The sequence below is a fragment of the Lysobacter sp. yr284 genome (assembly GCF_900107375.1).
GTDB lineage: Bacteria > Pseudomonadota > Gammaproteobacteria > Xanthomonadales > Xanthomonadaceae > Lysobacter.
Genome location: NZ_FNPT01000019.1, coordinates 54647 through 97982, shown reverse-complemented (window position 1 = coordinate 97982; position 43336 = coordinate 54647). Strand labels below are relative to the sequence as shown.

The window sequence follows — 43336 nt, the reverse complement described above, 5'->3', positions numbered from 1 at the left end:
AACTACGACGAAACCTTCGCAATCGCCGCGATGGCACGGTCGCGGCTTGCGCCGCTCCTACAGGGGGCGTGCCGCGGTGGGTTCGGCCTTTATCGCAGCAGCGAGTGACGACAAGCGAGCATCCAAAGCTTCCGTCCGCAAGCGGCCGGGTCACTTTCTTTGTCCAAAGCCACAAAGAAAGTAACCAAAGAAAAGGCATTGCTGTTTCGAATCAAGAGCCACTAGGTCCAGCACCAGGCGCGGGGCCGCGCCATAAGGGGCATCCTGCCCCATGGCGCGCGTGCGCATCCATGCGCACGCCCTCCGGGGCTGCGGAGCGTGTCCTTCGCGTGGGGTTGCGTCCGGGCGAACGGCAACGGCAACAGCAAAAGCAAACGGCAAAATGGATTCCGGCTTTCGCCGGAATGACGGTGCGCAGGTATGGCGTGGTTGCGCTAGTACGGCCGCGGCTTGCGCGATACTGCAGCCGCGGACACGAAACCGACCGAAGCCCCTGTAGGAGCGGCGCAAGCCGCGACCGCGACATCGCGCTTACGACGCAAGCGAGGTTTCGCGGTCGCGGCTTGCGCCGCTCCTACAGCTGCATCGCGACGCCGCCCAGCGGCTCATCCCTTCGGACAAGGCCCGCCCGCATCGGCCCAGGTCTTGAACGCCTCCACGAACCGATCGTGCGGCACCGGCACCGGCGCGCGCGCGCCGCCCGGGGCCCAGCCCCACAGCACCAGCTTGTCTTCGCTGACGTGCTTGACCAACGCGGCGAAATCGCGCCCGCCGTTGCGTTCCCGGTCCTTGATCATCGCGCACAGCTGCGGCGCGGGCAGGCCGATCCAGGCCATCTTGTGCTGCGGCGGCGGCAGCTGCCAATGCGGCGCGCCCGGCGGCGCGCCGGCGCCGTAGCTGGCCGGCAGGTTGGCTTCGCCGTGGCAGGTCGAGCACGGCAGGCCGGCCGCGCCCTTGCCGTCGGGGCCGCGCACCACGCCCTGCGCGTGCGGGCGGCCGTCGTCGAACTGCAGCGGCTGGTCGCCGGGGATGTGGCAGTTCTGGCAGCGCGGGTGCTGGAACACCTTCTGCACCGTGGCGAAGGCGGCCACCGCGCGCGCGTCGCCGGCGGGCGCGGGCTTGGAGCCGGCGCCGAACACCGCCAGCAGCGGCGCCAGGGCCAGCGCGGTCAGGATCAAGGGCGTTGCGCGCATCGTCGATTCTCCTCAGGCCGGCCGGATCAGGCCGGCACCCGCAAAGGCAGTTCGCGCAGGCGCGGGCCGCCCAGCGCGAACACCGCGTTGGCCACCGCCGCCGCCACCGGCGCGGTGCCGGGTTCGCCCGCACCGCCCATCTTTTCCGCGCTCGCCACGATATGCACCTCGATCGCCGGCGCCTCGTCCATGCGCAGCACTCGGTAATCGTGGAAGTTGGATTGGCGCACGCGCCCGTCGCGGAAGGTCAGCTCGCTGTACAGCGCCGCGCCCAGGCCGAAGTTGATGCCCGATTCCATCTGCGCGCGCACGCCGTCGGGATTGACCGCCAGGCCGCAGTCGATCGCGCAGACGAAACGGTGCACGCGGATGCGCTTGCCGCCTGGCGCGTCCTCCAGCGAGACCTCGGCGACCTGGGCGATGTAGCTGCCGAAGGACTCGTGCACGGCCACGCCGCGCGCGCGGCCGGCGGGCAGTGTCGAACCCCAGCCGGCTTTTTCCGCCGCCAGGTTCAGCGCCGCCAGATGGCGCGGGTGTTCGTCCAGCAGCGCGCGCCGGTACGCGACCGGGTCCTGACCGGCCGCGTGCGCGGCTTCGTCGATCAGGCTCTCCATGACGAAGCCGTTGTAGCTGTGCCCGACCGAGCGCCACCACAGCACCGGGATGCCGGTCTTGGGCGAATGCAGTTCGACCCGGTGATCCTCGACGCCCTTGATGTACGGCGAATCGGCCACGCCCTCGACCGAGGTCGCGTCGACGCCGTTCTTGACCATCATCGGCTCCATCGGCGTGCCGGCCATGATCGACTGCCCCACCAGCGTCTGCGTCCACGCCACCGGCCGGCCGCGTTCGTCCAGGCCGATGCGCGCGCGCTGCAGGTACATCGGCCGGTAGTAGCCGCCGCGCACGTCGTCCTCGCGCGACCACACCGTCTTGACCGGCTTGCCCGCGGCCTTGGCCACGTGCACCGCTTCGGCGACGAAGTCCGAGGTCGGCGTCGCGCGCCGGCCGAAGCCGCCGCCAAGGAAGGTGGTGTGGATCTGCACCTGCTCGGGCTTGAGCCCGGTGATCTTGGCGGCCATGCCCTGGTCCAGGGTCTGGAACTGGGTGCCGGTCCAGATCTCGCAGCGGTCCGCGCCGATCCGGACCGTGCAGTTGAGCGGTTCCATCGGCGCATGGGCGAGGTACGGCACGTGGTACTCGGCCTCGATCACCTTGGCCGCGCGCTTCAGCGCGGCGTCGGCGTCGCCGGCCCGGCTCGCGACCGCGCCGCCGCCGGCCGCGGCCAGGCGCGCGAATTCGGCGCGCAGCCTGGCATCGTCCAACGCGGCCGCGTGCGGGCCGGGGGCCCAGTCGATCGTCAACGCGTCGCGGCCCTGCTTGGCGGCCCAGTAGTGATCGGCGACCACGGCCACGCCGCTGGGCACCTGGACCACGTCGCGCACGCCCGGCACCTTGCGCGCGGCGCGGTCGTCGAACGATTTCACCGTGCCGCCGAACACCGGCGCGCGCGCGACCATCGCGGTCAGCAAGCCGTCGAACTGCACGTCCATGCCGAACTTGGCGCGGCCGTCGATCTTCTCCGGGCCGTCCAGGCGCCGGGTCGGCTTGCCGATCAGCTTCCAGTCCTTGGCGTCCTTCAGCGTCGGCGGCGTCGCCGGCGCCGGCAGCGCGGCGGCGGCGGCGGCGAGTTCGCCGTAGCGCAGGCGGCGCCCGTCGGCGATCACCGCGCCGTTGTCGGTGCGCAGCCGTTGCGCCGGCACGCCCAGCCGCGTGGACGCGGCCGCCAGCAACAGCGCGCGCGCCGTGGCGCCGGCCATGCGGTACCGCTCGAACTCGCTCCAGGTGCTGGTCGAGCCGCCGGTCATCTGCATGCCGAAAGAGGTGTGCGCGTACGCCGGCGCGGCCGGCGCGTGCTCGACCCTGATCTTCGACCAGTCCGCGTCGAGTTCCTCGGCGATCAGCATCGCCAGCCCGGTCCAGATGCCCTGGCCCATTTCCGAATGCGACAGCAGCACGGTGACGGTGTCGTCGTCGGCGATGCGCAGGAAGGCGTTGGGTGCGAAGCCGGCGGACAGCGCGGCGGCCGCGGCCGGCGCGGCCTGGGCGAAACGCTTGGCGCCGGGCACCAGGAAGCCGACCACCAGGCCGCCGCCGATCGTCGCCCCGCTCTTGAGGAACCGGCGCCGCGAGGGCGCGTCGAGGGTGTTCACAGCCACCTCCTTGCAGACGCATGCGGCGGCGGCGCGGGCCGCGGCCGCGGAACGGGAATCAGGCGGGTTCGACGTTGCCCAGCACCGGCAACGGCAACGGCAGCGGCACCTCGGCCTGCGCGGCCGGCGGCTCGAACGCCGTCGTGCCGCCGCCGGCGATCTGCGCGGCGCGGTGCACCGCCGCGCGGATGCGCGGGTAGGTGCCGCAGCGGCAGATGTTGCCGGACAGCGCCTGGTCGATGTCGGTGTCGGTGGGTCGCGGGATTTTGCTCAACAGCGCGGCCGCGGACATGATCTGGCCGGACTGGCAGTAGCCGCACTGGACCACGTCGATCTCGGCCCAGGCGCGCTGCACCGGATGCGGGCCGTCGCGGCCGAGACCCTCGATGGTGACGACGCGGCGTCCTTGCATCGTCGCCACCGGCGTCACGCAGGCGCGGCGCGGGGCGCCGTCGACGTGCACGGTGCAGGCGCCGCATTGGGCGATGCCGCAGCCGAACTTGGTCCCGGTCAGGTGCAGCAGGTCGCGCAGCACCCACAACAGCGGCATGTCCGGCGGCGCGTCGACGTCGTGGTCGATGCCGTTGACGTTGAGCTTCATCGGTGTCCCTCGCGGCGGCTGGGGTCGTTCGAGCCTACACCCGGCTTCGCCGCCGATGCCAGCGCGCCGCGGCGCCGTTGCGGCGATGCATGACGGGCGTCGCGACTGCGCGATCCGGCCCAAACTTGCCCAGGACTGCATGCGGGCACGCGATGCGTGCCGGCCGGATCGGCTTCGGTGGCGGCGTCGTGCGAAAAACCCCTGCATCCCGGCCTTCCGGCGCCGGTGCGGGCGTCGTCGCGGCTTGCCTGGAACTGCCGCCCGCGCGCCGCCGCGGGCACGCCGTCGCGGCGGCGGCATGCCGCGCCGCCGCAGTCGTTCTAGACTCGTCCCACCCCGTCCACGGTCGCCTTGCATGGCCGATTCGCCGGAACCCGGTTCTCCCCCCCGCAGCGCGCCCGGCGGCGTGCGCGCCGTGCTCGAAGCCAGCGCCGCCGCAGCCGCGCGCGGCGACCCGGCGGCGCTGGCGCTGGTGCTGGAGACCGAAGGCTCGACCTATGTGCGCGCCGGCGCGATGGCGCTGTTCGGCGCGCGCGAGGGCCAGGTCGGCTGGCTCAGCGGCGGCTGCATCGAGCCGGAGATCGAGCAACGCGCCGCCGAGGCCGCCGCCGCCGGCGGCATCGAATGGATGGACATCGACACCCGCAGCGACGAGGACCTGTTCGCCGGTTCCGCGCAGGGCTGCCGCGGCCGCCTGCGCCTGGCCCTGCTGCCGCTGGCGGCGCTGCGCGACTGGCCGGCGCTGGTGGACGAATGGCGCCGCGGCCATGGCGACCTGCGCCTGGACCTGCAGGCGGGCGGCGCGCTGGTCGCGGCGGTCGGCGACGAACGCCAGCGCTGGACCGTGCCGGCGGCATCGCTGCCGTGGCCGCCCGCGCCGGAACCCGCCGAGCCCGGCCGCTGGCGCCTGGAGATCGCCGCGCCGCCGTCGGTGCTGGTGCTCGGCGCCGGCCCGGAGACCCCGGCGCTGTTGCCGCTGCTGCGCACGCTGGGCTGGATGACCACCCTGGTCGAACGCCGCCCGCGCTGGGCCGCGCTGGCGGCGCTGGCCGACCACGCCGTCGCCCGCAGTCCCGCGCAGGCGCTGGCGACCGCGCGCACGCACGACGCCGCGCTGGTCATGCACCACCATTTCGAACTCGACCGCGAGGCGCTGGAACACCTCGGCGGCGACGGCGGCCAGGGCATCGGCTTCATCGGCCTGCTCGGCCCGCAGCGCCGTCGCGACGACCTGTTCCGGGTGCTGCCGGCGGCGGCGCGCGGCTCGCTCGCGGCGCGCCTGCATTCGCCGATCGGCCTGCCGCTGGGCGGCGAAGGGCCGGAGGCGATCGCGCTGAGCGTGGCCGCGCAACTGCAACGCCACCGCCACGGCGCGGACTGAGCGATGCAGTTCGCCGCCGTGTTGCTCGCCGCCGGCGCCAGCCGCCGCCTCGGCCGGCCCAAGCAACTGCTGCGCCGCGACGGCGAAAGCCTGCTGCGGCGCGGCGCGCGGCTGGCGCTGGCCAGCGGCGCGGCGCGCACCGTGGTGGTGCTGGGCGCGCGCGCCGAGCGCCTGGGCGGCGAACTCGACGGCCTGGCGGTGGAGCGCGCGTTCAATCCCGACTGGCAGGACGGCATGGCCACCAGCCTCACCGCCGGCGCGCGCGCGCTGGCCGGCTTCGACGGCGCGGTGCTGGTGCTGGCCTGCGACCAACCGGCGCTGGAACTGGCGCACCTGCACGCCCTGCGCGACGGCGCCGCCGCGGCCGGCTGCGCCGCGACCGAACACGCCGGCGCGCTCGGCGTACCGGCGCTGATCTCGGCCGAACTGTGGCGCGAAGCCACCGCCCTGCACGGCGACCGCGGCTTCGGCGCGGCCCTGGCGCAGGCGCCTGCCGCTGCCGTGTGGCGCCTGCGCGCGCCCGAACTGGAGCTGGACCTGGACACGGCCGACGACGTCGAGGCCGCGATCGCCCGCGGCTGGCTGGACCCGGCCTGAGCGCTCGCGACGCAGCTGTCTTTACCGCCGGCGAATCGCGATTGCGGAACCCGAGCTGCGGCGCAAGCGCAGTTTCGCGGCCGCGGCTCGCGCCGCTCCGACAAGGGGCGCCAGGCCTTCGCGCGATACGTCCCGACCCCAACCCCGCCCAACCACGACGCGGATTCGCCACCGCCCTGCAGGAGCGGCGCAAGCCGCGACCGCGCCCCCCCGGCACCGTGTTGCAGCCGTGACTCGCACAGCCCCGGCGGCGGGCGCGGACGCATGAAAACCGGCTTGAGTCATAGGCCGCGGCCGCTGGGGAGGGTCGGGGTCGACCTGGGGATGCGACCGCGACCTATGACTCAAGCCGGCTGCCCGCCCTGGCATGAGCCGGGCGGCGCGGGCGGAAGAGGTTCGATGAGCGAGCGTGGCGGCGGAGGCCCGCGCCGCCCGGCCAGACTCCCTGTCGGCCGGGCGGCGCAAACCGCACGCCGGCCCTAGGGAACCAGCGTGCCAAACACGGGCTGCGCATCGCCGTTGTAGAAGACGCGCAGCCACAAGCCCTTACCGGCCTGGAGCGCGTACTTCCGGGCCGAGGGCAGCACGGACTTCAGCGCCGCTTCGGCGCTGCGGTACTCCTGCTCGATTTCCGCCACCGCTGCGGTCAGCGCTCTGTCGTCGCTGCCGTCGCGTTGCTTCAGTTCCACGCGAAACATGGGTCATCCTTGTTGAAAAGTTCAGCCGGCCCGGTCTGGGGGATGTCCGCTTCCTGGCGGATCTGTGACTCGGTAGTGCCGTCGAGCGATTCAAAAGATGCTTGTTGCGCGCAATAGAAACTGTCGTCGGAGTGCTCTACAGCGTGTAGGAATTTTCCTAATCCGACGTGTCATGCATCACAGCTTGCAAACGCAGCGGTGGACTTGCGATGGCGTTTGCTCATGTGGACCTGCTTCACGGTCGCCGCCCCGGGGCCGCGCTAGGCGATCCGGGCCGGGCTTGGCCGGGTCGGACCTACCCGATCGGACCTGTCCGACCGGACAGGTCCGGCTGCAGCGCGCGCACGCCCTCGCGCAGGGCATCGGCCAGCGCGCGCACGCGCTCGGTCCGGCGCAGGTCGGGGTGCTGCAGCAGCCACAGGTCGGCGCCCATCGCCTCGACCGGGTCGCCGACCCGGACCAGCCCGCGCTCGCCGTCGCCGAGGTAGCACGGCAGCACCGTCAGGCCGAGGCCGGCGACCGCGGCCTCGCGCAGCCCGAGCAGGCTGTTGGCGCTGAACACGGCGCGGCGGTCGTACTGCATCCGCCGCAGCCACTGGGCCATGGCGATGTGGGCGAGGTTGCCGCCGGGCACCAGCCAATCGTAGCCGTCCAGGTCCTGCGGCCCGGCGCCGCGCGGCAGGCGCAGCGCGCGCGGCCGGTAGACGGCGCTGGCCAGGCGCGCGAGCTTGCGCCCGACCAGGCCCTCCGGCGGCTCGCCGCCGGGACGCAGGGCGAGGTCGGCCTCGTGCCGCGACAGGTCCTGGGTGAGGTTGTCGGCGGTCACCTGCACGACGATCCCCGGATGCGCGCGGCGGAACCGCGCCAGCAACGGCGGCAGCACGCCGTGCAGCAGCGGCTCGACCGTGGCCAGGCGGACCGTGCCGGTCGGGCGCGCATCCAGGCCGGCCAGGCGGCGCTCGGTCGCGGCGATGCGTTCCTCGATCTGCGCCGCCGCGGCGATGGCCTCCTCGCCGTTGGGCGTGGGCGCGTAGCCTTCGCGCGCGCGCTCGAACAGGCGCACGCCGAGCGCGCGCTCGATCGCGTTGATGCGGCGGAACACGGTCGGGTGGCTGACGCCCAGGCGCTTGGCCGCGCCGTTGAGCGAGCCGGCGCGGCCGACCGCGAGCAGGAAACGATAGTCGTCCCAGGACAGCGGCGCGGGGAGGTCGGCGGGGTTGGGGCGCTTGTTCATTCGTGCAAACCCGGATTGCATCCGTGGGGAAATGTATTTCAGCACTGAACAGCCTAGCCTGCGTCCACCGCGTCGCACGACGCAACGTCCGAGGAATCCGCTCATGTCCGCCCGCCTGGATTACAACAAGGTCGACCCGCGCGGCACCCAGGCCCTGCTGGGCCTGCGCAAGTACATCGAACACAGCGGCCTGGAGCCGTCGCTGATCGACCTGGTCAACGTCCGCGTCTCGCAGATCAACGGCTGCGCCTACTGCATCCGCGCGCACACCGACGAGGCGGTGGAGCGCGGCGAGAGCCATCGCCGCCTGCACCTGCTGCGGGTCTGGCCGGAAGGGCCGTTCAGCGAGCGCGAACGCGCCGCGCTGGCCTGGGCCGAGGCGATCACCCACGTCGGCGATCCGCGCGACCAGGCGCCGGTGGACGATGCCGTGTACGCGCGGGTGCGCGAGCAGTTCGCCGATTCGGATCTGGTCGCGTTGACCTACGCGGCGATCGCGATGAACGCCTGGAACCGCTTGGCGATCGCGTTCCGCAAGCCCGATCCGGCGTTGGCGGAGTGAGGGCCGGCGCGCGAGGCTGCGCAAGCGGGCGCGCGCGCGCTCAGAACCGGTAGCGCACCACCCGGCCCAGCTCGCGCAGCCAGCGCGAGCGTTCGTACAGGCCGAACGCCCAGCGCTGGGTCCACGGCAGCGCGGCCATTTCCGCCAACTGCGTGTAGCGCGCCTCGTCGATCAGTTGCAGCCGCGGGTGCCAGGATTCCAGCCCGCTGGCGCCCTCGCTCCCCCATTCGCCGATGCGCGCGTCGGTGGCGCGGATCATCCGCGCGTGGCGCAGCAGCCGCAGCGCCAGGCGGTTGTAGACGTCGCACAGCAACTGCCCGCCCTGCGGGAAATGCTCGACCAGCCGCCGCACCAGTTCGCGCGCGCGCCACTCGTCGAGGTAGGGAAACAGGCCTTCGGCGATCACCAGCACCGGGCGGTCGCGGTCGAGCCGGCCGATCCAGTCCGGCTCCATGACGTTGGTCGCCAAGGTGCGGTACAGGCCCAGCCGCTGCGGCAACAGGTCGCGGCGCAACTGGATCACCGCGGGGAAGTCGATGTCGAGCCAGTCCACGTCCAGCGCCGGATCGACCCGGTAGATGCGCGAGTCCAATCCGCAGGCCAGGTGCAGCACCAGGGTGTCGGCGCGCGCCTGCAGCGCCGCGCGCGTCCAGTGGTCGATCGCCAGCGAGCGGAACGCCAGGCCGCGGATGTCCAGCGGCCCCAGGCCGAAGCGCTCGAAATCGTAGTCGATGCGGCGGACCAGGTCGTCGGCGAGGCGGTCGTGCAGGACCGGATGGACGGCGCGGTTGTCCATCGCCTTGGCGTAGAGGGTGATCAGCAGGGTTTCCTGGCTGCCTTCCAGACGCATCGACGGCTCCATCGGACGCACGGACACGGGCTGCGGGTCGCCGACCCGCCACGGTACGGAGCCCGACAGTAGGCCGGCCGTCGGTAGCGCGGCGTGATGCCCGCGCGCACCGTCGCGCAACGCGCGCCGCGTCCGCGCCGTGCGCCGAGGCCGTCGTCGGCCGCGGCCCGCGGTTGCCGGCGCGCCGGCAACCGCGTCGCGCCTGCAACGATCCGTACCCCCGGTGCGATTGCGCGGCCGCGCACGCGCGCGGAGACTGCACGCCATCGCCGCGCCGCCCTCCTCGCCGCGCCGGCCGCTGCCAGGACTCCGGATGGACGCGTTGCTGCACCTGATCGAGAACTACGGCCTGCTCGTGGTCTTCGTCTGCGTGCTGCTCGACCAGGGCGGGCTACCGGTGCCGGCGTATCCGCCGATCGTGGTCGCCAGCGCGGTGGCCGTGGACCACGAACCCAACCTGTGGCTGGCGTTGCCGCCGGTGCTGCTGGCCGCGGCGCTGGCGGCGCTGCTGGCCGACAGCGCGTGGTACTACGGCGGCCGCCGCATCGGCGCGCGCCTGCTGCGGCTGATGTGCCGGCTGTCGCTGTCGCCGGATTCGTGCGTGCTGGCCACGCGCAGCCTCTACGCGCGCTGGGGCGCGCCGTCGCTGGTGGTCGCCAAGTTCGTGCCCGGCTTCGCCGCGGTGGCCACGGTGCTGGCCGGCGAGACCGGCACCCGCCCGCGCCGCTTCGCCTTCTACGACGGCCTCGGCGCGCTGCTGTGGGCCGGCGCGGCGGTGGCGCTGGGCGCGGTCTTCCATCGCGCGGTCAACCAATTGCTGGAGCGGCTCGACACTCTCGGCCGTTACGGCTTGATCGCGCTCGGCGCGCTGATCGCCGCCTGGATCGGCTACAAGCTGCTCAAGCGCCGCTTGTTCCTGCGCGAGCTGCGCATGGCGCGGATCTCGGTGGCCGAATTGGGGCAGCTGCTCGACGCCGGCTCCGACCCGACGATCCTGGACGTGCGCCCGCACCAGCAGCGCGACGCCTCGGGCTGGATTCCCGGCGCGATCTTCGTCGCCACCCTCGCCGACGACGCGCTCAGCGGCATCCCGCTGGAGCGGCGCGAGGAAGTAATCGTCTATTGCGACTGTCCCAGCGAAGCCTCCGCGGCGACGCTGGCGCGCGAACTGCGCCGGCGCGGCTTCAAGCGCGTACGGCCGCTGGCCGGAGGCTTCGAGGCGTGGCGGGCGCAGGGGCTGGCGGTGGAGCGCGGCGCCTGACCCTAGCCCTCGTAGAACTCGATCGGCAGCCCGTCCGGATCGGCGCAGAAGGCGAAGCGCCGTCCGGTGCATTCGTCCACGCGCAGGCCGAGCGCGTCGACGTAGAAGCGCCGGGAGCGTTCGTAGTCGGCGCAGACGATCGCGACGTGGTGGATCGAGGACAGGTGCATGCGGGCTCCGGCGGGCGCGCACGGTCGCTCGCCCGGGGCCGATTGTCGGATACTGCACGCGTCCTGTCGCGCCGCGACGCCGCCGCGCCCCGGATATCCATGCCGCGCAAGTCCCGCCCTTCCTGCAGGAGAACGCCATGACCGTCTATGTCGACGACGCCGTGTGGCCCTGGCGCGGCGAACGCTGGGCGCACCTGATGGCCGACACGCTGGAGGAGCTGCACGAGTTCGCCCAGCGCCTGGGCAGGCCGCGGGTGTCGTTCCAGAACAAGCTCAGCGGCTGCCACTACGACGTCACCGCGCGGATGCGCGAACGCGCGCTGGCGCTGGGCGCGGTGGCGATCTCGCGCCACCGCGACCGCGCCCAGGTGCGGGCGATCATCCAGCGCGCGCGCGACCAGGCCGCCGGGCGCGCGCCGTAGGCGCGGCGGGCCGCCGCGCAGGCGCGGGCCTCAGCGCCGCGCGTCGGTCGCCATGCGCAGCGCCAGCGCCGACAGCACCCCGCCCATGACCCAGCGCTGCGCCGCGATCCAGCGCGGGCGCCCGGCCAGGAACGCGGCGATGCCGCCGGCGGCGGCCACGATCAGCGCGTTGACCGCGACGCTGATGCCGATCTGCACGCCGCCGAGCGCCAGCGACTGCGCCAGCACGCTGCGCGCCGGATCGATGAACTGCGGCAGCAGCGCCAGGTAGAACACCGCCGCCTTGGGATTGAGCAGGTTGGTCAGCAGGCCCATCGCGAACAACCGGCGCGGGCTGTCCGGCGCCAGTTCGCGCACTTCGAACGGCGAGCGCCCGCCGGGCCTGACCGCCTGCCAGGCCAGCCACAGCAGGTACAGCGCGCCGCCGAAACGCAGCGCGTCGTAGGCATAGGGCACGGCGAACAGCAGCGCGGTGATGCCGAACGCCGCAGCGAGCAGATAGAACACGAAGCCCAGCGCGACCCCGGCCAGCGACGTCCACCCGGCGCGGCGGCCCTGGCAGATCGAACGCGAGATCAGGTAGACCATGTTCGGCCCCGGGGTCAGCACCATCACCAGGGCCAGGCCGGCGAACGCCAGCAACGACGACGATTCGATCATTCCCGATCTCCCGCAAGGCAAGGCGTGGGCGCCGGATGCGCATGATCGCCGATCCGGCCCGCGCGCGGATGTGCGCGCGGCGGCCGGAACGCGGCGCCGGCGCAACAAAAAAGCCGCGACGGCAGCGCCGTCGCGGCTTCGGGCATCCCCCGGCGGATGCCGATCGCTTAGAACCGCAGCGAGTAGCGCGCGTTGACGCCGTGGTCGTTGCCCTCGTTGGCGAACTGGCCGCTGTAGCTCAGCTCCAGCAGGCCGTTGGCGCTCAGGCGCGCGGCCACGCCGGCCTCGACCAGGGTCGAGTCGTCGGCCAGCGGAGCGCCGGCGACGGCGAACGCGCTGCCGCCGCGCCACGCGACCTGGGTGACCGGGGTCAGGTCGCCGCTGGCGTGGCGACGGCCGATGCCGCCGCGCAGGCTCAGCCAGCTCTGGTCCTGCTGCGAGCCCTTGAGGTCGACGTTGAAGCGCACGCCCAGGGTGGCCAGGTCGACCTTGCTCTCGGCGCTGGCGCCGCTCAGCGCGGCCGCGCCGCCGGTTTCCTGGAACGCGTCGGTCTTGGCCCGCAGCTTGGCGATCTGCAGGTACGGCTCCAGGCCCCAGCTGTCGCCGCCGAAGCGGTAGCCGCCTTCGACGAAGGCCTGCTGGGTGCGGCCGTCGTACGACGCGCGGGTGCGGTCGGCGAAGCCGTTGAAGCCGATGCGGCGGTCCAGGGTGAGGTCCTGGCGCGCGTGCACGTAGCCGGCGCTGAGGGCGATGCGGCCCCAGTTCTGGCCGCCGTAGACGCCGAGCTGGGTGCTCTTGACCCGGCCCTTGTCCTGGCGGTCGCTGTCGTTGTCGCTGCGGCCGCTGCCGCCGAGCACGCCCAGGCGCCAGCCGTTGGCGAAACGGTAGTCGTAGCCGACCAGGGTGGCCGAGCCGCTGTACTCGTTGCGCGCGGCGTTGCCGTCGCCGGACAGGGTGCCGCCGGACTTCAGCAGCTCCGCCCAGGCGCCCTGGGACGCGCCCTCGCCGTCGGCGGCGAACTCGGCGCGGCCGCTGCGCGCGCGCGCCAGCGCGGCGTCGCGGACGTGGCGGGCGTCGTCGATGGCGATCGAACGCAGGCTGGCGTGGCCTTCGCCGCTGAGCGTGTCCAGCGCGGCGATGGCCTGCGCGGGGAACAGCTGGGTCAGCGGCTGCGGAATGCCCTGGCCCACGCCGAGGCGGTCGGCCGCGGCGCCGGCGGCGATCTGGTTCGGCGTGGTGCCCGCGCCGGCCAGCGACAGGCCGCGGGTCACTTCCACCCCGACCGAGTTGGCGCCGTAGCTCAGGCCGAACTTCAGCAGCGGCGAGAACGCGGTCTGGTCGAGCGCGGCGAACTGGCCGCTGATCCCGCCGGCGGCGCTGATCAGGTTGAAGTTCTGGCCCAGCATGTACTGGCCCGGCGCGTGCAGGACCATCAGCGTGCCGCCTTCCAGCGTGGCCTTGCCGGTCACGTCGATGCGGTCGGACTGGCCGCCGGCCGAGAGTTCGGCGACGTAGGTCGAACCGGCCGCCTGGGCGTAGTCGCCCTGCACGGTCAGGGTGCCGATCGAATTGCCCGGCGACACCGCGCCTTCCACGCGCACGTTGCCGACGATGCGGCCGCTGCCGCCGAGGCCGGCGCCGGCGCGCACCGGCAACTGCGCGCTGGTCAGGGTGCCGTTGACCACCAGGGTGCCGCCGTCGACCTGCGCGGCGTAGGTGTTGGCGCCGGTCAGTTCCAGCACGCCTTCGCGCACGTGCAGGCCGCCGAAGCTGTTGCTGCCGCTCAGGCGCAGCCAGCCGATGCCGGACTTGGTCAGCACGCCGGTGCCGCCGATGTCGTTGCGCCAGTCGTCCCAGGCCTTGCCTTCCCAGACCTTGGCGCCGCCGGCGAGGCGGTCGACCACCACGTCGGTATCGACGCGGATCTGGCCCGGGCCGTCGATGGCTTTCTTCAGGTCGATCAGGCCCCAGCCGTAGACCTCGTCGACGCCGGCCGCGCCCAGGTCGGTGGCGGTGGTCAGCAGCACGTCGCGCACCTGCGCGCCGGTCATGTACGGGAAGCGCTCGAACAGCAGGCCCAGCGCGCCGGTGACGTGCGGGGTCGCCATCGAGGTGCCGCTGAGGTCGCCGTAGCCGTAGGCGGGCGTACCGGCGGTGATGTCGAACGACAGCGAGCCGTCCGGGTTGGTCACCAGCCCGCCCTTGAGCGAATCCTCGCCGCCGAGGTAGGTCGAGGTGATGTCCGAGCCCGGCGCGGCCACGCACCAGTTGGCGGCCTGCGCGCAGCGCATGGAGAAGTCGCTGAGGGTCAGCTCCGGGGTCACGCTGACCACGGTCAGCCAGTACTGCTCCAGGTCCTTGAACGCGCGCGGCAGGCTCGCGTACAGGCCGGCCTGCGGCGCGGTCTCGGGGGTGACGACCTTGTTGTGGTTGCCGGCGGCCCAGACCTGCAGCATGCCCTTGGCGCGCGAGGCGTCGCCGAACACGTTGAAGTAGGCCTCGTTCTCCGGCTCGAACAGGTAGCCGTCGAGGTCTTCCAGGGTCTCCGGCTCGGTCGCCAGGCCCCAGCTGTGGTTGAGCGCGCGCACGCCCTGCGCGTTCATGTCGGCGTACATGCGCGCGATGGTGGCGTCGTCGGCGCTCGGGCGCGGGACCCGCACCACGCTGTAGCCGGTGGCGGTGCGCTGCCATTCCTGCACCGCGTTGAACGACCACTTGGCGACGCTGAGGTCGGAGCCGAAGGCCACGCCGTGGGTGCCGTTGCCGTCGCGGTTGGCGGCGACGGTGCCGCCGACGTGGGTGCCGTGGGTGTTGAACTCCCAGCCCGGCTGCACGTACGGGCCGGCCATGATGATGCGGCGGATGTTCTCCGGCACGTTGGCGTTGAAGCCGGTGTAGGAGATCTGGGCCTGGTCGCCGCGGCTGTAGAAGCAGGCGTTGTCGCCGGTCAGCACGCTGGTGTTGGCGCAGAAGCTGCCGTCGGCCAGCTGCTCGGCCATGATCACGGCGCGGTTGTCCTTGCCGGCGAACTCCGGATGCGCCAGCGCGGTGCCGCTGTCGTACACGCCCAGGCGCACGCCCTTGCCGGTCAGGCCGCGGGCGTAGGCGTACTGGGCGTTGATCGCGGCCAGGCCCCAGTCGGCGTCGAATTCTTCGCTATGCCAGCTGTCGGGATCGCCGACCTGGCCGTTGGCGCTTTGCGCCATGGCGGAACCGGCGCCGGCCAGCAGGCCGCCGGCGATGGCCAGGCACAGCAGGGAGCGGGAAAGGGAGCGGTGCGACGAAACTACGGTGCGCGTCATTGCGCGATTGGAGCCTTGCATCTTCTTGATGAACCCCTGTCATGTAGAAGACGTCCTTGCGGACGCCATGGTCAATGGCGGATGCGCTGATGGCATCGCAGACGAAACGGGCCGCTAGGGCGGCCTCTATCAACACTAACGCTTTCGTAACGCTGCTACCCTACCTCGCAGTTCCGCGCGCAGGGGCATGACCAAAGACACATGAAAAGGCGAACGCCTGCGGGTTCGCGGGGTTTCGCATCGGTGGCGGGCGCGGCGCGAGCCGCTCCCGCAAGGGGGAAAAGCCGCTGCGCGGCTCAGTCGTCGTCGCGTTCGCCCGACATCAGCCCGCGCCGCCAGGCGAAGGCCACCGCCTCGGTGCGATCGGCCAGGTGCAGCTTGGCCAGCACGTTGCCCAGGTGCGACTTGACCGTCTTCTCGCCGATGTTGAGCGCGGCGGCGATGCGCGCGTTGCTGCCGCCTTCGGCGAGCTTGCGCAGCACGTCGAGCTCGCGCTCGGTCAGGCTGGCGAAGGGGTCCTCGCGCGGTTCGCGCTTGCGCCGCATCGCCTTGAGGATGCGCTGGGCGACGAAGGGATGGATCACCGCCTCGCCGGCGGCGATGCGCCGCAGCGTCGCCAGCAGCTCGTCGCCGAGCATGCTCTTGAACAGCAGCGACTGCGCGCCGGCCTCGATCGCGGCGAACGCCAGGTCGTCCTGGTCGGTCGAGGTCAGCACCGCGATCGCGCTGCGCGGGCTCAGCTTCTTGATCGCGCGGATCGCCTCGACGCCGTCGACGTCGGGCATCATCAGGTCGATCACGATCAAATCCGGCGCCAGATCGCGCGCGCGCTCGATCGCCTCGGCGCCGCCGGCGGCCTCGCCGACCACTTCAAAATCGTCGGTCAGCGCCAACAGGCTGCGGATGCCCTTGCGCACCACTTCGTGGTCGTCGACCAGCAGGACCGAGGTGCTCATGCGGATTCTCCTTGCGGCTCGGGCAGAGTGAAGGACACGGTCACCACCGTGCCGCTGGCGGAACTGGCGATGCGGAAGCGCCCGCCGGGCAGGGTCCGCGCGCGCATGCGCATGTTGCCCAGGCCCATGCCGGTGCTTTCGTGTTGGTTGACCGCGAAGCCGCAGCCGTCGTCCTGGATGGTCCAGCCGTAGCGTTCGCCGGCGCTGTTGAGCACCACCTCGATCCGGCGCGCGCCGCTGTGGCGCAGGCTGTTCGATGCGGCCTCGGTGGCGATCAGCAGCAACTGGCCGGCGTGCTGGTGATGCGCGCCGACGCCGCGCTCGGCGACGCCGTCCAGCAGCAGCCGCCACTCGATGCCGCTGCCGCCGAGCAGGTGCGAGAAGGTGTCTTCCAGCGCCTTGCGCAAGCCTTGCTCAGCCACGGTCGGCGCGGTGAAGCGCTGGATCACGTCGGCGAGGTCGCGCTGCAGCTGCCCGGTGAGGCCGAGCGCGGCCTTGATCAGCGCGCCCTGGCGCGGGTCGCGCCCGGCCTCGCCGTCGCGGCCGTTGAGATGGTCGAGCACGCTCAGCTGCAGGCCCAGGGCGAAACTGCGCTGCTTGGCGGTGTCGTGCAGGTCGCGCGCCAGGCGGTTGCGTTCCTCCGACACCGCCAGTTGCTGGCGCACCTGGATCACTTCGCCGAGCGCGTCGGCCATGCGGTCGAATCGATGCGCCAGGCCGCCGAATTCGTCGCGGCCGCGGTCGTGGATGCGCGCGTCGAGATCGCCGGCGGCCCACGAATCGGCGACCTGTTCGGCATGGCCGAGGCGCCGGGTCAGCAACGTCGCCACCGCGACCGAGGCCATCGCGCTGATCACCAGCAGGTAGAACGCCAGCCACACCATGTCGCCGGATTCGCCCGAGCTCATGCGCAGGAACGTGGCGGTGGTGTCGGCGGCGTGCTGACCCACGCCGAGGCTGGCGCCGGGCGCGCCGGCCAGCGGCAGCGCGGCGACGCTGACCCAGTCGCCGTCGCGGTCGAGCGTGCGCGCGGCGGCGATGCCGTCGGCGGCGACGTCCTGTCCGGCCTGTTCCAGCGCGCGCGCCAGCGGCGCGCTGGGGCGCTCGGGATACAGGCACACGCGGCCGTGGCGGTCGCGGTAGCGGATCGCGATGCGGCCGTCGGCGGCGCCGCCGGCGAAGCTGTGCGAGTACATCCACTTGGGCGTGTCCATGCCGACCACGCGCACCAGCAGGCCCTGCAGCAAAGCCTGGCATTGCGCCGGCGACACCGCGGCCAGGTCCGGCATCGGCCCGAGCTGGGCCAGTTCGCGCCGCATCGAGGTTTCCAGCGCCGGCGGCGCCATGTCCTCGCGCAGTTCCCGGCGCAGCATGTACACGCCCAGCAGCGACAACAAGATGGTGCTGATCCAGCACGCGGTCAGCATCGACAGCAGGCATTTCCAGAACAGCCCGCTCCACCAGCGCCGCGTCGGCGCGCGTGCGGCCGGGCTCGGGCGTGCGGCGGTTTCGTCCATATCGCTAGTATTCCAGTTTCCGCGTGCATTTGATCCGCCAAACGTCCGGGATCCGGCCCGCCCCCGGCCCGATGCCGGGCCCCGGCGCGCAGCGCAGCATGCGCGCTCCTCCGATCGCGGCCCGCGCATGCACGCTCCCGCTCCCGCTGCGCGCGCCGCGCGCATCGAACACCTCGACGCCCTGCGCGGCCTGGCCCTGCTCGGCATCGCGGTGGTCAACATCGGCGTGTTCGCTTCGCCGTGGTGGGGGCTGGGCGCGCCCGACCCGGCCTTCGCCGCGCCGTTCGACCGCCTGCTGCAGGCGCTGGTCGCGGCGTTGTTCGAAATGAAGTTCTACCTGCTGTTCTCGTTCCTGTTCGGCTACAGCTTCAGCCTGCAACAGGGCGCGGCCGCGCGCGCCGGACAGGCGTTCGCGCCACGCATGGGCCGGCGCCTGCTGGGCTTGTGGCTGCTCGGCGCGCTGCACGCGGCGCTGCTGTTCCACGGCGACATCCTCACCACCTATGCGTTGATGGGCGCGCTGTTGCTGGGCCTGAGCCGCGCCGGCGAAACCGCGCAGCTGCGCATCGCGCATGGCTTGATCGTCGCCACGGCGCTGGCCTGGGCCGCGCTCGGCGCTTTGGCCTGGCTGCAGCCCGCGCCGGCCGCCGACGCGGCCGCGCAGGCGCAGGCGCTGCTGCGCGGCTTCACCGGCGCGCCGGCCGACGTGCTCGCCGCGCGCGCCGGCGAACTGGCCGCGACCTGGCCGATCCTGCTGTTGTTGCAGGCGCCGTGCGCGCTGGCGATGTTCCTCTACGGCCTCGCCGCCGGCCGCCGCACCCTGGCCGCGCGCCTGGACGAGTACCGGCCGCTGCTGCGACGCCTGCGCCGGATCGGCTTCGCCGTCGGCCTGCCGGCCGCGCTCGCGCTGGGCGCGATCGAGGCGTGGCCGGCGTCCGAGCCGGTGCAGCTGTGGGTGCTGGCGCTGAGCCTGCTGACCGCGCCGCTGCTGAGCCTGGCCTACGCCGCGCTGGCGCTGCCGTGGTTCGCCCGCGGCGGCGCGCGCATCGCCGATCGGCTGGCGCCGGCCGGACGCATGGCGCTGTCGAACTACCTGCTGCAATCGGCGGCGATGGCGCTGCTGTTCACCGGCTACGGCCTGGGCTGGATGGGCCGGGTCTCGCCGGCGGCGGCGCTGGCGATCGCGCTGGCGCTGTTCGCCGCGCAACTGTGGCTGAGCCGTGCGTGGCTGCGCCGCTTCGCCTACGGGCCGGTGGAATGGCTGCTGCGCGCGGCGACCATCGGCGCGTGGCCGCGGATGGGCAAGGCGGCGTACTGAAGAGGCGCATCGACGTTCGGTCGCGGCGGATACAAGAGCGTCGGGCCTGAAGGCCCTCCCACAAGAGCAGGGCCGCCCCGCTTTGCTTTTGTGGGAGGGCCTTCAGGCCCGATGCTCTCCTGTCGGCCGGGACCGCCCGATCAGAACGCCCGGCTCACGGTAAAACTGCCGAACACCGGCGTCTGCTTCTGCCCTTCGAACTCGCGCGTGCTGTGGTAACGCGCCAGCGCGAACTTCCAGCGCCCGCGCATCAGCGCCACGCCGTAACCGACCTCGGCCACGAACGGGCGCTTGTCGACGCTGTGGCTGCTGCGGAAGGTGTTGCCGTCCAGGGTGATGTCGCGCAGCACCCAGCGCGCGTCGCTGGTCAGGAACAGGTGCGCGGCGAACGGCCGGTCGCCGGTGTTGTAGTGCTCGGTCGGCGCGGTGTTCTCGCCGGCCGGACGCAACGGCGTGCTGCCGAAATCGTCCGGCAGGCGCAGGCCGAAGCGCACTTCCATGCCGGCGTTGGCGTAGGTGGCCAGATTGCCGAAGCTGCCGCCGTAGTGGCCGATCGCGTCCCAGCCCCAGCGCCGCTCGTGCGCGTCCTTCGGCGCGAACCGGCGCATGCGCTCGTGCACGATGCGGAACACCGGCTCGTCGTGCAGCTGGTTGTCCCAGCCCTTGAAGGTCTCGTCGCCGAGCGCGCGGTGCACCGCGTTCTGCACCTGCTTGCCCAGCGCCGACGGGCCGACGATGCCCACCTGCAGTTGGGTGGTGCGCAGGTAGTCGCCGGTGCGCGCGTTGTAGCCCAGCCCGGCCAGCAGCGCGCCGGCGTAGGGCCGGTCGTCGCGGATCAGGTCGCGGCGATTGTAGTCGGTGGGGGTGAAGATGCCCTGCGAGAACGTCGCGATCATGTTGCGCTGCTCGTAGCCCTGCGGCGGCTGCAGCGCGTCGAGGCGGCGGTTGATCCAGCGCGCCAGCCGCGGGATGCACGGATCGTCGGTGTAGTCGGCGAGGTTCGGCGAGACCAGGGTCAGCTGGATGCCGTTGCTGTAGCCCTGGTCCTGGCCGCCGAACAGGTCGTTGTCCAGGCGCAGGTTGACCGTCGGCGGCAGCCGGGTGTGGCCGTTGGTGCAGGCCTCGCGGCCTTGCGCGGCAGCGGCGCCCGCATGCAGGGCGGTGCCGGCGAACAGCAGGGACAGCAGCGAAACGTGGGGGCGCATGGGCGATCACAGGCAGGCGACGCCGCGCTCGGCGCGGCGGGCGGGTGAGTGCGGCGGGGAGCGCCGCGACCGTGGCGACGGCGGCGAATCGGGCGGCGCGGCCGGCTGGCGGGGCAAGGCGCACAAAATCTCACGGATCGCTCGCGGCGACGCTGGCGCGGCCGCGACGGTTCGTCCCGCAGATGGTGCTTGAGAAGGGCTGCGGCGTCTTTGCCGCTTGGGGCTGGTGGGTGCGGGCGTGTCGCGACCGGATAGGAAAGCGTCGGGCCTGAAGGCCCTCCCACAAAAGCATGAGGGCCGGGCTGTTTTGGGGGGACCAGGCTGCTGTGTGGGAACCGGGCGGTTGTGTTGGAACCAGGCGCTGCGGAAGAACCAGGAATGCTGTGGCGGGACCGGGCTGTTGTGGGAGGGCCTTCAGGCCCGACGCTCTGCGCTCAGCCCGCCGCGTTCATTCCTTTCCAGGCAACGCATACTCGAAACGATAGAAGTGCGCCCCACCCTCGCGGATGTCGATCTTCATCCGCCCGCTCAGCCCTTCCAGTTCGCCGGTGCCCGAATCCGGCACCACCACGATCGTCAGTTCGGCCTGGCCGCGATTCATCAGCCCGCTGTGCAGCAGCAGGAAACTGCCGCGGCGGCCGTCGAGCGCGCCGTCGACCTTCTCCAGCGCGACATAGCCGGCCGAGCCGGGCACCGCGGTCGTCGCCGCCAGCATCTCGCCGCGGCTGTCGGCCTGAAGCGCGCCTTCGAAGCGCTTGTCCAGCGCCATCCGCCCGAACATGCCCTCGGCCGCGGCGTGCAGCGGCTGCGGGCTCAACTTGACCTGGAACGGACCTTCGATCTGCGGCATGGCGGCGGCTTCCGAAACGGCGGCGGCGCCACGACGGCGCGGCCCGCGATGGAGAGTACGGACGATTACAGCGATCGTGCATGCTAATCCGATTCGCGCCGCGCCGGTTGCGCCGGGCGCCGTGCGGCAACTTGCCGCAGCCGCCGCCGCGGCCGCTCGCCTAGCATCTGCGGCGGCCGTGGCGCGCGGTTTCCGGCGCTGCGATGCGCCGGCGGCGCGCGCCGCCCTCCCCCTCCTCCGCGCGCCGCCGACGCCGCGCCCGAGCCGTCCAGCGCTTCGTCATGCCGAGCCTTCGCCTGTCCGCTTTCTCACTCCTGCGCGCCGCGGCGCTCGTACTTGCCGCCGCCGCGTTGCCGGCTCCGGACGCGCACGCCGAGCCTGTCCACGCGCAGCCGGCCGACGCCGAGGCGCGATCCGACCACGCCGTCGACCTCGACGCCGTGCGGGTCCAGGCCGAACGCCGCGACGCGCGCGCCGCCTCGGTCGCCAGCGCCAGCCGGCTCGGCCTGGACCCGGCCGAGATTCCGGCCACGCTCGACCTGCTCGACGCCGACGCGATCCAGGCCCACGGCCTGCGCGACAGCGTCGAGATCCTGCGCGCCATGCCCGGAGTGATGGCCGGCAACCTGCCCGGCCAGCCCGGCGTCGCCTCGATGCGCGGCTTCGCGTCCGGCGCGGTGTCGTACCTGTTCGACGGCGTGCGCCTGACCAGTTCGGGTTTCTCCTCGCGCAACTGGGACAGCTTCCAGTTCGAGCGGGTCGAAGTGCTCAAGGGCCCGGCCTCGGTGCTGTACGGCGAGGGCGTGCTGGCCGGGGCGATCAACTTCGTGCCGAAGAACGCGCAGCTCGACGCCCGCGGCGGCGACGTGCTGCTCGGCTACGGCAGCCACGGCAGCGCCCGGCTCGGCCTGGACTACAACGCGCCGCTGAGCGAAACCGTGGCGGTGCGCGGCGTGCTCAGCGCCAACCGCAGCGACGGCCATGTCGACGACACCGCCTCGCAGGCGCAGGCCTTCAGCGGCTCGCTGCTGTGGCAGCCCGACGCGCGGCTGAGCCTGCGCGCGGCGCTGGACTACGACCGCGACGATTTCGACACCGCCTATTTCGGCGCGCCGCTGGTGCCGCGCGACGCCGCGGCCGATCCCAGCGCGCTGGTCGACAATGCGCTCGGACTGGTCGTGGACAAGGCCGCGCGCGAGCGCAACTACAACGTCCGCGACGGCCGCATGGACTCGCGCTCGTGGTGGCTGCGCACACGCCTGGACTATCGCTTGAGCGACGATTGGAACCTCAGCAACGAGACCAGCGTCTACGACGCGCGCCGGCGCTGGGACAACAGCGAAGACTTCGCCTACAACCCCGCCAGCGGCCGCCTGGACCGCAGCGCCTCGCGCATCCACCACGACCAGCGGGTGTGGAACCAGCGCCTGAGCCTGCGCCACGAAGGCCGCCTGGGCGGGCGCCGGCATCTGTTCGCGGCCGGGTTCGAGTACAGCGACACCGACTTCTTCAACCTGCGCCGGTTCGGCCGCGCCGGCTCGGTCGACCTGCTGGCGCAAGAGCGCGGCACCCTGCCGCCCGACAACCCGCTGGACTACGGCGACGGCCGCAACGATTTCGACACCCGCGCCAAGGTCGCCGCACTGTTCGCCGAGGACGCGCTCAACCTCACCGAGCGCTGGCTGCTGGTCGCCGGCCTGCGCCACGAGCGGATCGAACTGCGCCGGCGCAACCTCGACCTCGACAGCGGCCTGCGCAGCGGCTTCGGCCGCGAGTTCTCGCCGACCTCCTGGCGCCTGGGCAGCGTGTTCGAGCTGCGCCCGCAGACCCAGCTCTACGCCCAGTACAGCAGCGCGGTGCTGCCGGTGAGTTCGTTGCTGACCATCAACCAGCGCAACAACGCTTTCGACCTCAGCCACGGCGAATCGCTGGAAATCGGCCTGCGCAGCGAGCTGTTCGCGCAGCGCCTGCGCCTGACCGCGACCGCCTACGCGCTGCGCCAGGACGACATCCTCACCCGCGACCCGCTGCAGCCGCAGATCAGCGTGCAGGACGGGCGCCAATCCGCGCGCGGCGTGGAACTGTCGCTGAGCGCGCAGGCCAGCGCGCGCCTGCGCATCGACGCCAGCGCCGCGCTGCTGTCCTCGCGCTTCGACCGCCTGCGCGAAGCCGGCGGCGCCGACCGCAGCGGCAACCGCCCGTCCAACGTGCCCGAGCGCACCGCCAGCGTCGATGCCTGGTACCGCCTCGACGGCCTGCCGCTGAGTTTCCACCTCGGCCTGCGCCACGTCGGCGACTTCTATACCGACAACGCCAACCAGCTGCGCGTGCGCGCCCACACTGTCGCCGACGCGGCGGTGGACTGGAACGGGGCCGGCGGCCGCTACACCCTGCGCGTGCGCAACCTCGCCGATGCGTTCTACGCCGACTGGTCCGGCTACAGCGCGCGCCAGGTCTACCTGGGCGCGCCGCGCAGCGTCGAACTGACCTACACCCGCGCATTCCGGTGAACGAGGCCTCGCGCCAGCGCGGGTTCTATCGCAGCGTCTGGCGCTGGCATTTCTATGCCGGGCTGCTGGTCATGCCGCTGCTGCTGGTGCTGGCGCTGACCGGCGCGGTGTATCTGTTCCACGACGAGATCGAAGACGCGGCGCACGCGCCGCTGCGCTTCGCGCCGCAGCGCCGCGCCGACCTGCCGCTGTCGCGCCTGCTCGACGCGGCGCGCGGGGCGCATCCGGGCGCCGTCACCCGAATCGACCTGCCCGGCGATCCGCGCCGCACCGCGCAGGTGTTCGTGACCCCGGCGCAGGGCGAGCCGCTGCGCGTGTTCGTCGATCCCGGCAGCGCGCGCGTGCACGGCGCCTTCGTCTACACCCATACCCTGGTGGGTTTCGCCGACACCATGCACGGCTCGCTGATGCTCGGCCGCGTCGGCGATGCGCTGGTGGAACTGGCCGCGTGCTGGGCCTTGCTGCTGGTCGCCACCGGCGCCTACCTGTGGTGGCCGCGCGGGCGCGGCTGGCGCGGCGCGCTGTGGCCGCACTGGCGCGCGCGCGGCCGCGCGTTCTGGCGCAGCCTGCATGCCAGCGTCGGCGCCTGGACCGCGGCGCTGATCGTGTTCCTGGTCCTGACCGGCCTGCCCTGGGCCGGGGTGTGGGGCGAGCTGCTGCGCGCCGGCTTGCAGCCGTTGAGGCTGGGCTATCCGGCCGAGCATCGCCACCACGCCGCGCCCGCGCCGCGCGTGGGCGCGGCGGTCGCCGATGCGCCGTGGACGCTGCGCGACGCGCCGCTGCCGGCCTCGCACGCGCATCGCCACGGCCACGGCACGCGCGACATCGGCATCGACGCCGTCGCCCGCACCCTCGCCGCGAACGGGCTGCGCAACGACTACCGGCTGTCGCTGCCGCGGGGCGCCGACGGCGTCTACACCGCGGTGGTGTATCCCGACCGGCCGCAGGGCCAGCGCACCGTGCACGTGGACCGCTACAGCGGCGCCGTGGTCGGCGACACCGGCTTCGCCGACTACGGCCTGGGCGCGCAGGCGGTGGAGCTGGGCGTGCAACTGCACATGGGCCGCTATTTCGGCCGCGCGAACCAGCTGGTGATGCTGTTGCCGTGCATCGGCATCGTCGTGCTGAGCCTGAGCGGCGCGTGGATGTGGTGGCGACGGCGGCCGCGCGGCCGCCTGGGCGCGCCGCCGGCGCCCGCGCCGGCGCGGCTGCGCACGGTGGCGCTGATCGCGGTCGGCTGCGGGATCGCGTTTCCGCTGTTGGGCGCGTCGCTGCTGCTGGTGTATGCGCTGGATCGCCTGTTGCTCGCGCGGGTGCCGCGCTGGGCCGCGTTCGTGCAGTGAGCCGCGTGGGTGTGGGACGGGCTTCGGGCCTGGGGCTCTGGTTTCGGATCGCGGCGATCGGAGCGTAGGACATCGGGCCTGAAGGCCCTCCCACAACAGCACTGGCTTGCGCAGGGGCGATGAGCTCCGCCACAAAACGACATCGCCGCTTGCGCGGCGATGTCGTCCCCTGCCGATGCTTCGCCCGCGCGTGGCGATCAAAGCGACTACCGGCCCCGGTCCAGCGTACCGGAGCCGGTAGCGCCACCCGGCCGGCGGCGCTGATGCTTCCGGCCCGTAATTACGGCGTACGGGCCGAAGCCTCGTCGCACCAGGTCGTCGGCTGGGTCACCGCGCCCGACGGAGGGACGGATCGCGGTGTCGCGGCGGCCAGCCGCGTCGCCGGACGGCGCGGCTTGGCCTTGCTGCCGGTGCCGCGCGAGGCGACACGCTTGCTCTTGGAGATCGGACGCGCGCCGCCGTGCTTGGCCTTGGCGAGCGTGCGCGCCGGCGCGGCCTTCGCCGCCGGACGCAGCTTGCACTGGCCGAAACCGGCGCTGCCACTACCGACCTTCGCATCCGCGCCCGCGGCCGCAGCCGCGCCGCCGGCCGCGGCCAGGGCGCCGGCGCGCGAGGGATCGGTCGATGCCGAGGGCGCTGCGTTGGAGCCTGCCGCATCCGACGCGGACGCCGCCGACGCCGAACCGGCTGCCAGCGCCGCGCCGGCCACCGCGGCCGCGCCGCGCGCCGAACCCGAACCCGTCCGCGCGGAGGCGCCCGGCGCCGAGGCCGCGGCCGGATCGGCTGCAGCGGCCGCACCCGCTGCAGCCGCACCCGCCGCCTTCCTCGACGCACCCGAACTCGAACTCGAACTCGCACCCGAACCCGCAACGCCCGCAGCGGACGCATCCGCCGCCGCCCAGCCGGCCGCGGTCGGCGTCGCCATCGGCGCCGCGCGCGCCGCCGCCATCGCCGGCGTTGCGCCCCAGCCCAGGCGCAAGCCCAGGTTGAGCGAATGCGCGCGATCGTCGCTGCCCAGGTCGCCGCGGTACTCCAGGAAGCCGCTGCTCGCCGGGCCCATCCGGTACTGCAGGCCCAGGCCGACGTTCCAGCGGTTGCGCTCGGCGGCGAAACCGGTGGTGGCGAAGCCCGGCACGCTGGCGCCGGCGAAGGCGTTGCGCGCGTACGGGCGGTCGTCCTGCAGGTCGTGCAGGTAGCGGATGTCCGCGGTCGGGCTCCACTTGCGCGCGCCGTTGCCGGGCGCGCCGGAGAAGCGCACGCCGATGCCGGCGGTGGTGGTGTCGTAACTGGCCACCGATACCAGCAAGTCGGCGTCGCCGGCGCCGCGCTCGCGGAAGCTCACCGACTCGACCTTGTTGTAGTACACGCCCAGCAACGGCTCGATGCGCACGCTGGCGCCGTCCCAGCGCCAGCCGGCTTCGAGCATCGCGTACGCGCCGTCGTTGCTGAAGTGCGCCTGGGTGCGGCGGTTGTAGACGCCCACCGCGATCTCGCGCTCGGCATCGAAGCTGCCGTAGCTGTAACCGGCCGCACCCTGGGTCCAGAACGCGCCGGGCGCATACAGCCAGTGGATGCCGACGTTGAACAGGTCGCCGTCGACCTTGTCGTCGCGGCGGTCGGTTTCCATCTTCGAATGGGCCATGCCGATGTGGCCGCCGAAGCGGAAATGAGCGCCGGGCGAGCCTTCCAGGCCGATCGCCAGGCCGCCGACGGTGTTGTCGATGCCGGCCAGGCGCTCGCCGTCGAACTCGGCGCGGCCGCCGTAGGCGGTGGCCCACAGCGTGCCCAGGGTGCTTTCCTCGTCGACGCCGTTGTCGCGCGCCAGGTCCATCTGCCGCGCCACGCTGCGCTGCAGTTGTTCGGCGTTGTAGCGCTGGGCGCTGGCGATGGAGGCGTAGGTTTCGCCGCTGAGGGTGTCGAACGCGCGCGGCGCCTGCGCCGCGCTGAGGCCGCGCGCGGCGGCGATCAGGGTCGGCAACTGGCCGCTGTTGCGGTCGGCGATGGCCTGCAAGGCGTTGGCGACGGCCTGCTGGTTGCCGCTCAAACCGGGGAACTGGTTGAAGCGGATGCCGGTGCCGCCGGCGTCGTGCTCGCTCAGGCGCAGGAACACGTCGTTGCCCTGCACGAACAGGGCCGCATCCAGGAACGGCAGCGCGGTCTGGCTGACGCCGGTGAAGGCGCCGCTGAGCGAGGACGCGTCGAGGATGCGGTAGTCGGTGACCGGCGCGTAGCTGCCCGCCTGCGGGATCGCCACCACCTGGCCGCCGTTGATCGCGGCGTTGCCGGCCACCACCACGCTGTCGCTGGCGCCGCCGCCGTTCTGCCGCACTTGCAGGGTCGCGCCCGGGTCGACCGTCAGGCTGGCGACGTTGAGCGACGCGCCGACCGCGCCGGTGCCCGCGGCCGCGCCGCTGGCGCCGGCGAGGCCGGACGGCGCGAGCGTGCCGCCGAGCGTCAGCGCGCCGGCCAGCGCGCCGTCGCCGATCAAGGCGCCGCCAGCGGCGACCGCCGCGTTGCCGCCGAGGTTGCCATCCAGCACCAGATTGCCGCCGATGCTGCTGGTGTCGAACGCGCCGGTGGCGCCGCTGGCGAGCACCAGGGTGCCGCCCGGGGCCAGCGAGAGGTTTTCGAAACCGATCAACCCGGCCGCCGGCAGGGTGCCGTCGCCGCTGCCGTTGACCGCGAACGTGTCGCTGCCCGCGCCGGCGTTGATCGCGCCGGTGAGGCCGGCAAGGTTGGCCAGGCTGGAGGTCAGCGAATCGCTGCCCGCGCCGAGGTTGACCGCGCCGGCGACCGCGCCGGTCACGGTGAGGGTGTCGGCGCCGCCGCTGAAGTTCGCGGTGGTGCCGGCGGCCGAGGCCAGCCCGGCGGTGATCGGGTTGGCGACGTTGAGCGTGCCGCCCTGGATCGACAGGCCGCCGCTGAAGCCGACCACCTGACCGTTGAGGCCGAGCGCGCCGCTGCCGTTCTTCACCAGCGTGCCGCTGCCGGACACGGTGCCGTTGAAGTCCAGGCTGTTGTTGCCGTTCAAGTTGAGCGCGCTGCCGGCGGCGAGATTGACCGCATTGCCGAGCGCCAGCCCCGGCACCGCCGAGGTCAGCGCGGCGTTGCCGCCGATGTTGAGCGCGCCGGTGCCGAGCGCGGCGTTGTTGCCGAGGCTCAACGTGCCGGCGTTGAGATTGACCCCGCCGCCGAAGGTGTTGGCCGCGCCCAGCGCGAGCGTGCCGGTGCCGTTGAAGCCGAGGCTGCCGGCGCCGCCGATGACGCCGCCGAGGCTGAGGTCGTTGCTGCCGCCGATGCCGAGCTGCGCGCCGGCGCCTAGGGTGACGGCGTTGCCGAGCGCGATGCCCGGCGCGGTCGCGCTGAGGCCGGCGTTGCCGCCGACGTTGAGCGCGCCGGTGCCCAGCGCGGTGTTGCTGCCGACGCCGAGCGAACCGGCGTTGAGCGCGACGCCGCCGCCGAAGCTGTTGGCGCCGGCGAGGTTCAACGCGCCGGTGCCGTTCATCGCCAGCCCGCCGCTGCCGCCGATGCTGCCGCCGAGGGCGAGGTCGTTGCCGCCGGTGACGCCGAGGGTGACGCCGGCGCCCAGGGTCACCGCATTGCCCAGGTTCACCCCGGCCGCGCTGGCGCTGAGGTTGGCGCTGCCGCCGACGTTGAGCGCACCGGTGCCCAGCGCGGTGCTGGTGCCGACGCCGAGGGTGCCGCCGCCGAGCGCGACGCCGCCGCCGAAGCTGTTGGCGCCGCCCAGGGTCAGCGTCGACGGGCCGTTGAAGCTGAGCCCGCCGCTGCCGCCGATGGCGCCGTTCAAGCCGAGGTTGGCGCCGCCGCCGATGGCGAGCGCGGCGTTGAGGTCGATGGCGTTGCCCAGGTTCGCCGCCACGCCGGCGTTGAGCGTGGCCGCGCCGTTGACGCCGAGCGTGCCGGTGCCCAGCGCGGTGTCGCTGCCGACGTTGAGGGTGCCGGCCTGCAGGTTCAGGCCGCCGCCGAAGCTGTTGTTGCCGTTGAGGGTCAGGGCGCCGGCGCCGGTCTTGACCAGCGAACCGCCGCCGCCGATGGCGCCGCCGAGGGTCAGGTCGGCCGCGCCGCCGAGGCTCAGCGCCGCGCCCGCGCCGAGGTCGACCGCATTGCCCAGGTTCAGCGCCGCGCCGGTGCTGGCGAGGCTGGCGTTGCCGGTGACCGCAAGCGTGCCGGTGCCGAGCGAAGCGCTGCCGCCGAGCAGCAGGTTGCCGGCGCCGAGCGCGACGCCGCCGCCGAAGCTGTTGTTGCCGGTCAGGGTGAAGTCGCCGGCGCCGTTGATCGACAAACCGCCGCCGCCGCCGATGTCGCCGCCGAGGTTCAGCGCGTTGGCGCCGGTCAGCCCGAGCACCACGCCGGCGCCGAGGTCGATGTTGTTGCCCAGCGCGATCCCGGGCGCACCCGCGGTGAGCCCGGCGCTGCCGCCGACGCTGAGCGTGCCGCTGCCCAGCGCCAGGTTGTTGCCGACGCTGAGCGTGCCGCCGCCGAGCGCGACGCCGCCGCCGAAGGTGTTGGCGCCGTTGAGCGCGAGCGTGCCGGCGCCGTTGAAGCCGAGCCCGCCGCCGCCGCCGATGACGCCGCCCAGCGCCAGGCTGTTGCTGCCGCCGATGCCGAGCGTGGCGCCGGCGCCGAGGTTGATCGCATTGCCGAGGTTGACGCCCGCGCCGCTGGCGAACAGGCCGGCGTTGGCGCCGACGTTGAGCGCGCCGGTGCCGAGCGAGGTGCTGGTGCCGACGCCGAGCGAACCGGCGTTGAGCGCGACGCCGCCGCCGAAGCTGTTGGCGCCGCCGAGGTTCAGGCTGCCGCTGCCGTTCATCGCCAGCCCGCCGGCGCCGCCGATCGCGCCGCCCAGGCTCAGGTTGTTGCCGCCGCCGATGCCGAGCGTGGCGCCGGCGCCGAGGTTGACCGCATTGCCCAGCGCGATGCCCGGCAGGTTGGCGCTGAGCGCGGCGTTGCCGCCGACGTTGAGCGCGCCGGTGCCCAGCGCGGTGTTGCTGCCGACCGCGAGCGCGCCGCCGCCGAACGCGAGGCCGCCGCCGAAACTGTTGTTGCCGCCGAGCGTCAACGTCGCCGGGCCGTTGAAGCTGAGCCCGCCGCTGCCGCCGATGCTGCCGTTCAAGCCCAGGTCGGCGCCGCCGCCGAGGGTCAGCCCGGCATTGAGGTTGATCGCATTGTTCAAGCTCAACGCCGCGCCGGCGTTGAGCGTGGCCGCGCCGTCCACCGACAGCGCGCCGCTGCCCAGCGCCGAGGCGTTGCCCAGCGACAGCGTGCCGGCCTGCAGGCTCAGCCCGCCGCTGAATCCGTTGACGCCGTTCAAGGCCAGGGTGCCGGCGCCGGTCTTGACCAGCGAACCGCCGCCGTTGATGCCGCCGCCGAGACTGAGGTCGGCCGCGCCGCCGAGGGTGAGCCCCACGCCCGTGCCGAGGTTGATCGCATTGCCCAGGTTCAAGGCCGCGCCGGTGCTGGCCAGCGAAGCGTTGCCGCCGACGTTGAGCGCGCCGCCGCCGAGCGACGTGTCGGTGCCCAGCAGCAGGTTGCCGGCGGCCAGGTTGACCCCGCCGCCGAAGCTGTTGGCGCCGCCCAGGGTGAAGGTGCCGGCGCCGTTGATCGACAAACCGCCGCCGCCGGAGATCGCGCCGCCCAGACCGAGCGCATTGGCCCCGCCGAGGCCGAGCGTGGCGCCGGCGCCGAGCACGACGCCGTTGCCCAGGTTGATGCCCGGCACGCCGGCGTTGAGATTGGCGTTGCCGGCGACGCTGAGCCCGCCGAGGCCGAGCGCGAGATTGTTGCCCACGCTGAGCGTGCCGCTGCCCAGGTTCACGCCGCCGGCGAAGGCGTTGGCGCCGTTGAGCGCGAGCGTGCCGGTGCCGTTGTAGCTCAGCCCCGCGCCGCCGCTGACGATCCCGCCCAGGGCGATGTTGTTGCCGCCGCCGATGCCGAGCCCGGCGTTGAGCACCACCGCGTTGCCCAGGCTCACGCCGGCGTTGGCGTTGAGCGTGGCCGCGCCGTTGACGGTCAACGCGCCCAGGCCGAGCGAGGTGTTGGTGCCGACGGTCAGGCCGCCGCCGAGCAGGTTGAACCCGCCGGAGAAATTGTTGGCGCCGCCGAGGGTGAGGTTGCCGGCGCCGTTCTTGGTCAACCCGCCGAGCCCGTTGACGGTGCCGTTGAGCGCGAGGTTGCTGGCGCCGCCGATGGACAGCCCGGCGTTGAGGTTGAAGTTGTTGGCCAGGGCGACGCCGGCGTTGGCGGCCAGCGAACCGGCGCCGCTGACGGTGACCGCGCCGCTGCCCAGGGCGAGGTTGTTGCCGACGGTGAGCGCGCCGCCGCCGAGATTGAAGCCGCCGGAGAAATTGTTGGCGCCGTTGAGCGTCAGCCCCGGCACGCCGGCCATGCTGATCCCGCCGGCGCCGCTGATAGTGCCGTTGAGGGTCAGCGCGCCGCCGCCGGCGCCGAAGTTCAAAGTGTTGTTGAGCACGACGGCGTTGCCGAGCGCAACGCCGGCCGCGCCGGTGAGGCCGGCGGCGCCGTTGACGGTGAGCGTCCCGGCGCCGATCGCGCCGCTGTTGCCCAGGTGCAGCGAGCCGGCCTGCAGGATCGTGCCGCCGGTGTAGTTGTTGGTCCCGGTCAGGGCGAGGTTGCCGCTGGCGAGGTTCAGCGAGCCGGCGCCGTTGATGTTGCCGCCCAGGGTCAGGGTGCCGGCGCCGTTGAGGGTCAGCGCGCCGTTGAGCTGCACCTGGTTGGCGAGCGTGCCGGTGAACGCGGTATTGAGCTGGGCCGGCCCGCCGACCAGGAACAGGCCGGTGCCGAGCGAGTTCGCGCTGCCCAGGGTCAGCCCGCCGCCGTTGAGGGCGAAACCGCCGTTGAAGTTGTTGTTGCCGGCCAGGGTCAGGGTGCCGGCGCCGTTCTTGATCATGCCGCCGGCGCCGCTGATGGTGCCGCCAAGGGTCAGGTTGTTGCCGCCCTGCACGATCAACCCGCCGGTGAGGTTGACGTTCTGGCCCAGGGTCAATCCGCCGACCGAGGCCTGGATCGCGCCGCCGTTGCCGGTCAGCGTGCCGGTGCCGAACGACAGCGCGTTGTCGAAGATCGCGGTGCCGCCGTTGAGTGCGGCGCTGCCGCTGACGACCGCGCCCTGCAAGGTCCAGGTGCCGCTGTTGAGGGTCAGGTTCTCGAAGTTGAGGTACTGCAACGCCGAGATCGTGCCGGCGCCGCCGCTGCCCGAACCCGGACCGCTGGCGGTGTTCTGCAGCACCAGGGTGTCGTTGCCGCCGATGCCGGCATCGACCGTGCCGCCGGCGGCGTAGGTCAGGAAGCTCGGCGGAATCGACGGCGTCGGGATCGTCACGCCGGGCAGCGGCACCAGGCCGCCGTTGATGCTCGAGCCGGTCACCGCGACGAAGGTGTCGTTGCTCAGCGTGGTGCCGAGCGAGACGCTGCCGTTGATGGTGCCGACGTTGACGAAGGTGTTGCCGCCGGCGGTCGGGCTGGAGAACGCGACCCGCCCGGTGATGGTGCCGGTGTTGGTGAAGTTGACGTTGCCGCCGCCGTAGATGCCGACCGCGATCGAGTTGATCGGGTCGAACAGGCCCAGCGCGCTCATGCCGATGGTGCCGGAATTGGTGATGGTGGTGGAGCCGGTGTTGGCCACCACCATCGCCGAGCCGGTCAGGCCGAAGGTGCCGTCGAAGGTGCCTTCGATCAGGCCCTGGTTGTCGATGACGACGTTGCCGCCGCCGGGCACGACGGTGTTGCCGACCATCAGCCCGCGCGCCAGCACCAGCGAACCGAAGGCGTTGGCGTCGATCGCGCCGAGATTGGTCAGGTTCAGGCCATTGCCGCCGAAGTTCATCGCGGTGCCGCCCGGCAACGTGCTCATGATCGCGCCGGACTGCACGGTCACGTTGAGGTTGTTGGCGTTGCTCAGGAACGAGTTCGGATTCGGCGGCAGCAGGATCGGCACGCCGGTGCAGCTGACGGTGGCGCCGTCGGTCGGTATCGCCGGCGTGCAGGCCGCGGACGCGCTGCCGCTGTAGCACTGCAGGGCCAGCAACAGCGGGATCGCCCGGGCCAGGCCGAGGCTGAGCGGATGGAAGCGAAGACGACGTTGCGCGCGAGCGGACATGACCGATCCTCCGTTTATTCCGAACTGCGGGTTCCGGACGCCGATCGCGATCTGCGGTCCGGGCCGCGCTGGCGGATGTCGGAACGGGCGGCGGACGGTCGAAGGCGAGGACCTTCGCGATGTGCAGCGTCGCGCTCGTAGCGGCGATGGACCGGGCTGCAGGTTTCCCGGTGCATCCGACAGCAACGGAACAGCTATCGACATCGTTGCGGAGCGTTCGGCTCCGGTTGGGGGAAACAACGCAAACACGTGGAGGGCGTGAACGGACGGCCGCAGTGTAGGAGCAGAAAAATTCCGTAAAACTCACCCTCACTCACGTCTTGCTGAGCGCATTCATGCGTCTGTACGGGGCTCACCCAGGCTCACCGGATGTCATGGCTTGGCGAAAGGAATTTGCAGCGGGTTGCGCGTTTTGAAACTGTCGCCGGCAGCGCTTGCGCGCCCGCGCGGCGGCCGCGAACGAAAAAACCCCGGACGCTCGCGCGTCCGGGGTTTCGTACATCGGGTGCGGTCGCCGCGCGACCGCTGCGCGGCGGCGCCGGCTCAGACCAGGGTCAGGGTCACATCGATGTTGCCGCGGGTCGCGTTCGAGTACGGGCACACGACATGGGCCTTCTCGATCAGTTCCTGCGCCTGCTCGCGGGCCAGGCCCGGCAGCGAGATCTTCAGCTCGGCCTGGATGCCGAAGCCGGTCGGCAGCGGGCCGATGCCGACGCTGCCGTCGATCGAGGCATCGGCCGGGAACGCGATCTTGTCGCGGCCGGCGACGAACTTCATCGCGCCCATGAAGCAGGCCGAATAGCCGGCCGCGAACAGTTGCTCCGGATTGGTGCCGTCGCCGCCGGCGCCGCCGAGATCGCGCGGGGTGGTCAGCTTGACGTCGAGCACGTTGTCCGAGGACACGGCGCGGCCGTCGCGGCCGCCGGTGACGTGGGCGTGGGCGGTGTAGAGGACTTTTTCGAGGGACATGGCGGGGTTCCTTTGAGTGGGGGCGACAGCGTTGGATGTTCGGGAAACGGAAAACAGGAAACGGATTTTCTATTGCTCGCTACTGCATAGCGCACTACTTTTTCGTTGCGCGCCGACGACTCGGCGCGCCGGCGTCAGGAATGGGCGATCAGGCTGGCGCGCAGGGATTCCAGCTGGGCCTTGAGCGCGGTCAGCTCGTCGATGCTGCAATCCTCCAGCGCGCAGCCCATGCCGTCGGGCACGCTGCGGGCCTTGGCCTTGAGCGCGCGGCCGGCCTTGGTCAGCTCGATCACCACCTGGCGCTCGTCGCTGGCGGCGCGGGTGCGGGTCAACCAGCCCGCCGCTTCCAGGCGCTTGAGTAGCGGGGTCAGCGTGGCCGAGTCCAGGAACAGGCGCTCGCCGATCTCCGACACGGTGACCCCGTCGCGCTCCCACAGCACCATCATCGCCAGGTACTGCGGATAGGTCAGCTCCAGCTTTCCGAGCAGCTTGCGGTAGACCTTGTTCAGCGCCAGCCCGGTGGAGTACAGGGCGAAGCACAGTTGGTCGTCTAGCAGCAGGGTCGGCCGGGGCGGCTGCGACTTGGCGCTGCGAGCGGCGGTGGCGGCGGGCTTCTTCATGGGCCGCAATTTACATAGCGCGCTATTTAATAGCAAGCAATATCCGGCCGGCCGCGACGGACCGGAGCGTTCTGCGGGTGGGACGAATCGGTTTTGCGGGGCGGCGCCGCGAACCGGCGCGAGCGCGGTCGCGGCTTGCGCCGCTCCTGCAGGCGGATATGCGGCTGCGGTCGCCCCCTGAGCGGCGCAAGCCGCGATCGCGACAACGCGACTACGGCGCCCTTACCGGACTGCCCGGCAAATACAACTGCGCGATCTTCAGCGCAGTGCGGTACGGCTCGGGATCGTTGCGGTTGCTCAGCATCACCACGGTCAGGCGCCGCTGCGGCCAGCGCACGATGACGTTGCGAAAGCCCACGCTCTCGCCCGAATGCCACAGGGTTTCGCCGGTGATGCGCCAGCCGTAACCGTAGCCGACCTCGGCCGCGTCGGTCTGCGTGTGCGCCGCGAACGCGGCCCGGCGCGAGGCGTCGCTGAGCAGGCGGTCGTCGTACAGCGCCGCGTCCCAGCGGGCCAGGTCGTCGATCGACGAATAGATCCCGCCGTCGCCGAGCACCGCGCTGGTCGGGCTCTGGTCGGTGCGCCGCCACTGGCCGTTCTCGTAGCTGTAGCCGTAGGCGCGGTGCGCCACCTGCGACACCCCGCGCTCGTAGGCGACGGTGTCGCGCATCCCCAGCGGCGCGAAGATGCGCTCGCGCAGGAATGCGGCGAAGGAACGGCCCGAAGCCTTCTCCACCGTCAGCGCCAGCAGCGCGTAACCGCTGTTGCTGTAGCGGTAGCCGCTGCCCGGCGCGAAGTAGGTGCGGTCCTGGCCTTCCAGCACCGCCAGCACGTCGGCGTCGCGCATTTGCCGGGCGTCGGCGTCGAAGCTCGCCGGCATTACGTCTTCGTAGTCGATCAGTCCCGACTGGTGGCTGAGGATCTGCCGGATCGTGATCGTGTCGCAGGCCTGGGGCAGGCTCGGCAGCCAGCGTTTGATCGGATCGTCGAGACCGAGCTTGCCGTCCTGCGCCAGCAGCAGCACCGCGGCGGCGGTGAACTGCTTGCTCACCGAAGCCAGCCGGTAGTTGGTCCGCGGCGCCGCCGCCACGCCGTCTTCGAGCACCGCCAGGCCGTAGCCGCGGCGCAACAGCGGCCGGCCGTCGCGCAGCACCAGCACGCTGGCGCCGGGCACGCGGCCGCGGTAATCGGCGAGCAAGCCATCGACCGCGCGCTCGGCCTGCGCATCGGCGGCATCGCCCTGCCCCGCCGCGCGTTGCCGCACCCCGGCGCAACCCGCGGCGCTGAGGCAGGCGACGGCGACGACGGCGAAACCCGCGCTGCGCAAACCTGTCGCGGCCCCGTGCGGCGGCACCGCGCGCCTCTCATCGCTCATCGTCCGATCTCCGCCAGCACACCATCGCCACCCGCGAATCGGAGGCCAAGGCCCCCATTCGCGGCCTTTTCCCGGCCTCCCGCTCCCTCGTCGCCGGCGTTGCCTTCTTTGCCGGCCCCGCTCACTTCACCGGAAAATCGAACGCCACCCCCGGCGTCGGCTCCTGCTTGAAGGTGTAGTGCCACCATTCCAGCGGATAGTTCTCGAAACCCTCGGCCTGCATCGCCGCGCGCAGGCGCTGGCGATGGCCGCGCTGGGCCAGGCTCGCGCCGGGCGCGTCGGTGTGGGCGAGTTCGTCGAAGAAATCGAAGCCGGTGCCCATGTCCAGCGGCGCGTAGCCTTCGCCGCTGCGTTCGAGCAAGGTCAGGTCCAGGGTCGCGCCGCGGCTGTGGCCCGAGGTCGGCGAGATGTAGTCGCCGAGCAGCCGGCTCTTGGCCAGCGCGGGGTAGTAGCGCGGCTTGGTCTTCTGGTCGTCGGGATCGGCGGCCCAGGCGACGAAGTCGCGCACCGCGCGCACCGGGCGGTAGCAGTCGTAGATGCGCAGGCGCAGGCCCTGCGCGCGCAACCCGCGCTCGACCCGGGCCAGCGCCTGCGCCACCGGCCGGTGCAGGTAGCAGCCGGCGCCGAGGTAGCCGGCGACCGGGCGGCCGACGAAGTTGTCGCTGCCGGCGTAGCGGATCTCCAGGTCGATGTCGGGCACCAGGCTGCGGATCTCGACCATGCCCGCCGCCGCGGCGTCCTGGGCGGTGGAGATGGTCGGCGCGACCGCCGCCACCGGCGCGGCCGCGGCCGATGCGGGCGGCGGCGCCGGCGCGGGCTGGGTCTGCTGCGAACGCACCGCGGCGACGCAGCCGATCAGCACCAGCAGCGCGCAGGCCTCAACCGCAATCGCCGACGCGCGCGAACGCCAGGTCTTCATAGTCGTAGCTGAAATCGGCATCCGGATCGAGCTTGCTCATGCTGAAGGCGGCTGGCTCGGCCGCGGCGGCGAAATCGATCCAGGCCTCGGCGTCGACTTCCTCCGCGTCCCAGTCGACCAGCAGCCGCGGCCCGACCCGGACGATCTTACCGGTCATCAGCGGCGACTTTCGCGAGGCGAATTCCACTTCCCCGCCGCGCGCGCACAGCCCGACCTCGCCGAACCACGGATCGCGGTAGACGCCCAGGCGCCCGCGCAGTTCGGCCGGCGCCACCGGCCGGCGGCGCGAAGTGTCGGGCGCGCGGCTGGCGGCCGGCGCGGCCGCCTCGCGTTCGATCGCGTCGGCGTACCAAGCCACGCCGCGCTCGCTGCGCGGCGCGCGGCCGTGCGGCTGCGTGTAGCGCTGGGTCAGCACCTGGTCGAACACGCTGCGCGCGTCGCCGGCGTCGCCGTTGATCAGCACCACGAAGCCGGCCTTGCGCTCGGGCAGCAGCGCGGTCAGCGAGTACATGCCCATCAGGGTGCCGGTGTGGGCGACCTTGAACTCGCCGTCGAAATCGCTCAGCCGCCAGCCGTAGCCGTAGGCGGCGAAACGGGTGCCCGACCATTCGCGCTGGCGCCGCGACGGGGTCATCGGCATCTGCGCGCGCCACAGCTCGCCGCGCTGCTGCGCCGACAGCCACGGCCGGCCGTCGCGCGCGGGCGCGGCCGGATCGAGCCAGGCGCGCAGCCAGCGGGTCATGTCGTCCAGGCCGCAGCGCACGCCGCCGGCCGGGTCCATCGCGGCGGCGGCGATGGTCTCGCCGTCTTCGCGCACCGGCACGTAGCGGCCGTCGCGCCGCGCGTGCGGCTGCGCCAGCGGCGCCGCATCGCGACGGGCGAAGCCGCCGACCCGGCAGCCGTCCATGCCGAGCGGCGCGAACACCTCGCGCCGCAGCAGATCTTCGTAAGGCGCCCCGCCCGCGGCCGCGGCGACTTCGCCGGCGACGATATACAGCAGGTTGTCGTAGTCGTAGCGCGAGCGGAAGCTGTGCACCGGCTTGAGGTAGCGCAGGCCGTGGATCACGTCCTGGCGGCTGAAGCGATTCGGCTCGGGCCACAGCATCAGGTCGCCGGCGCCGGCGCGCAGGCCGGAATTGTGGATCAGCAGGTCGCGCACCTGCATCTCGCGGGTGACCCAGTCCTCGCGCATGCGAAAGTCCGGCAGGTACTTCGTCACCGGATCGTCCCAGCGCAGCTTGCCGGCGTCGACCAGCCGCGCCAGCAGCGCGGTGGTCATCGACTTGGTGTTGGAGGCGATCTTGAACAGCGTATCCGGGCCGACCTTGCGGCTGGAGCCGGCGACTAGTTCGCCGTCGGTGCGCGAGTAGACCACCTCGCCGTTCTCGACCACCGCCACGGCCAGACCGGGCAGGCGGTAGCGCGCCTGCACCTGCCCGACGATCCGGTCGAGGTCGGCGGCGCGCGCGTCGGCCGCGACGGCCGGTTGCAGCGAAGAAAAGAACAGGGCCGCGCAAAGCGAACCGATGCAGCGCATCGGCACGGGCCCTGTCGAGGTAGACGGAAGGCGGCCCCGTTTCGCAGGGGCCGCCGGAGGACGCGAGACGAATTGCGGTTTCACGTCAGTCGGACTTCACAGGGCTGCGCGATTCATGGCTCAGAAGTCCACCGATACGGTCAGCTGGGCGTAGCGCGGGTTCTGGTAGCCGGTGCCCAGGCCGTAGAACTTGTTGGCCACGCCGACGCCGGTCTCGTAGGAGTCGTCCACTTCCAGCGCGCGCTGCTGGTTGAGCAGGTTGTAGACCGCCAGCTTGACCCGCAGCTCGGCCGCGCCGAAGGACTTCTGGTAGGTCAGGCTGGCGCCGACGTCGTAGATCCACGGCGTGCGCCCGCCGGCGCCACGCCCGCGCAGCTGGTACACGCGCTGGTCGTAGGGCAGCGTGCACTTGTCCACGCAGACGTAGAAGCTGTGGTAGATGCGGCGGTCGAACGGCGTGCCCATGCCGAAGGCGTTGATCGGGCGGCCGGATTGGGCGTTCAAGGTCGCGCCCACGGTCCAGTGATCGTCGATCGCATAGGCGCCGCGCAGCTTGATCTGGTGGCGGCGGTCGTTCGGCAGCGCGCCGTCGCCGTCGAGATTGACGTACGGATCGTCGAACGACTCGGTGCGGCTGGTGTTGTCGAAGCCGAAGTCGGAATTCGACGGCCCCTCGGCGTTGCCCTCGCTCTTGGACCAGGTATACGAGGCGTTGAGGGCCCACTTGTCGTCCCAGGCGCGGTCGAGCATGAACTCCAGCGCGCGGTAGGTGCGCTTGGGCTTGACCCAACCGCGCTCGCCCAGGTACTTGCCGTTGGCGTCGTACACCGCCCAGCCCGCGCGCGAGGTATCGATGGTGACGTAAGCGTCGTTGACGCCGTCGCAGTTGGTGTCGGTGTACAGGGTGACGTTCTTGCCCGGATTGGCCATCACATAACCCATGTCCTTGCGCTTGCCGTTGCAGACGATGCCGTTGGACGAGATGTTCATGTCGTCGATGGCGTTGTGCAGGCGCCGGTAGATGCCGCGCACGCCCCACGACCAGGTGTCGCCGAACATGGCCTGGTAGCCCAGGATCGCCTCGTCCTGGTAGACCGGATCGAGGTCACGGTCGACCTCGCTGCGCAGGTCGCCGACGGTGCCGTCGCCCTGGCTGTTGTCGATCGGGCCGATCTGCGCGCCGAGGACCGGCCGGTAATAGGTGGTGCCGTTGCGCTCGAACGCTTCCAGCCCCTGCAGCGCGTAGTAGGTGCGCTCGTCGAGGAAGGCGCCGGCCTGCTTGACGTTGATCTGGTTGACCAGCGGCAGGTAGTAGCGGCCGATGTTGCCGAACACCTTCGAGCGCCCGTCGCCGCGGAAGTCCCACGAGAACCCCGCGCGCGGGGCGATCATGTCGTCGATCTTGATGTAGGTGCTGCCGGCGCCGTTCTTGTTGTCGAAGCTCTCCACGCGCACGCCGGCGTTGAGCATCAGGTTCGGCGTGACCTGCCAGTTGTCTTCCAGGTAAAAGGCCGAGTTGATCGTCTCGAAGGTGCCGCTGACCTCCTGCTGGCGCGCGCGCACGTAGGCCGCGACGCCGGCCGGGACGATGCCGCCGTTCTCCAGCTCGGTGCCCGGCGCGGTCGGATAGATCTGGTAGAACTTGCGCGACGGCCCCGGGTAGAAGCTCTCGTTGTCGGACGTGTTGGTTTCGCGGTCCAGGCCGAAGCGCAGCAGGTGGTCGCCGAGCTGCCACTCGAAGTCCAGGCGCGCGGCCTCGCGCTTGTCGGCGCCGTTCTCGACCTGGGCCGAAGACACGCAGCCGATCTGCGGCAGGCTGCCGTCGCGGCGGTCCTGGACCGCATCGCAATCCTGGTCGTTGAGGCTGCTGGCGATGCGGTCGCGCTTGTTCTCGCCGTACAGCGCCTTCATCGAGAAGTTCTCGGTCAGGTAGCCGGTGTAGGTCAGCGCCCAGTTGACGCCGCCGACCTCGCTGTACTGGGTGTTGCTGCGCACGCCGCGGCGGCCGGTGGTGAAGTCGTAGTTGTCGGTGGTGGTCTCGTTCTTGTCGGAGAAGGCCAGGAATTCGAGCAGGTGGCGGTCGCTGATCTGCCAGTCGAGCTTGGTGCCCCAGAAGCCCTTGTCGGACTTGCCGTCGAAGAAGGTGCCGCCGGCGTTGTTGGTGCTCTGCGGCTGGTAGTCGCGGAACTCGTACATCGCGTAGAAGAACAGCTTGTCGCGCACCAGCGGCCCGGACGCATGCACGTTGAGGTTGGTGCGGTCGTACTTGTCCTTGCTGGAGATGCGGTAGGGCCGGCCCAGGCGGTCGTAATGGTCGTCGCCCGTGGACTGCAGCGATTTGGGCTCCCACACCAGTTCGGCGCCGTACTTGAACTCGTTGGTGCCCGACTGGGTCACCGCGTTGATCACCCCGCCGGTGGTGCGGCCGAACTCGACCGAGTAGCCGCCGGTCTTGACCTGGAACTCCTTGAAGAAGCCGAACGGCACCGAGGAGAAGCCGACCCGCTTGTAGAAGTCGGTGACGTTGAGGCCGTTGATGTAGACCGCGTTCTCCGACACCGACGAGCCGCCGAACGAGGCGCCGCCGTACTGGCCCTGGACCACGCCCGGCGCCAGCAACGCCACCGCCTGCGCGTCGCGCGCGATCGGCACGCGCTCCAGCTCGGCCTGGGTGATGTTGGTGGCCGACTCGGTCGAGCGCACGTCCACCGGGGTGATCACGCGCGAGCCGATCACCTGCACCGCAGCCAGGTCGGTCGCGCCGCCGAGGCTGACGTTGGATTCGTTGCCCAGGCTCACCACCACCCGCACCGTCTCGCCGACCGCCTGGCCGTCCTTGCTGGCCCGCAACTGGTAGGTGCCGATCGGCAGGAACGGGAAGCGGTAGTTGCCCTGCGCATCGGCCCTGACCGTGCGGGTGAAGCCGGTATCGGCGTTGCGCACGGTGACCTCGGCGCCGGCGGCGACGCGGCCGGACAGCGAACCGTCGGTATTGGCCGCCAGCGCCGGCAGCATCATCGATGCGAGGCAGATCCCCATCGCCACGCACACGCCGGACTTGCGAAAGCTCTTGCCTTTCATTGCCGCACTTCCTCCCCTAACTGGTGTGGGCGGTGCCGCGCCGCATCACTGCTTCGTCGTCAGCACCTGCGCTTTGTAGTCGTAGTCCCACTGGTCGAAGTAGAGATTTCCCCCTTCCCACTCGACCTCGCCGCGTTGCGAATCCACGGTCTCGGAACGATCGAACCGCTTGGCCGGAACGAAGTCGCGGCCGTAATCGTCGTTGTACGCCACCCGGTACGCGTCGAAGCCGCCGAGGTAGAAGCCGGCCAGTTGCGGATCGGGCGAGTCGAAGCGGCCGGTGGTGACGTCCACCGGCAGCCAGCCGTACGGGGCCAGGTACATCCAGGCCCAGTCGTGCATGTTGGTGTAGCCGTCGTCGCCGAACACCCAGCCCGACTGCCAGCGCGCCGGGATGCCGTTGAGGCGCAGCAGCGCCATCAGCAGCAGGGTCTGCTGGCCGCAGTCGGCGTGGCCGGCGCGCAGGGCGTAGTCGGAGATGTTGGAGATCGTCGAGTACTCGCGCGCGCCGGCCCACGGGATCGCGTCGACCGCGGCGTAGAGCTTCTGCGCGATGCGGTACGGGTTGGTCTCCGCGCCCACGGCCTTGCGCGAGAACTCGCGCAGCGCCGGGGTGAACACGAGGTGCGGCGCGCGCTCGCCCAGGTGCGGCCGGGTCTGCGCGTTGTCCGGCGCCGGCACGACTTTGTCCGGGTCGATCGCGCGGTACTGGCCGTACACGGTGAGTTCGTAGCCGACCTCGAACCTCGTCGGCTTGCCGGCCTGCGCGATTTGTTCGAGATAGACCGTGCGCTGCAGGGCCGACGCCGGCGCGAGCCGGTGCGCGGCCGGCGCGCTGGCGAGAAAGCGGATCGCTTCCTGCTGGCGCGGCAGTTCGCGCGGATACGGCAGCCACGCGCGCACGGTCTTGCCGGCCGGCACCGCGTCGGCGGCCACCGTCAACGACTGCGCGATGCGCACCCGCCGCGGCGCGCCGTAGCCGCGTTCGAGCGCGGCGTCGCGCACTTCGCGCTGGTGCGCGTTGAGCGTTTCCATCGGCCCCGCGCTCAGCGGCTTGGCGTCGGCGCGGCGACGCGCCAACGCTTGCGCGCTGAGCCGGAACAGGTTCGACGGCGCGCGCTTGAAGTAGCGCGTGTCGCCGTCGATGGTCATCGCTTCGAGCAGGCCCTGGCGGTCCCAGGCGTCGAACTCTTCGCGGGTGAGGTCGGGAATCTGCGCGCGGACTTTCTGTTCGGCCTGGGCGCGGTCGAGGGTGAAGTCCAGGCGGATGCGGCGCATGCGCTCGCGCTGGAATTCCAGCGCCGCGCGTTCGCGCGCGTCGATGCCCGGCTGTTGCGCTGCGGCATCGATTCGCGCGCGCGCATCATTGAAACGGCCGGCGTCGATCAGGCCGACGATCGCCGCCAGTTCGCGCGCCGCGGCCTCGTCGGCCGCGCGCGCCTGCGCCTGCGCGGGGCCGACCGACACGCGCAAACCCAGCACCAGCGCCGGCAAAGCGAAGATCAAGCCGAACGCCAGCGCGCGCGTGCGCCAGCGTCCGGCGGGAGAGACGATGGCCCTCGCGCGGGGAGCGATAAACAGCAGGTCAGTCACGGGATCCATACCTGTGTCACCCACGCGGGGCCATCGGTTCATGGCTGTGTAACATGAGTAAGAAAGGTGGTCAATAAATTATTCCGTATCTATTTTCGTTAGGAAGCATGTATTCTCCGGTTCGACCCCGGACGCGCCGCGGCGCGCCCGGCATCGGTGCCGGAGGCCCGGCATCGCCCTGTGACGGCGCCCGCCGACCGCGCGCGCCCGCCGGAGCCTGACGCGATGGGTACCGCCCCGAGCCGCCGACGCCCCACCCGCC

Annotated in this window: 29 protein-coding genes and 1 pseudogene (1 of these 30 only partly in view); 9 read left to right on the top strand and 21 right to left on the bottom strand. The window is 72.0% G+C overall.

Features of this window, described 5'->3' with window-relative positions; genetic code table 11:
* Positions 1–605: 605 nt before the first annotated feature.
* From BLV01_RS20825 to BLV01_RS20815, 3 genes and pseudogenes are all read right to left on the bottom strand, one after another.
* Positions 606–1193 (bottom strand): hypothetical protein, encoded by a 588-nt coding sequence (locus BLV01_RS20825; protein ID WP_091804616.1) that lies wholly within the window; start codon positions 1191–1193, stop codon positions 606–608.
* A 26-nt stretch (positions 1194–1219) separates the two neighbouring features.
* Entirely contained in the window at positions 1220–3406 is a 2187-nt protein-coding gene (locus BLV01_RS20820; protein ID WP_091804613.1) for a xanthine dehydrogenase family protein molybdopterin-binding subunit, read from the bottom strand.
* Positions 3407–3563: 157 nt separating this feature from the next.
* Positions 3564–4007 (bottom strand): annotated as a pseudogene (locus BLV01_RS20815) ((2Fe-2S)-binding protein); the annotation flags it as partial.
* 355 nt (positions 4008–4362) lie between these two features.
* Here BLV01_RS20815 and BLV01_RS20810 point away from each other — a divergent pair.
* Both BLV01_RS20810 and BLV01_RS20805 read left to right on the top strand, forming a co-directional pair.
* Entirely contained in the window at positions 4363–5388 is a 1026-nt protein-coding gene (locus BLV01_RS20810) for an XdhC family protein (RefSeq protein WP_091804608.1), read from the top strand.
* Positions 5389–5391: 3 nt separating this feature from the next.
* The gene (locus tag BLV01_RS20805; protein WP_091804603.1) at positions 5392–5985 is read left to right on the top strand and encodes a nucleotidyltransferase family protein; all 594 of its coding nucleotides are present in this window, start codon (positions 5392–5394) and stop codon (positions 5983–5985) included.
* A gap of 479 nt (positions 5986–6464) precedes the next feature.
* Here the strand turns inward: BLV01_RS20805 and BLV01_RS20800 are convergent, their stop codons facing one another.
* Both BLV01_RS20800 and BLV01_RS20795 read right to left on the bottom strand, forming a co-directional pair.
* The gene (locus BLV01_RS20800) at positions 6465–6683 is read right to left on the bottom strand and encodes a hypothetical protein (RefSeq protein ID WP_091804600.1); all 219 of its coding nucleotides are present in this window, start codon (positions 6681–6683) and stop codon (positions 6465–6467) included.
* Between the two features lie 295 nt (positions 6684–6978).
* Positions 6979–7917: a LysR family transcriptional regulator gene (locus BLV01_RS20795; protein ID WP_091804596.1), complete on the bottom strand. Its 939-nt coding sequence runs from the start codon at positions 7915–7917 to the stop codon at positions 6979–6981.
* Positions 7918–8020: 103 nt separating this feature from the next.
* Here BLV01_RS20795 and BLV01_RS20790 point away from each other — a divergent pair, with 103 nt between their 5' ends.
* Positions 8021–8479 (top strand): carboxymuconolactone decarboxylase family protein, encoded by a 459-nt coding sequence (locus BLV01_RS20790; protein ID WP_091804593.1) that lies wholly within the window; start codon positions 8021–8023, stop codon positions 8477–8479.
* 40 nt (positions 8480–8519) lie between these two features.
* On the opposite strand, the gene BLV01_RS20785 is transcribed toward BLV01_RS20790, so the two are convergent.
* Complete coding sequence (locus BLV01_RS20785) at positions 8520–9329, bottom strand: class I SAM-dependent methyltransferase (RefSeq protein WP_175486156.1); 810 nt, start codon at positions 9327–9329, stop codon at positions 8520–8522.
* A 313-nt stretch (positions 9330–9642) separates the two neighbouring features.
* On the opposite strand from BLV01_RS20785, the gene BLV01_RS20780 reads away from it, so the two are divergent.
* On the top strand, positions 9643–10590 hold the full coding sequence (locus tag BLV01_RS20780) for a DedA family protein/thiosulfate sulfurtransferase GlpE (RefSeq protein ID WP_091804587.1): 948 nt from the start codon (positions 9643–9645) through the stop codon (positions 10588–10590).
* A gap of 2 nt (positions 10591–10592) precedes the next feature.
* On the opposite strand, the gene BLV01_RS20775 is transcribed toward BLV01_RS20780, so the two are convergent.
* On the bottom strand, positions 10593–10760 hold the full coding sequence (locus tag BLV01_RS20775) for a VOC family protein (protein WP_091804584.1): 168 nt from the start codon (positions 10758–10760) through the stop codon (positions 10593–10595).
* 137 nt (positions 10761–10897) lie between these two features.
* Between BLV01_RS20775 and BLV01_RS20770 the strand changes: the two genes are divergently transcribed.
* On the top strand, positions 10898–11182 hold the full coding sequence (locus tag BLV01_RS20770; RefSeq protein WP_091804580.1) for a DUF4031 domain-containing protein: 285 nt from the start codon (positions 10898–10900) through the stop codon (positions 11180–11182).
* 30 nt (positions 11183–11212) lie between these two features.
* Here BLV01_RS20770 and BLV01_RS20765 read toward each other — a convergent pair whose 3' ends face one another.
* The 4 genes from BLV01_RS20765 to BLV01_RS20750 form a co-directional block, all read right to left on the bottom strand.
* The gene (locus BLV01_RS20765) at positions 11213–11842 is read right to left on the bottom strand and encodes a LysE family translocator (protein ID WP_091804577.1); all 630 of its coding nucleotides are present in this window, start codon (positions 11840–11842) and stop codon (positions 11213–11215) included.
* A gap of 167 nt (positions 11843–12009) precedes the next feature.
* Positions 12010–15144: a S8 family serine peptidase gene (locus BLV01_RS20760; protein ID WP_091804574.1), complete on the bottom strand. Its 3135-nt coding sequence runs from the start codon at positions 15142–15144 to the stop codon at positions 12010–12012.
* Between the two features lie 296 nt (positions 15145–15440).
* Positions 15441–16100, bottom strand: coding sequence for a response regulator (locus BLV01_RS20755; protein WP_091804571.1), 660 nt, complete (start codon positions 16098–16100; stop codon positions 15441–15443).
* Positions 16097–17617 (bottom strand): sensor histidine kinase, encoded by a 1521-nt coding sequence (locus tag BLV01_RS20750; RefSeq protein WP_175486154.1) that lies wholly within the window; start codon positions 17615–17617, stop codon positions 16097–16099. Before BLV01_RS20750 ends, BLV01_RS20755 begins: the two co-directional genes overlap by 4 nt.
* Before the next feature lie 127 nt (positions 17618–17744).
* Between BLV01_RS20750 and BLV01_RS20745 the strand changes: the two genes are divergently transcribed.
* Positions 17745–18935: a DUF418 domain-containing protein gene (locus BLV01_RS20745; protein WP_091804565.1), complete on the top strand. Its 1191-nt coding sequence runs from the start codon at positions 17745–17747 to the stop codon at positions 18933–18935.
* 140 nt (positions 18936–19075) lie between these two features.
* Here BLV01_RS20745 and BLV01_RS20740 read toward each other — a convergent pair whose 3' ends face one another.
* Both BLV01_RS20740 and BLV01_RS20735 read right to left on the bottom strand, forming a co-directional pair.
* Positions 19076–20140: a lipid A deacylase LpxR family protein gene (locus BLV01_RS20740; protein WP_091804562.1), complete on the bottom strand. Its 1065-nt coding sequence runs from the start codon at positions 20138–20140 to the stop codon at positions 19076–19078.
* 448 nt (positions 20141–20588) lie between these two features.
* A complete protein-coding gene (locus BLV01_RS20735; RefSeq protein ID WP_091804559.1) occupies positions 20589–20990 on the bottom strand; it encodes a DUF3224 domain-containing protein in 402 nt (133 codons plus the stop codon).
* 281 nt (positions 20991–21271) lie between these two features.
* On the opposite strand from BLV01_RS20735, the gene BLV01_RS20730 reads away from it, so the two are divergent.
* Both BLV01_RS20730 and BLV01_RS20725 read left to right on the top strand, forming a co-directional pair.
* On the top strand, positions 21272–23500 hold the full coding sequence (locus BLV01_RS20730; RefSeq protein WP_175486152.1) for a TonB-dependent receptor: 2229 nt from the start codon (positions 21272–21274) through the stop codon (positions 23498–23500).
* Positions 23497–24843 (top strand): PepSY-associated TM helix domain-containing protein, encoded by a 1347-nt coding sequence (locus BLV01_RS20725; RefSeq protein WP_217633556.1) that lies wholly within the window; start codon positions 23497–23499, stop codon positions 24841–24843. The genes BLV01_RS20730 and BLV01_RS20725 overlap by 4 nt, the downstream gene beginning before the upstream one ends.
* A 280-nt stretch (positions 24844–25123) precedes the next feature.
* On the opposite strand, the gene BLV01_RS20720 is transcribed toward BLV01_RS20725, so the two are convergent.
* The 8 genes from BLV01_RS20720 to BLV01_RS20685 form a co-directional block, all read right to left on the bottom strand.
* Positions 25124–32980 (bottom strand): autotransporter outer membrane beta-barrel domain-containing protein, encoded by a 7857-nt coding sequence (locus tag BLV01_RS20720; protein ID WP_175486150.1) that lies wholly within the window; start codon positions 32978–32980, stop codon positions 25124–25126.
* 543 nt (positions 32981–33523) lie between these two features.
* Entirely contained in the window at positions 33524–33949 is a 426-nt protein-coding gene (locus tag BLV01_RS20715; protein ID WP_091804549.1) for an organic hydroperoxide resistance protein, read from the bottom strand.
* Positions 33950–34083: 134 nt separating this feature from the next.
* Positions 34084–34569: a MarR family winged helix-turn-helix transcriptional regulator gene (locus BLV01_RS20710; protein WP_091804546.1), complete on the bottom strand. Its 486-nt coding sequence runs from the start codon at positions 34567–34569 to the stop codon at positions 34084–34086.
* Between the two features lie 211 nt (positions 34570–34780).
* The gene (locus BLV01_RS20705) at positions 34781–35944 is read right to left on the bottom strand and encodes a serine hydrolase domain-containing protein (RefSeq protein WP_091804542.1); all 1164 of its coding nucleotides are present in this window, start codon (positions 35942–35944) and stop codon (positions 34781–34783) included.
* Between the two features lie 121 nt (positions 35945–36065).
* Positions 36066–36863, bottom strand: coding sequence for a M15 family metallopeptidase (locus BLV01_RS20700; RefSeq protein ID WP_091804539.1), 798 nt, complete (start codon positions 36861–36863; stop codon positions 36066–36068).
* Positions 36823–38400 carry a serine hydrolase domain-containing protein gene (locus BLV01_RS20695; protein WP_091804536.1) on the bottom strand — a complete coding sequence of 526 codons (1578 nt, stop codon included), beginning with the start codon at positions 38398–38400 and terminating at the stop codon, positions 36823–36825. Before BLV01_RS20695 ends, BLV01_RS20700 begins: the two co-directional genes overlap by 41 nt.
* 120 nt (positions 38401–38520) lie before the next feature.
* Positions 38521–41481: a TonB-dependent receptor gene (locus tag BLV01_RS20690; RefSeq protein WP_091804533.1), complete on the bottom strand. Its 2961-nt coding sequence runs from the start codon at positions 41479–41481 to the stop codon at positions 38521–38523.
* A gap of 45 nt (positions 41482–41526) precedes the next feature.
* On the bottom strand, positions 41527–42870 hold the full coding sequence (locus BLV01_RS20685; protein ID WP_254782712.1) for a transglutaminase-like domain-containing protein: 1344 nt from the start codon (positions 42868–42870) through the stop codon (positions 41527–41529).
* Positions 42871–43299: 429 nt separating this feature from the next.
* Between BLV01_RS20685 and BLV01_RS20680 the strand changes: the two genes are divergently transcribed.
* A protein-coding gene (locus BLV01_RS20680) for a C40 family peptidase (RefSeq protein WP_091804638.1) crosses the window boundary here: on the top strand, positions 43300–43336 show its beginning. Its footprint extends 1415 nt past the window's final position; 37 of the gene's 1452 nt are visible here — the first part of the coding sequence; its start codon is at positions 43300–43302; its stop codon lies beyond the right edge, outside the window.

Bases quoted from the DNA above. Each gene is read 5' to 3' on its own strand.
- BLV01_RS20800 (WP_091804600.1), bottom strand. From the start codon at position 6,683: ATGTTTCGCGTGGAACTGAAGCAACGCGACGGCAGCGACGACAGAGCG.
- BLV01_RS20760 (WP_091804574.1), bottom strand. From the start codon at position 15,144: ATGACGCGCACCGTAGTTTCGTCGCACCGCTCCCTTTCCCGCTCCCTG.
- BLV01_RS20690 (WP_091804533.1), bottom strand. From the start codon at position 41,481: ATGAAAGGCAAGAGCTTTCGCAAGTCCGGCGTGTGCGTGGCGATGGGG.
- BLV01_RS20740 (WP_091804562.1), bottom strand. From the start codon at position 20,140: ATGCGCCCCCACGTTTCGCTGCTGTCCCTGCTGTTCGCCGGCACCGCC.
- BLV01_RS20790 (WP_091804593.1), top strand. From the start codon at position 8,021: ATGTCCGCCCGCCTGGATTACAACAAGGTCGACCCGCGCGGCACCCAG.
- BLV01_RS20715 (WP_091804549.1), bottom strand. From the start codon at position 33,949: ATGTCCCTCGAAAAAGTCCTCTACACCGCCCACGCCCACGTCACCGGC.
- BLV01_RS20805 (WP_091804603.1), top strand. From the start codon at position 5,392: ATGCAGTTCGCCGCCGTGTTGCTCGCCGCCGGCGCCAGCCGCCGCCTC.
- BLV01_RS20695 (WP_091804536.1), bottom strand. From the start codon at position 38,400: ATGCGCTGCATCGGTTCGCTTTGCGCGGCCCTGTTCTTTTCTTCGCTG.
- BLV01_RS20720 (WP_175486150.1), bottom strand. From the start codon at position 32,980: ATGTCCGCTCGCGCGCAACGTCGTCTTCGCTTCCATCCGCTCAGCCTC.
- BLV01_RS20705 (WP_091804542.1), bottom strand. From the start codon at position 35,944: ATGAGCGATGAGAGGCGCGCGGTGCCGCCGCACGGGGCCGCGACAGGT.
- BLV01_RS20735 (WP_091804559.1), bottom strand. From the start codon at position 20,990: ATGCCGCAGATCGAAGGTCCGTTCCAGGTCAAGTTGAGCCCGCAGCCG.
- BLV01_RS20775 (WP_091804584.1), bottom strand. From the start codon at position 10,760: ATGCACCTGTCCTCGATCCACCACGTCGCGATCGTCTGCGCCGACTAC.
- BLV01_RS20700 (WP_091804539.1), bottom strand. From the start codon at position 36,863: ATGAAGACCTGGCGTTCGCGCGCGTCGGCGATTGCGGTTGAGGCCTGC.
- BLV01_RS20750 (WP_175486154.1), bottom strand. From the start codon at position 17,617: ATGGACGAAACCGCCGCACGCCCGAGCCCGGCCGCACGCGCGCCGACG.
- BLV01_RS20795 (WP_091804596.1), bottom strand. From the start codon at position 7,917: ATGAACAAGCGCCCCAACCCCGCCGACCTCCCCGCGCCGCTGTCCTGG.
- BLV01_RS20755 (WP_091804571.1), bottom strand. From the start codon at position 16,100: ATGAGCACCTCGGTCCTGCTGGTCGACGACCACGAAGTGGTGCGCAAG.
- BLV01_RS20765 (WP_091804577.1), bottom strand. From the start codon at position 11,842: ATGATCGAATCGTCGTCGTTGCTGGCGTTCGCCGGCCTGGCCCTGGTG.
- BLV01_RS20825 (WP_091804616.1), bottom strand. From the start codon at position 1,193: ATGCGCGCAACGCCCTTGATCCTGACCGCGCTGGCCCTGGCGCCGCTG.
- BLV01_RS20770 (WP_091804580.1), top strand. From the start codon at position 10,898: ATGACCGTCTATGTCGACGACGCCGTGTGGCCCTGGCGCGGCGAACGC.
- BLV01_RS20810 (WP_091804608.1), top strand. From the start codon at position 4,363: ATGGCCGATTCGCCGGAACCCGGTTCTCCCCCCCGCAGCGCGCCCGGC.
- BLV01_RS20710 (WP_091804546.1), bottom strand. From the start codon at position 34,569: ATGAAGAAGCCCGCCGCCACCGCCGCTCGCAGCGCCAAGTCGCAGCCG.
- BLV01_RS20785 (WP_175486156.1), bottom strand. From the start codon at position 9,329: ATGCGTCTGGAAGGCAGCCAGGAAACCCTGCTGATCACCCTCTACGCC.
- BLV01_RS20730 (WP_175486152.1), top strand. From the start codon at position 21,272: ATGCCGAGCCTTCGCCTGTCCGCTTTCTCACTCCTGCGCGCCGCGGCG.
- BLV01_RS20780 (WP_091804587.1), top strand. From the start codon at position 9,643: ATGGACGCGTTGCTGCACCTGATCGAGAACTACGGCCTGCTCGTGGTC.
- BLV01_RS20745 (WP_091804565.1), top strand. From the start codon at position 17,745: ATGCACGCTCCCGCTCCCGCTGCGCGCGCCGCGCGCATCGAACACCTC.